We start from the raw sequence: 57,671 nt of genomic DNA, 5'->3' as shown, positions 1-57,671 counted from the left end.
CTCGTCGACCTCGTAGTTCCGTGCGTCGAGGCGGGTCCCGCACCAGGGGCAGGCGTGCAGTTGAACGGGATTCTCCGTGGCGAGGCGCTTGTCGAGGTCCCTCCGCAGCTCATCGAGCTTCATGCCTGCCACGGCCAGCATGTTGGGGGTGGCCGAACGCCCCACCCACATACCGACGGAGAACTCCTCACGGCCCAACTCGGGTGTTCTGCGCCGCATGTGCTCCATGGCACAGAGCAGGATCGCCGCGCGCTCGAACTGCTGGAGGGTGAGCAGCCGCAGCGTGTACCGCATGAGGACGGTGACCCCGCCGCCGTGTGCGCCCTTGCGGATGCGGCGCAGGAACGATGTGAGGGCGATCAGCCCGAGGTAGGCCTCCGTCTTGCCACCACCGGTCGGGAACCACAGAAGGTCGGAGACTTCCCGGTCGCGATGTGTGCGGTCGTCGATGCCCGCCAGGCACAGGAGTACGAACGCGATCTGGAACGGGCGCCAGCGACCAGCGGCCGGGTCGGGGGCGCCGACGCGTCCGCCCTTCACCCAGGCGCTGCGGGCGCGTTGGTCGGCCATGGCCCGATTGGCGAGTCGGAAGGCCCTCATCAGATCTGGCTTGGTCCGCAGCAGTTCGATGCCCTCACGGATGCGGCCGAGCGCCTCGCCGCAAGCCCTCACCTGCTCCCGCGCGGGCTTCCCATGAGGGCTGTCCGCCAGAGCTTCTGCCTCGGCAGACCTACTGTCGATCCAGTGCTCGTAACCCGAGGCGAGTCCTTCCAGAGCGGCCAGGACCTCGGCACCTGACCGCTCGGCCAGCCCGAGCATGGACAGCGCCGAGCCGTCGATCTCGGGGTTGGAGTCGGTGAGCAGCACCTCCACGGAGGGCACGAACTGGGTCCGCACCTCGGGGACGGCGGGCACTTCGGATTCCTTCACGCCGATCGGCGACGGAGTCCAGTCCCACTCGGCAGCGCAGCCGTGGCCGACCGCGAAGGTCGGGGCGTGGCGGTGCAGCAATCGACTCGTGGCGATCTCCGGGTCGTGGTCGGCGGCCGGGGCGGGACGCTGGACGAACGCCGTGGAGCCATTGGCAGCCCGGACCGTCAGACCACATTGGAACAGGGAGAAGGCATCCTGGAGATCCCACTCCCCGACGTTCTGCGTGTTGATCAACGTGACCGTGATCGTGACCGTGCGGTTGACCCGGTCAAGACGCCGGACGTTGACATGCAACGCGGCTTCCGGGCCCAGCTCGATCCTCATCCGAGCATCCGGCCGGGTCACGTCGATGGTCTGGTCAGGGAGGGCGAGTTCCTTGCGCCTCCACCGCTCCCGCTGGTCGGCAGTGGTACGGGCCTCGGCACGGCGGGCCGGGACGCGCTTGCCCTCGGCGTCAGTGGGCTCGTAGACGGCCGCACGTGCCGAGACCACGATCGAACCGCTTATGGCTGGGTGGACCGCGAAGGTGAGACCCATCGAAGAGGGACGCCTGTCTCCCGAGGCGCCGACCTCCTGCGCGGTGCCGGACTCCTCGACGTCCTCGCGGGCGATCACAGGGGTGGCATCCAGGGCTTGCTGTTCGTCGGCCTCGTCGTTCTGCTTCTCCTTCGCGACCCTGTCCGCGGCACGCGGATACAGCACGCCGGTCAGGTACCGGTCGATCGGGGCGTCCTGGGTGAGCACCTCGCCCCGATCGTCCGGCACGGCGTCCTCGGCGGGGCCGAGGAGCTCACGGCGGAGTCCTACGAGGAGTTCCTCGTCCCGGACCCGGTAGTGCTCGGAGTGTCGGCCTGCCACCTGCGTCATGCGTGCTGCTCCTCGTGGTCGTCGGCTCTCCGGTACCTGCCGATGCCGGTGATTCGAGGGACGATCCATACGCCCCGCTCCCCGAGACCGGCGTTGGCGCCGGCGGCGGTGCTCCCCGTCACGGTCTCCAGGGTGTCGATCCGCAAGCCGTGGATCTCGTCGGGCCACCAAGGGTCCCAGGTGCGATTCACCTTCTGCACCCGGAACAACTCCTCGCGAAAGCTCCGCGACGCCTCGCCGATCTCCCGACCGGCGTGCACCAGGGCGTACGGCGGGCTCTCCGCCTCGCCCATCGGCAGGTCGTGGCGCCGGCGCAGCAATACCTCCTGGCCGGCACGGACCTGCTCCAGGAGATACGCCTGCGTGGCGATGGCGTCCGACTCCCGGCCGGGCGGGTCGTCCCGGCTCACGTCGCCCGGCTCGGTAACGATCCCGTACCTGTCGTACGACCGGCGCCATGATCCGAGGTAGCGCCGGCCGTTGCGTCGACTCCCCGCCCTTCTGAAGAGCGGCAGTTCGGGAGGGTTCACGTGGTACAGGTCCTGGCGGGCACGAGTCATCGCCACGTAGAGCGCGCGGGCCTCGGAGGGCAGGTCCAGCTCGTCCCGGTGCCGCTTCTGGAGTTCGGCGAGGGTCGGGGGAGCCAGGACGATCACCCGGTCGAACTCCAGGCCTTTGGCCCGGTGCACCGTCGAGACGACTATGCGGGCCGTCTCCGGGTCGGCCGCCTCGTCGGGGAACCTGCCGTCAGCGACTGCGCGGCGCAACCGGTCCAGATCGAGCGCCCCGCGCCCCGCTCCGCGCGCCACCCGACGCAACACCGGCCAAAGGGCGTCGGCGTCGGGTTCGTACGGGAGAGGGATCTCCGCGAGGAGAGTACGGAACCGGTCCTCGGTGAGGGCGTTGGCCTCTGTCCGGCGCAGCAACTCCGCCACCCAGTACGGCACGGGGCGCTCCTCCAACGGGCGACGCAGTCGGTGGTCGATGCCGTGCGCGTGCAGCAGTTCGGAGACCACAAGGGCCTGCTGGTTGTCACGGGTGAGGACGGCGCATGTGTCGGAGAGGTCCCGTACGCCGTCCAAGGCGAACTCGTCGTCCAGTCCGCCCATGTCGTTCACCGGATCCAGGAGGAGATCGCGCAGTTCGTCGTAGAGCGTTCCTGCCTCGTCCGCATCGTCGAGCCGCTGGAGCCGGGGGCCGAGCGGCAGTGCGACTCCGGCTTCGGCGGTGGTGGCCCGGAAGTTCCGAGTGAGGTGCAGTTCCACCAGGTCGTCGGGGTAGGAGCAACGCAGCCAGTCGAAGAACCGCCCGGTCTCGTCGGCGCGTTCGACCAGACTCTCGATCTGGAAGCCGTACACGGACTGGGCCGCGTCGCCGACGACAGTGAAGCCGCAGCTGTCCTGGTACCGGTCGAGAAGCGCCTCCACCAGTCCGCGGCGCCCACCCAGCAGATCCTGCACCTCGTCGATCACGACATGGGCCGGCGGGACCGCATCGCCGACCTCCAGCGCGCCCTTCTCGATCGCGCGCGTCGCGGCGGCGATCCGCTCGTCGAAGCCGACCGCTCCCCACTCGCCGTCCGGGTGTGCCTGGAGGAGTACCTCGTAGGCCCACGCGTCGAAGGTACGGGCGCGAACCCGGTGGGCTCGTTCGCCGTGCCGGGAGATCCGCTCGCGCAGCTCCCGGGCGGCGGCCCGGGAGAAGGTGAGCACCAGGATCTCGGCGGCCTCCAGCGCCTGTTCGGGATCCTTGTGGCCGCACAGGGCGTCGAGTCGGCGCACCAAGGTGTGAGTCTTTCCGGCGCCGGCACCCGCCGTGACCAGGACACGAGCGTCCCAGGGCTGCTCGACCACGGCTAGTTGCTCTTCGGTGAGCGAGGGACTGTCCTGGTAGACGTCGGTCACTTCCGGCTCCAGAGGTGCTCGAACTGAGTGAAGGCGAGGTGCGTGTCGAAGTTGGCGATGTTGTCGCTGACGTTGAGGATCAGGCAGCTGTCCTTGCCACCGTTCCGTCGTCCGCGTAGTCCGCGACCGATCATCTGCTGGTACACGTTGGTGCTGTAGACCGGCCGAGCCACGACCACGACACGAGTGGCTGGAGCGTCGAATCCCTGGGTGAGCACACCGTAGTTGGTGAGGACTCGGATTTGTCCGCTTCGGAACTTCTCGATGCGACTGCGACGGTCCTGCGCGCTGGTCGTCGAGTCCACGGCGGCGGACAGGACACCCTCGTCGTTGAGCATGGCGGCCAGGTATTTGGCGTGGTCGACGGAGGTGGCAAAGAGCAACGTCGGCCAGTGGCCCGGCAGTTCCGCCACCGAGTCGACAATGCGTCGACTGCGCGCGTGGTCGTCGGCAAGTCGCTGCTCGGCGGAGCGGGAGAGCACGGCCATGCGATCGGCGTGTGTCTTCTCGTCCCGCGTGAGTTCGATATGACCGCCTTCGAGGGTGCGGTGCTCGACTTGAGCGAGCATCCCCCAGTCCTGGAGGTCGCGATACGGGTCGCCCGACGGGAAGACTCCTTCGTCAAGCCGCCGATTTCCGAAGCGGCTGACCAGGCGGCGGGTCTCCTCTTCGTTGGTGTTCCTGAACGGAGTGGCGGTCAGGCCGAGCAGATGCCGGCCGGTCTCGTACTGGGTGAGTCCCAACCGGCCGAGGATTTCGGTGTAGCGCTTGGAGATGGCCGTGTGCGCCTCGTCCACGATCACCAGTGCTGCCTGGCGCAGCCAGGCGTACTGGTCCGTGCCCAGGCACCGTTCCAACTTCGCGTCGGTGGCGACCACCAGGTGAGGGTGGTCGACGACGTTCCCGACTTCGTTGGTGCTCCATAGCCGACTGATCGTCAATGGCCGTTCGGCGCCGACCTTGCTCCAGACGAATTTCCAGCTCTCGACGGCCTGTTCGCACAACTCCTCGGTCTGGGCGATCCACAGGAGTGGACCCTTGAGGTCACCGACGCGTTTCACCCAGCGGATCACGGCCTCGGCGGTGACCCGGGTCTTGCCGGCTCCGGTCGGCAGCGAGAGCATGCCGCGCTGGGGCGCCAGTCGGTCGAGCATGGTGGAGATGTTCCGTACCAGGTCCTCCTGGTAATCGTGGAGGCTCGGGAAGTCTCGAGGGCCCTCGACGGTCTCGAACGGAGGCGGAGACGGGGTCCTCGAACCGGCGAAGGCGACAGGCAGCTTCATTTCCGAGACGAACGCGATGGCCGCCGACGAACCTCCGTACCCCACCGGGGCGTTTGGGAAGCGTGCCTGGATGTCCCTGGCATGCTGTTGGAGCACTCCGTCGCCGTGCGCGTTGAACGCCATCTGCGCGATCCGGCGCCCGGACGGCTCCACCCCGTCGGTCGCTTGCAGTTCGGCCTCCATCAGTCCCTCGGGGAGGCCGATCCGGAGCATGTCGGCACCGATCAGCAGCTCGATCTTGGCCACCACGTCCGCGGCTTCGCGCACCGCCTTCTGTGCCGCCTTCATTTCGCTGTCCCGAGCCATACGGTCCTGGTGCTCCAGCACCGCACGGCAACCGGCTGCGCCGAGGCCCAGGGCCAGTTCGCGGTCGATCAGTCGCAGCATCGCCTCAGGTTCCAGAGGGACTCGGACCTTGACGATGCTGTCTTGGCGCACGGCGTCCAGGGGGGAGGCGTGCGTGCCGTTAGGCGTGCGGGTGACCTCTTCCAGTTCGCTGCACAGTTGCACCGCGCTGTTCCGGTTCCCGCTGTTCAGGCGTTGCCGCAGGGCAGGGAACAGCTCGACCAGTGGCACGGGGTCGCCCTGCGGTACTTCCCGGGTCTCCAGGCTGATCACGTCGGCGTAGCGGAGCATGCCCCACTTCTCGATCATCAGCTCAGCGTCGGCGGCGGTCGGTACCAGCAGCGTCGGGAGCTGTTCGGCGCGCAGTGCGTGGTACTGAGTGGCTCCGACAGCGACGGTGATCTCACCGTCGGGCCGAGTTCCCCAGGCGTCGCCGATCCTGCAACGGGTCAGGGAGTCCTCGGGGAAGTCCGCGCCGAATCGGGTCAGCATCACGTAAGTGGTGCCCACGAAGATGTCGTCCTCGCTACGCGTCACCTCGTCGAGGAGCGCGTCCCAACGATCAGAGGGGACCTCGTCGACGGTGGTCGGGAGGCGCAGTCTGCGAGCCTTCTCGGGGGAGATGTCGGCGACCGGCAGCACGTCTCGGTAGCCGGCGAGCTGGGGGCCGACAGCTTCCCTCAGCGGCTTGATCCCTTGGGAGGTGGCGATCGTGCCGAAATTCTTCAGCATCCACCGGATCGGCGAGAGCACAGCCTGTCGGGTGTTGGTCTGCGCACCGATCTGGCGTGTCCAGTTGTCCACCACGGCGTCGTCGGGCAGCACCTTCAAGAAGGCTGCGCGGGATTCCTCGGAGAGCGCACGGAAGAGGTGGAGCGGACCGCCGATCGGGGCACCCTCGACCTTCATCCGGTTCAGCGCGGGTCGGGGGGCGCTACTGTCCAGGCGGCGCAGGTAGGCGGTGTGGAGGGCTTCGCGATACTCCTCGAACCACGCCTCGCCCTCTTGGGGCCGGACCCCACTGGACGGTCGTTCCCGCAGGCCGACCTGGGAGAAGAAGGGGGTGTCATCGGAGTGGAACGCCATGTCGACGGCGATGCTCGGGTCCCGCTGCGCGTCGACCACGACACCCGGCAGCATGCAGTCCTCGACCGGCCGGAATCGACCGTCGGCGGTCCGTACACGAAGCGTTGAGCGCGGGGTAGGCACCCGCTCCAAGACCTTGTGGGTCAGGCGACGGACCCCGGACTGGCGGAACAGCTCCCAGAATCGCTCCCAGTCCGATTCGCTGTAATGATCGAAGCCCTGATCGAGAACGCTGTCGAACCGGCCCTCGACATCGGCCTCCCGAATACCCAGGACGTCGAGCGCGTGCGCCAGCGAAGGATCCTGGGCGAGCTCGTCCACCACGTACACCAGTGACTCGCGCAGTCCGCCCTGTTCGGCGCGGCGGTACACCTTGCCCTGCACAGGGGGGACGAGTCCATGCTCCTCGGTGAGGACGATGTGGGCTTTGCGGGCCTCCTCGACGAGCGGGGAACCGACCTCAATCATGTCGGCGAGGATGCGGACTGCCGTCGCGGACGCCTCGGCACTGCCGCTCTCGACGAGGGCCTCCAGCCAGTCGCGCACATCGGCTCGTTCGTGCTTGGCCGCACCAAGAATGTGTTCGACCTTGCCGGAGCGCAGAGAATCCACTTCGACGCTCGGATGCAGCCAGTTCGACGGACGGTCCGAGCATTCGTGCCACCACCGCAGCCAGCGGAGGAGGGGCTTCGATTCCTTCTTCGGGTCCTTGGGGCGAGGGTGCACCCGCAGTTCGGACGGTACGCGCAGCACACCGTTCTGGTCAGGAAGCGATGCATTCACCGCGGTACGCGTCCAGATCTCTTCGGTCAGGAATTCGTCCGCCCAACTGATCGCCTCCTTCACACGGCCGGGCAGCAGCGGGAGGTAGGCGGCCGGGTCCTCCACGGGCGCCAGGGCCGGGAGCGAGTCGACGACCAGTTGTGCCGCCGCTCGGATCATCTCCTGGTTGAAGGGGGAGGAGTCGAGGAGATTCTGCCGGTCCTCGTTCGTCTTCCAGGCGCCGTTGAGGATGCCGCTCAGCGACATCTCGTACTTGGTCGGGAAGAAGGACCAGAACTTGCCGCGTCCGCGCGATCGCGGGCTGACATACAGACCGCTCTCCTGATCCTTCTCCAGGGTCGGGACGCCCCAGGCAAGGTCGAGCGAGAGCCGATCGTGCAGCTCTCCGGCGTCGTTACGGGCCGCCGGACCGGGTTCGTGGGTGGTGGTGAAGACGCGCCACCTTTCGGTAGCGACGGCTTTCCCGGTCCGCTCCTCGACCACGGTGTGCAGGTCGCCGGCCTGCTGGGCGGTCAGCGTCCTACGGGCCATGGGCCGTGGCCGGCGGTCCTCCAGCACGACCTTCGCGACGTGCGGCGAGAAGAGTTGGAAGCCGACCGGGAACTCTTCGCGGGGCTCGCCGTGGTCCTTGGCACGTCCGCCGTGCATGTCCCGACCCAGCCGGTCATCCGCCTTCCGGAGCAGGGGCAGACGAACGACGGTGGTGGCCCAGTTCAACAGCTCGTTCAGGACGTGATCGGAAGCGCGCTCGGCCTTCACGTCCAGAGGCCGAGCCATCCTCAGCACGGGGGCGTCGAACTCGGGGCCGTAGCGCGATGTCACGCCGGGCACGGCCCTGATCTGCTCGTACGACCAGGCGCGGTCGAACCCGAAGCTTCCGGTGCTGCTGAAGAATTCCGGTGCGTCGGTCACCACGAGAACCGATTTGACGCCCACCCCGAAACGCCCGATCTGGCCGCCACGCTTCTTCGACATGCTCATCCGGAGAATTGTCTCCGCGCCTTCCGGAGTCATCGGATTGCCCTCGTTCGCGCAGTACAAGTAAACGTCCGTGAGGACGACCTGAATTCGTCCGCCCGATTCACCCGTTATTTCATCCGCTGCGTTCTGGACAAGTTCGAAGAGCTGGCGGTCGCCGTATCCGCCCTGGGTGATGCGGCGCTCGCCGTTGGCGTGCTCTGCTACGAGACCGGCGTCCACCGTGTAAGTCTGCAGGACGCGAGAGGATTGTTCGAGAACGGTTTCAATCACCGAAGAGGACGAAGACGACACTGCTCTGCACTCCTGGTTTGTGAAAGTTCGAGCGAAAAGTGCGAGAAGGAGGCGGCCGCGCCGGCTACGAGTGAGCCGGCGCGTGCCTGCGTGGTACTCCTGGCTTTCTATCGGCGGCGCAGTTGCCTTCCGAGCGCGCGGGAAGGCGTCGGGTCGGTAGGGGGTGAGTCGGTGTCGAGAGGGGAGGTGCAAAGGTCCTGACCTGGCTTTTTGCTCTCCTTCAGCTGGTAGGAGGCTCATCCGACGGCAGGCCGGGAACCCTGCCGTCGGGAAAATCCTTCTCGTCGAGGCCGTAATACTCAAGGACCTTCGTTACTTCGGCCTCGGTCTTTGCCGCTAGGATGTCCAGTTCGAATGCGCTCATCTCCCGAGACGACATCAAGTATTCGTTGTAACCCTGTTCGATCATTATTCGTGCACCCCTATTCAGGCGGCACAGGGGTAAAATGGGCACACATCCCCCCGCGAAAGTAGATGAAATCGGTAGCGGATCCCCCACCGGGACTCTTTTCGACTGAACACGCTAGCGGGCTCTGATCCCGTGTCGCCAGTCCTTTCATCGAAATAGTTCCCTGGCGGTGGAGGCGACTTGGTGTGTGCCTCGTTTCCTGTTGCGCGGGTCTGAATTTGGGTACAACTCTCCCCCGGCCGCCCAGCCCTCCCAATTTCGGGTTTCGAGGCGAGATGGGATCCCCATCGTCAATAACGGTACCGGTGGTCACTGGGAACGCGCAAGGCCAACTCCCGTCTGCTCAGGGGGAGTTGTTCGCTCCACTCGTGGAAGTCGGCTATACCGGACGATAGTTGGACATCAAGTGTAAGTTGGACAAGAGATTGAAGAGGTCCGCATCTTCGGGATCGATCAACTGTTGGTTGACGCGTTCTGTTGTGTCAAATTAGCCTCGTGGCGGCAGACGAGCTGTATGGACTCCTAGGAAGAGCAGGCAACGCGTGGAGACAGGTGAGGAGTTCGGGCCCTGGTTGGCCCGACAGCTCAAGCTCGCGGGGAAGACGCAGGCCGAACTGGCCGACGAGCTGAAGCTGACCCGGGCGGCCGTGTCGGCGTGGATCACCGGCAGGTCGACTCCTCGTCCGACCGTCATGGGGGACATCGCCAAAGCGCTCGGCACGGATGTGGGTACGGTCCACACCCGTACCACCGACACCCAGGCCGGCCTCCCGGTCACCTGGTACCACCGCCCCGGCTACCCTGACGGAGGCCGCGATCTGGGCAATGCCGCAGCCTTCGCCTTCGACGCCGACGTGCAGGTCCTCGCGCGAGAGACCTGTCAGAACAGCCTCGACGAGCGCTTGACGGAGAACGGCCGCCCGGTCCGGGTCCGTTACACCCTCCACGAGCTCACCGGCGAGGCTCTGGACGCCTTTCGCGAGGCGATCCTCTGGAACGATCTCTTCCCGCACTACTCCGCTGTCTCGGAGATCGCCGGTAACCAGAAAGTCGGACGGGTCGTGGACGCCGGGGTACGCGACATGTACGAGAAGGGTCGGTTGGTCCTGCTGCGTGTGGACGACTACAACGCTTCCGGGCTGATCGGCGACGACTACGCGGACGGCAAGTTCGCGGCCGTGGTCAGGCGTCAACTGGAAAGCCTCAAGTCCGGTCCCGGCGCGGGTGGTTCGTACGGCCTGGGCAAGGCGACGCTGTGGGCCACCAGCGCGCTCGGGCTGGTGCTCATCAACTCCACTCTGTCCGTGCCCCACGAGGGGCGTACCGAGCGGCGGGTCATCGGTCGGTTGGAACTGCCTTGGCGCGAGGTGGACGGTGAGTCGTACGCGGGCCCCTCGTGGCTCGGGCGCCCCGATCCCGATTCGCCCGGTGCCATGGTCGCCCGTTCCTGGTGGGCGGACGAGGAGACCGTAGCCCGCCTGCAACTGAGCAGGGAGAGCGAGGAGCCCGGTACGTCCTTCCTCATCGTCGGTGCGCACGACGTGGCCAGCCTTGAGGGGAAGTCCGACGTCGAGGACGAGTTCGTCGGTAACGAGGAGGGCGACGACGAGGACACACGTGACATCCGCAAGATGCACGGCCGTCTGGTCGAGGCGCTGGGACGTGACTTCTGGGCCGCGATGACCGGCGGAGGCAGCAGGCTCCCGCTCCTGGAGGTCTCTGTCCGTGCCTTGCAGAACGGCAAGGAGGTAGTGCCGGAGAAGCAGGTGGACCCGTCTGTCGAGCAGCCCGCCCGGAATCGTGCCCTGAGGGCGCACTACGAGGGAACCACAGTCGATCGCGTCACCGAGGCCGGGCAGGTGGCGGCGCGGAGCGTTCCGCTGAAGCTGCCGCTGTCCGGCGGCGCTCGTGGGACGTTCGGTACGCACCAGGCGGTCCTGCTGGTCACAGAGGCCGAGGGAGACAGGGACGGGGACGGTGGGAAGAACCAAGTGCATTCGTTGCGCGGCAACCGCATGACCGTCAAGAGGGCCGGGGTTCAGAGGCTGCCGATCGGAACCAATTCCTTCCAGGCCGTTCTGTTGGTGGGCGAGGCAGCCGGGGAGGCAGCCCCCTTTGCGAAAGAGGCCGAGGACTTCCTGCGTGCGGCGGAACCGCCGGAGCATGACCGTTGGGGACAGACCGAGGAGCTGACCCTACGCTGGTCGCCGTCCGCGTACCGGCGGATCAACGAACTGACCGCCGAGGTCAACAGCGCGGTCAGAGAACTTGTCGCTCGGCCGAAGCGCACCAGCCGCGAAGGCGGTGAGGCCGTACGCAAGGCGTTGACCGTGAAGACCAAGCCCAAGGCCAAGGCGCCCGCCGGTCCGGTGGTTCCGGTGCTGGACACTCTCGAAGCGACGGTGGGCGAGGACGGGGAGTGGCGGATCACCGCCGAAGTGAGCATTCCGCGTGGCGACGAGATCGTCCCGATGGTGCCGGTCGCGCAACTGGACGTGCGTTCCGGAGGCCGTCCGAAACTGGACTGGGCGGAGCTCGTGGCGGTCGAGGGCTGCGAGGTGGAGGACGGGAGCCTGCGCTTCCCGCCGGGCACGCGTCGGGCGAAGTTCCGAGGCTCCACCGACGTCACCAGCCACCCGGTGTTGACGATGTTCACCCGCCTCGTCGTCGAACTCCGTGCCGGCAAGGGGGAGTGACGCGTGAAGATCTACCCCTACAAGCGGCTCAACCGGCCGGTCTCCCTCAGGGTGACCTCGGTCTCCCTCAAGCTCTCCGACGGCACCCGCGACCAGCTGGAGACCACCGCGTACTCGACCCAACAGCAGACCGTCGCCCTAGGCATCGCGGGCCACATCGACTGGGTCAGCGCCACGATCGGCGTCTCTGCGACGTTGCCACCCGGCGCGAACGCGCCGGACGCGGCCTGGTCCGATCTGCGCGTCCTCGCCGTGCTGACGGACGGCGAGACCAATGTCCACACCTCCGCCGAGCTCACACGTGACGCGGCGGACGGCAGGGACTGGTCGGGCTCCGTGGAAGTGCTTCGCGATGACCACCTGGGGCGAGCCTCCCTCGCCGTGTACGCGGTCGGGACCGTGGACGGAGTGCACGGACGGTCGATCGCCGAGACCGACCGGAGCTGGATCATCGATACGGTGTCCGACGAGCCGGTCCGTGGACTCCAACTGGACGTCCAGACAGCATCGTTCAAGAGAAGCTCCCGTGAATGGCTCCAGGTCTACGCCGACGCGCCCTGGATCGTGGACACCTCGGCCAGAGTTCCCACCGTGTTCGTGAATACCGATGTCGAGGGTGTCATCGGTCTGTTGGACAGCAACGGTTCGGGTGTGGAGAGCAAGGTGCGGGACCTCCTGGTCGCGCAGATGGCCACCGATGTCTGGACCGCGGTGTTCCACGGTGCCATCGGTGATCTCGAGGTGGAACCCGGCGGCGGCCCGGTCTTCCCGACCGACTGGCAGGGCGAAGTTCTCCGGGAGATGCTCCCGGACGTCGTTCCCGGCGTCCATGTCGAGGAGGCCCTCCGACAGGTCCATCGCCGACGTACCGGCGACTCGGGCTGGGTGGAGCTCCAGACGCATATCCACTACGCGGCGGTCCGCCGCGCCGACGCCACGAAGGCGCTCGCCTATGCCATCCGCAGTCTGGAACAGATGAATCGCGAGAGTGACACGTGATCACCCAACCGAACCACGTACCGGAACGACTGGGGCTGCTCGCCACTTCGGCCGTCGATCCGTTCCTCACTGATGAACTGCTCAGAAGCGAGCAGGTTCATGGCGGCATCGATCTCGCCAAGGTTGTCGAGCCGCTCCCCGAGGACGACGCCAGGTGGTGGGTCGAGCCGATCCGGAGCCTGGTCGAGGACGCCGTGTTCGAGTTCCGGGAGGACCGCACTCGAGCCGACGCGTGGCTCGCGCCACGGCTCCATGCCACGCTGCGCCTGACGCGGCGCGAAGCGGCGGACAAGCGCCTGTGGAACCACCTGGCCTTGGCGGTGGCCCCCGACTACGTCGCCTGGCGGCACTTGTCGGAGCCGACGGCGAACAGGCCGGAAAGGCGCATCGCTGCCGAGCGGTTCCGTGGCCCGGCGGACCGTCAGTGTTTCTCCCGCCTGTGGTGGGCGGCCGAACTCTTCAGGAACGGGTCGGACTACGAGCCCGTCGAGACCGCATGCGGAAATCAGGACCTCATCCACACCGTTCTACGGAGCGAGTTGATCGATCACCGTCCCACCGCTCAGGCATTGGTCCGTCTTCTGAAGAGCGGCCAGATCTCCGGCGGGCGAGAGATCAACGGACTCAGCGTCGCGATCAATGCGGCGGGAGCGACCTTGATCTACGACATCCTCGCGCCGGACCAGCCCCGCGACCCCGCTCCACTGCGGAAGTGGATCGCGGAAGCTGAATCGGCGCCACCGGTGGAGCGGTACGAACTCCCGAACGGGCCCGACGAGGACCCTGTCCCGGAGGAATCCGTGGCTGCGCTCGCCAGCTACTTCGCGGAGCTGTTCGAGACCGCGCCGGTCAGGGGCAGGAAGAGCGCGGATTGACCTGGGCCGTGCTCGGGCTACTTCGCCGATGCCTTCCTGTCCTTGCTCTTGCGAGGGCGCACGGAGGAAGGGGGCGGCACCTGGTCCTTAGGGTGCGGGCACCTGTCGGTGCAGGCGTCAGCTGCCCCGCAGCCGTTGCTGCGCAGCTTTGCCCGCTGTTCCTTCGTGGCTGGCTGCCACGGCTTCTTCAACTCCTCCGGGTCCGGCTTGGGGAGCCCCAGAGCGGCGCTCAGCAGGTATGCGCCGAACAGGGGCGGTACGGCGTTGCCCACCTGCTGGGCCTGCGCCGTACCGGACCATGGATAGTCCGGTGGGAAGCTCTGCAGCATTCCCGCCTCGTTCATGCTGAACCGTTGGCCCTCGTAGACGATTTTCTCGTCGAGGTGCTCGAAGACCACGAAGCGGGAGATGCGGCCGGTGACGGTGGTGGCGGGCTGCTGGTCGGACCGCACTCCACGCCTCCCCGGGTTCCCAGAACTCCCGTAGTTCGAGCGGACCAGGAAGGGAATACGACGCCCGGGATGCGACCCCACCGGTTTCGCGATGGCATCCTGCATCGATCTCCAGGGCAGCAGGTCCGCGTCGCTCTTCGACACGGTGGTGTCCTCGTCGAGAGTCGGCTGATGGACCTGGTCCGCAGCCTGATCGGGTTCGCTCGTGCCGTTCTTCCGATTCCATTCCTTCGCTTCATACGCACGGTGGGTCGGGGCGGGGACGGAGGGCTCGCCAAGTCCTTCACGTCGAGCGATCAGCACCGCGCGGGATCGCGTCTGCGGAACCCCGTAGGTCTCGGTGTCGAGGACATCGACGACGACCTTGTACTTGGTCCCGTCGGGTAGCCCTGTCTCCTCCAGCACCTTGGCGTAGTGCTCCCAGAGCGGGGCCACTGCGGGAACCTGTTCCAGGACGATGACGTCGTACGGGCGGTGCTCTCGACGCGGGCTCCGCGTCGCTTGGATCGCGTAACGGAGAGGTTCGAGGACCATCGCGGTGCGCGGATCGGGGAGAGTCGTCAGCTTCTCGTCGATCGCCTGGTCGGACTCACCCGCCATCAGTCGCTCGATGTACTTCTTGACGTTTTCCAGGGCCTGGCGCCCGGCGCCGTGCCCTGCCACCGAGTACGTCTGGCACGGAGGACCGCCGGCGAGCACGTTGATCTCCGGCGGCAGAGTCTCGAAGGCGTCCCTGCGTACCGCGCTCACGTCGGCGTGGAGGGTGTCCAACCCGGCGGCGTATCGGGTCAGGCACGCGCTTCTGTCCCACTCGATACCGAGACTCGGGATCTCGAGTGCGTGCCCGGCGACATCCAGCCCTCCGGGACCTGCGAAGAGATCCAGGACAAAGGGCTTGTCGAGGATGGGCTGGTGGTGCGCCGAGCTGGTCATGTGGCCGAAGTCTAGCCGGCCGTGGGGGTTCCCGGATCCGCGTTCAATGCTTCGGCGACGGCTCGTCCCAGCGCCTCTCCGACCGGCGGCGGGGTCGCGTGCCCGATCTGGCGGTACCGGGCGGTCTTGCCTCCAGAGATCTCCCATACTGCGGGGAAGCCTTGGAGGAGAGCGGTCTGGTCCACCGTGATCCTTACCAGTCCGTCGTCCCCGAGGGACGGATCCCATGTGAAGCCGGGGCCGGGAGGCTCGTTTCCGAATGACTTCGTGTAGACCCCCATCCGTCCCCACTTGGCCTTTGTGCCGCTCGGTCCGAAGTCGGGGCCTCCGTGCGTCTTGGATCCGCCCACCAAGGTAGGTGCCACACTTGTCGCTTGGGCCGCCCACCGGTCGGCATCCGGCCAGCCGTAGGAACGCATCGACGGTGCCAGCGCCTCTCCGACCGATGTGTGCTCATAGACGCTGGGTCGGGGCGGCCGGAAGGCACTCGCCCACTGCTGCTTGACGGCCACGAGGATCCCTTGCCTGCGGTCCTGGGGCACTCCGAAGTCGGCAGCGTTCAGGATGAACCAGGTCAGTGCATAGCCGAGGTGCGCCAGCTCCTCGCGGAGGAAGTCCCGTATCGGCGCCAGGGAGTCCTCGTCGACCAGAGTGGGCACGTTCTCGATGATCAGCGCACGCGGCTGGACGGCGTGGACCAGATAGGCGGTCGCCTCGATGAGGCGTAACTCGGTGTCCGACGACTGGCGCGTCACCGTCGCGCTCGACTTCACCCTCGGCAGACCAGCGGCCAGCAGATCGACGTCGTACACCTCGGGGTGATCCACGGGGTCGAAGTCGAGGAGGTCTGCCTCCACCACGTTCCAATGGGGCCGGTTGGCTCGGAGCGTGTCGCAGGCGGACGACTCGTTGTCCAGGAGGAGCCGCGGCGTGAAGCCCGCTCGTTCCAGTCCCAGGGCGAGCCCGCCCGCCCCCGCGCACACGTCGACAAAGCTCAGTCCGCTCAACGATTCCTCCCGCGTTCCCGCTGGAACTTCTGCCGCTCCACCGTTGCCGCGATACGGAGAGCCACGTCACCCGGTGGTTCATGCTCCCAGAAGCGCAGTACCTCCCAGCCGGCCGCTGCGAGGTGCTCCGTGGTCTCCGTATCACGTGCCATGTTGCGGTCCAATTTCTGCCGCCACCACTCTGCGTTCGACTTGGGCTGCGTCGCGTGTTCAGGGCAGCCGTGCCAGAAGCATCCGTCGATCAGGACAGCCACTTTGACGGCGGTGAACGCCACGTCGATCCGGCGCCGCGCCATGCCTGGCACCGGATACTCCACGCGGTAGCGCAGGCCGGCCGCGTGCAGGCGGCGTCGGACCAGCAATTCGCATGCCGTGTCCTTGCTCGCCTGACGGCTCATGCGTGCGGAGACGGAAGGCGAGGAAGGCTTCATAGTGCTCAAGGCGGCTGTGCCTCACGATCGTGGCTCGGTCCCGACGGCGGTCGAGTCCGTACGGTCGAGCTGCCGGACCACGGCTGTCGTGTCCATCCCATCACGGGGCCGAGCGCTGCCGCACCGGATTCCGCCTGCCGGGCGGTACCGCCGATGCAGACAGCCTCGGACATCGCTTTATCAGCCTATCGCCCGCTTTCCAGCGCGGGTGGCGCCGTGGCGCTACGGGCGCCAGTCGGCTTCCAGGTCGTGGGAGGCGGTCGTGGTGAGGGGGGTGAGGGCGGTGCCGTCGGGGTGGATGAGGAAGAGGTGTTCGGGGTCGGCGTCGTCGGTGCCGCCTCGGGTGAAGACGAGGCGGGTGCCGTCGGGGGACCAGGAGGGGTACTTGTCGTTGAGGCGGGCCGTGGTGATGCGGTGGAGGGCGGTGCCGTCGGGGTGGATGAGGTAGAGGTGGGAGAAGCCGGTGGAGTCCAGGCGGCTGAAGGCGATGAGGTTGTTGTGTGACCAGTCGGGCGTCCAGTCGTGGGAGCTGGGCCCGGTGACCGCCGTCACGGTCAGGGTGGACAGCCGGATCCGCATCACCCTGCTGTGTCCGGTGGCGTCCGCGCGGTTGAACGCCAGGTAGGTGCCGCCCGGGGACCACGTCGGGTGGACGTCGTCCGCCGCGTTGTGGGTGAGCCGGGTGGCGTGGGTACCGTCGACGTCGGACACATAGAGCTCGCGCTGGGTGCCGACCGGCTTGGCGTAGGCGAGCTTCTTGCCGTCCGGGGACCATGCCGGCTCGGAGGCGCCCTTGGTGCCCGGGACGGCCTTCAGGCCGCCGCCCGCGGTCAGCATCGTCCAGATGCCGTCGATGGCGCCGCCGGATCCGTAGCGGACGAAGGCCACCCGGGTGCCGTCCGGGGACCAGGTCGGCATCACGTCGCTGACGGTGGAGGTGTGGGTGAGTTTGGTGGTCGCGCCGCCGCTGGGCGAGATCGTGTAGAGGTCTTCCACGGGTGCCGCCGCGGTGTAGCGGGCGAAGACGATCGCGTGGTCCCCCGCCGCCCCCGCCTGTCCCGCGGTGCCGAGCGTCAGTGGTGCGGCCATGGCGAGCGCCGTGGCGGTCACCACTGCCCAGCGGCGTCGTGTGCTCCCCTTCGCGCGCGTTCTGCCGTTGCCGGTGCGGTGCTGATGGCGTGTCAAGGCGTCCCCCTGTCCCCCGGCGGCCCGCCGCGGGCCGCTCCGGCCCGTAACATCGCATCGATGGGGCCCCGGTGGAAGCCACGGCGCCCCGCTATACGAGCCCTGTGACATGTTCCGTACGCCGCTGTCACATGCGAGGACAGTCAGGCGGCCGCCAGTCAGGCGGCCGCCGCGGTGCGCCGCGCCCTCCGCGCCATCAGCTTGGCCAGTTCCCAGGCCGCCAGCAGGGCCACCGCCGACAGCAGCGCCCAGCCGAACTGGCGGGCGGTCAGTTGGGTGGTGCCGAGGAGGCGGCGGAAGCCGTCGAGCTGGGTGGTGAGGACGGAGAGGGCGAGTTGGGCGAGGGCCACCCAGTTCATCTGCTTGCTGTCGAAGGTGCTGGGGGTCAGCACGGTGTCGGTCTGGCCGCGGCATTCGAAGGCGGCCACGATCAGGCAGAGGGCGAAGGCGGTGAAGGCCATGGAGCTGCCGATGGCGAGGCTGTGGAAGTGGGACTCGCCCAGCTTGATCAGGCCGAGCAGGATGAGCGTGATCGCCAGGCCGGCGAGGCCGACGGTGACGAGGACCGGGCGGGTGAGGACGGACTCGCCGCGGGGGCGCGGGCGGCGGTCCATGAGACCCGGGCTCTCCTGGTCGAAGCCGAGGGCGAAGCCGAAGGACGCGTTGACCACGAAGTGGATCCACAGCACCTGCGGCGGGGTGAAGGGCTCGCCCGCGGCGATGTTGAGGAGGGTGGCGCCGAGGAAGGTCAGGACGAAGGTGACCAGGAGCAGCAGGACGAAGCGGATGTACTTGGTCAGGTTGTCGTAGAGCTTCCGGCCCTGCTCGACGGCGTAGACGATGGTGGCGAAGTTGTCGTCGGACAGGATCATCCGGCCCGCGTTCTTCGCCACGTCGGTGCCGCTGCCCATGGCGATGCCGATGTCGGCGGACTTGATGGCGGGGGCGTCGTTGACGCCGTCGCCAGTCATCGCCACGACGTCGCCCTTCTTCTTGAGCGTGGCGGCGAGCAGCACCTTGTGCTCCGGCGCGACCCGCCCCACCACGCCGATGTCGTCGATACGGGACAGCTGCTCGTGCTCCGGGAGGGCGGCGAAGTCGGCGCCGAGTACGGCCTCGCCGGGGATGCCGAGCTGCCGGGCGATGGCGGCGCCGGTGGTGACGTCGTCGCCGGTCACCATGCGGACCCGGATGTGGGCGGCCTGGGCGCTGGCCACGGCGGCCCGGGACTCGGCGCGCGGGGGGTCGACCATGCCGACCAGGCTGGTCAGCCGCAGGTCGGTGACGTAGGCGAGCAGGTCGGCGGCGGGGTCGAAGTCGGCCGGATCCAGATCGCGGGTGGCCGCCGCCATCACCCGGCGGCCCTCCCCGCCCATGCGCTCGGCGTGCTCCTGGGCGCGGCGGCTCTGCTCGGCGTCCCAGGGGACGGTCGCGCCGGCCGCGAGCGCGGAGGCCGTACGGGCCGTCACCGCCGGGGCCGCGCCCTTGACGAAGCAGCGCACGACCGGCCGTCCCGAGGCGTCGACGGCGGAGTTGAAGGTGGCCATCAGTTTGTAGCTCGGGTCGAACGGCAGCGTGGCGATACGGGACAGCCGCTCGTGTGTGCCCTCGATGTCGAGGCCGGCCTTGTGGGCCAGCACCAGGAACGCGCCCTCGGTCGGGTCGCCGACGACCTCGCCCTCCACCAGCCGGGCGTCGTTCGCGACGAGGTAGGGGAGGATCGCGTCCTCGATGCCCGTGGCGGAGCCCGCGGCGTGGTGGACCTTGCCGTCGAGGCCGTAGCCGGTGCCGGAGACGGTGTAGCGGTCGGTGGGGGTCACCACCTCGGCCGCCGTCATCTGGTTCATGGTGAGGGTGCCGGTCTTGTCGGAGTTGATCGCCGACGTGAAGGCCAGGGTCTCGACCGACGGCAGCTCCTTCACGATCGCGTTGCGCTCGGCCAGCTTGAGGCTGCCGACGGAGAGGATCGCCTGGGTGACGGTCGGCAGGGCCTCGGGGATGGCGGCGATGGCCAGGGAGACCGCGCTGACGAACAGCGCGTCCCATGCCTGGCCGCGGCCGCGGCCGAGCGCGAACATCACGATCATGGTCAGGCCCGCGGCGGCGGTGATCCACAGGGTCAGCCTGTCCAGCTCCCGGGTGAGCGGCGGCTCCTCCTTCTCGGTCGCCGACAGCATCTCCGAGATCTTGCCCAGTTCCGTGTCCTTGCCGGTGCCGGTGATGATCACGACGCCGCTGCCGTGGGTGACCGGGGTGTGCATGAACGCCGTGTTCGACCGGTCCCCCGGGCCCAGTGGGGCGTCCGGCAGCGTATCGGCGCCCTTCGCGGCCGGTACGCTCTCGCCGGTCAGCGCGGACTCGTCGATCTGCAGCGCGTGCGCCTCGATGATCCGCCCGTCCGCCGGGACCTGGTCACCGGCGGAGATGAGCACGACATCGCCCACGACCAGTTCCTCCGCCGGGACCTCCGACTCGGCGCCGTCGCGCCGTACCCGGGCCGTCGCCGTCAGCAGGGACTTCAGCGCGTTCATCGCGCTCTCGGCCTTGCCCTCCTGGCGCAGGCCCACGACGGCGTTCAGCAGGGTCAGCGCGAGGAGCAGGATCGCCGTGGTCCACTGCGCGATCGCCAGCGAGACCACGGCGGCCACCACCAGGACGATCTGCATGTAGCTGCGGTACTGCTCGGCGAACCGCCGCCAGGCCGGGGGCGGCTTCTCCTCCGGCAGCGCGTTCGGTCCGTGCGCGGCCCGCAGCTCGGCGACCCGGGCGGCGGAGAGCCCGGCCGCCGGAGCGACGCCGAACGCCGACGCGACATCCTCCGGCGACCGGGCGTACCAGCGCCGATCCGCCCCGGACTCCTCGGCCGTCCCCATGTCAGCCCTCGCCGTCGGACGGGGAAGGCACCGGATGCCTGGCGGCGTACGGGTCGGGCGCCGCGCCCTTGGGGGCCTCGGCCTCCAGCTCCTCCCGCACGGCCCGGAGGTTGGCGCGGGTCTCCTTGCCGACCACGGGGTAGTGGGGGTCGATGTCGATGAGGGTGTGGGCCAGCACCGCGGCCGTGCAGATGCGCGCGAACCACTTGCGGTCCGCCGGTACGACGTACCAGGGCGCCCACGCGGTGCTGGTCGCGGAGAGCATCTCGGAGAACGCGTGCTGGTAGTCGTCCCACAGCCGGCGCTCGCGGACGTCGGAGGCGGAGAACTTCCAGTTCTTCTCCGGCAGGTCGAGGCGCTTCATGAAGCGGACGCGCTGCTCCTCCTTGGAGAGGTTCAGGAAGATCTTCACCACCTTGAACCCGTTGTCGGTCAGGTGGCGCTCCCAGTTGTTGATCTCCCGGTAGCGGCGGTCCCAGATCTTCGCACTCCGCGCTTCCTCGGGCAGCCGCTGGCGGTCGAGGATCTCCGGGTGCACGCGGACGACGAGCACCTCCTCGTAGTGCGAACGGTTGAAGATCGCGATGTCGCCGCGTGACGGCAGCCGGGCGGCGTACCGCCACAGGTAGTCGTGGCCCAGCTCCTCGGCGGAGGGCTGCTTGAAGCTGCTCACCTTCACGCCCTGCGGGTTCACCCCGCTCATGACGTGCCGGATCGTGCCGTCCTTGCCCCCGGCGTCGAGCGCCTGCAGGCAGAGCAGCACGCCGTAGGTGTCCTGGGCGGCCAGCCGCTCCTGGTACTCGGCGAGCAGGGACACGCCCGCCCGCAGCAGCTCCGCGCCGTGCTTCTTCTTCAGGCCCGCCTTGTAGCGGGGATCGAAGTCCCTGCCCAGGCGCACCCGCGAGCCCGGCTCCACCCGCAGCGGCTCGATGAGCTTCGCGATGCGGGCGGCCCGGGGGTCCCTGGTGTGCGTCACGACGACCCGCCGACGCGGTCCAGGCCGGACAGGGCCGAGGGAGTGTCGGGGGCGAGGTTCGTGTCGAGGAGGTGGCGGGCGCGGCGTTCCACCAGGACGGGGATGTACGTGCGGATCTTGGCGTCGCGGAAGGTGCCGTGGGCCGAGGCGACCGCCGCGTCCACGAGGACCTCGTCGACGGCGGGGTAGGCGCGCTTCAGGGCGGCGGCGAGCTGGAGGAGGGCGGCTGCCTCGTCCGCTCGGGTGGAGGGGGAGGGGGTGGCTGGGGGTGCCGACTCGTCCGTACTCATCACCTGACCGCCCCGCGCGCTCGGAGGACCTGGGCGGCCCGGCCGGCCGCCTCCTCCTATTGTCCGGCGGCCCCGGGAAATCCGCCCAGCGGGCAGGTCGGGGTGCGGTGCAGGAAGGCGGGGCGGAGGTCGGGGTCCGGGGGGTCGTAGTAGCGGTGGAAGACGGCGGTCGCCGAGCCCGACAGGGGCGGCACGATCCAGCTCCAGTCGGTCGGGACGGGGCGGCCGTGGCGGCTCTCGCGCTCCACGTGGGAGAGGAAGCGGGTGGATTCCGTGTGGTGGTCGGCGATGGTCACCCCGGCCTGCTCGTAGGAGTGGAGCACGGCCAGGTTGAGCTCGACGAGGGCGCGGTCACGCCACAGGGTGCGGTCGTTGGCGGTGTCGAGGCCGAAGAGGGCGGCGACGGTGGGCAGCAGGTCGTAGCGGTCGGTGTCGGCGAGGTTGCGGGAGCCGATCTCGGTGCCCATGTACCAGCCGTTGAAGGGCGCCGCCGGGTAGAGGACCCCGCCGATCTCCAGCGGCATGTCGCAGACGGCCGGCACCGCGTACCAGCGCAGGCCCAGGGCGGCGAAGCCCGGGTGCCGCGGGTGGCTCAACGGCACCTCCAGCACGGCGTCTTCGGGTATCTCGTAGAACTCGGGGCGACCGGAGCCGGGCTGCACCAGCAACGGCAGCACCTCGAAGGGGGTTTCGCCGCCCTTCCAGCCCAACTCCCTGGCCAGCGCCACCCGATGGGCGGTACGGGGATCGTCCGCGTAACGCACCAGCTGCTCGCCGAGGAGCGTGGGGCCCGGACGGCCGGGGCGGTCCGGGGCGAAGACGGTGATGACGGGGCGGATCCGGCCGCCGTTGGTGGCGAGGCGCAGATGCTCGAAGCACTGCGCGGCGATGGTGTCCGGGTCCTCCACGTGCCGCATGTCGCGCACGGTCAGGTTGTTCCAGTAGAGGCGGCCGATGCAGCGTGCCGAGTTGCGCCAGGCGACCCGGGCGCCGAAGGCCAGCTCCTCCGGTGTGTGGGTGTACGTGCCGTGCCGCCCGATCTCCGCGGCCACCTCGGCGATCCTGCGCCGCGGGTCGCCGGAGCCCGGGTGCTCCGCGGCGAACTGCTGGAGGAAGGTCACCGCGGCGTCCAGGACGTCGCCGCCTCCCGGCGCGCGGTGTCTGGCGACGGTGGGCGGGCGTCCGGCGACGATGGGTGGATCAGAGATACGCACAGGTGGTTCGCTCCTGCTCGGGGGAGGTCGAGGTCACCGCGCCGTACGGCACGACGGGCGCGCTCATTGCCCGGCCTCGTCCCTCGTCCGCCGGGGCATCAAGTCGGCCTCCAGCGCGGGGACATCGAAGGGGTCGAAGTGGATACGGTCCGGGGGGATGCCCTGCCGGGTCAGGGTCGTCGTGGCCTGGGTGACCATGTCGACCGGGCCCGACAGGAAGGCCTCGTGCTGGTAGAACGGCCCGAACTCGCTCAGGACCTGCGGCAGTGTGCCCTCCAGACCGGCGATGCGCTCGTGCGAGACCGCGGCCCGTACCGAGAGCCAGTGGTGGCGCTGGGACATCCGCAGCATGTCGTCGAGGCCGTACAACTCCTCGGCGGTGCGCGCCCCGACGAAGACGTCGACGTAGCGCTGGATGCCGTTGCGGGCGGCCTGTTCGACCAGGGCGCGGATCGGGGCCATGCCGGTGCCCCCGGCGACGCACACCAGATCGCGGTCGCTCTCGGGGTCCAGGGTCATGTCGCCCTGCGTGGGCCCGAGCCGGACCACGTCGCCGGGCAGCGCGCTGTACACCAGCGCCTGGCTGACCTGGCCCTGGCTGACCGCGCGTACGTGGAAGGTGAGGGTGTTGTCGGACCGCGGGGCGTGCGCGGGCGAGTAGTAGCGCCATGCCTTCGGCTGCCAGGGCGTCTCCACGCTCGCGTACTGGCCCGCCGCGTACGGGTACGGGGCGTCGGGCCGTACGGTGATCTCCGCGATGCCGTGGCCGCGGTGCACATGGTGGACGACTTCCGCCTCCCAGACCGCGGGCCTGCTGTGGGCGTCCTGCTCGGCGGCGTGCATCATCACCCGGGCGACGACGTCGTAGCCGTGCGCCCAGGCGGCGGACAGCTCGGGGGTCCAGGCGTCGCCCGCGTAGCGGGCCAGGGCGGCGAGCAGGCACTCGCCCACCGCGGGGTAATGGCCGTTCAGCGCACCGAACTTGCGGTGGTCCCGGCCGAGGCGGCCGCAGAAGTGCACCAGGCTCTCGGGGTCGTCGACCAGGTCGACGATCCGCAGCAGGCCGCGCAGCAGGCGGTCGCGCTGTACGTCGAGGTTGTCGGGGAAGAGCGTGCGCACCTGCGGGTACCGGGTGAACAGGATGGCGTAGAAGTACACCGTCATGTCCCCGGCGAACGGTCCCACCACGGCCACGCTGGCGCGCATCAGGGCGATCTCGTCGTCCGTCAGGGGCACGAGCCGCGGCAGGGGGCTCGGCGCGGGGGGTGGCGCCGGAGGAGGGGGACGGCGGGTCGCGGCGGTGTTTTCCGGCTCCGGAGCCGACGGGAATGGGTGGGCGCCCGCCTCGCCCCGGCGTTTGTTTCCGAGGTTTCCGACCAGCGGAGAGCGCGGTGAGAATTTCACTGAGCGCCGCCCAGATCACATGGAATCGTCATCAGCATACAAGTGAGCCATTGTCCGAGACGTTGGGTCAGGTAATTGCCGTGAGCGCTGCCAGAAGGGATAGCGGCAACCGGAATCAGGTAATTGACGACATGATCTCCGCACGTTGCGTGTGATGTCCGGGCAAGTCGGGCACCTCCCTGCAGTGCCAGGTGGGCCGGGCGGGGAGCCCGGCAGGAACCCGATCACCCTAATACAGAACCTTCACGCGTCAACCGCTGGATTCATGCACGGTGTTCGGTCGCCGCGAGGTGTGCCCTGAATCGACCGAAAAACGCCGTGCCGCCATGGTTCGGTAGCCGATTTGATTTCCCCGGCGGAGTGTGCTGCCCTGGACGGCTATCGGAAGGGGAATGATCCGGCGGAATTTGGGAATGCGTCCTGAATCGTTGAAATGTTGCACCGCGGCGCCAATATTGCAGGGCTGGAGATCGGCTTCTCAGCGGGAGCGCAGGACCCGGAAGCGCTCAGGCGCCGCGGGGTCGCGGTCGACGACCTGGACCGGCGGCCAGGCCCACTGCCAGACGCTGATGCCGGGCACACGGGAGAACCGGATCGGTCCGCGGGTGCCGTCGACGGAGATCCGCGGCCAGGACGCGGCGACGGCCGCACGGTCGGTGCCGTGCGTACGCAGCGCCTCGGCGAGCACGGCGATCGTGTCGTAGCCCTCGAAGGCGACGAAGGAGGGCGGCGTGCCCAACTGGTCGCGCAGGGCGGTCCCGACGCGGGCGCCGAGGGGCGTGAGGTGTTCCGGGAGGTAGCGCAGGAACGGGATCGCGGCGCCGTCGTCGCCCAGCAGGGCTGCCCAGGACGGGAGTTCGGGCTGTCCGGCCGGGGCGCCGATCAGCAGGCCGGCGAGACGCGGGTCGCGGCGGACGGCGGTGACGACCGGCACCGCGGGGTCCGGGTGGCCGACCAGGAGGAGCAGCGCTGTCGCGCGGGCGTCCACGAGGGCGTCGCAGAGTGCCGCCGGGGTGAGCGCGCCCATGTCGAGTGCGGTGACGGTGCCGCCGCGGGGAGCGAGATGGTCGCGCAGGATGCCCGTACCCGTGGCCCAGTAGACGCTGGGCTGGGTCGCTACGGTGATCCGCGTGTGGCCCTCGCCGAGGAGGTGGTCGGCGTAGGTCCGCCAGCCGCGGGACTGCGGCGGGGCGAGGCGCGCGACCAGGTCCGTCGGCTCGTCGGTGAGCGCGTCGAGCACCGCCGACGAGCACAGGAACGGCAGGCCGAGGGCGTCGGCCCTGGCCGCGGCGGCGCGGGCGACGACGCTGTGGTACTCCCCCGCCAGGGCGGCGACCCCCAGGCCCGCCAGCTCGTCCACGGCCGCGGCGGCCCGCTCCGGGTCGGCCGCGGTGTCCCGTACCACCAGTTCCAGCGGGCTTCCGGCGATGCCACCCGCGGCGTTGACGTCCCGTACGGCCGACTCCATCCCCGCGAGCAGGTGGTGGCCCGCCTCGGCCCAGCCGGGCCGGGTGAGGGGGGCGAGGGCGCCGATGGTGTGCACGGAGGTGGCCATGCCCACATTGCATCCGCCGTTTCCACCGCTCGGCAAGCGGTTATGTGAGCGTTGCGTGGCGGTCCCGCGCTGCCGCCGAGACGCCGTTGACGTGGTGAGTCGGGCAGATCTAGGGTCCGGGCACGCGGTGCGCCGATCACCGCCGCCATCGTCGTCGCCGTCGTCTTCAACGGCCGTCATCATCTCCATCGTCACCACCTGTTGGGAGCGCCGCAGTGGACAGTGCGGGCCGCCCTCACGAAGAACCCGACCCCCTCGACCCGGAGTCCGAGCACGGCCGGGTCTACCGCGCGCTGATCCGCGCCCGGCAGGGCGGCGCCGCGGCGGTGGCCGCCGAGGCCGGGGTGGCGCCCGCGCGGGCGGCTCAGGTGCTGGCGGAGCTGGGCGAGGCGGGCGCCGCGGTACGGCTGCCCGGCGGGGACGGCGACCACTGGGAGGCCCGGCCGCCGGACGCGCTGCTGGAGGCCCGGGTACGCGCCGAGGAGCACCGGCTCGCGGAACTGCGCACCACGGGCGGGGAGTTGGCCCGCCTGTTCCGGCTGGCCCGGCAGGAGGGCTCCGGGTACCAGGGCCTGGAGGTCGTGGACGACCGGGCGTTGATCCTGGCGTACTTCGAACGGCTGCAGCGGGACGCCCGGTACCAGGTGCGGGCCATCAACCGCCCGCCGTACGTGGGTGGGGACGCCACCGAGCAGGCGCAGTCCGATCTCCAGGCGTCCCGCATGGCGGCGGGCATCCGCTACCAGGCGATCTACCACGACTCGGTCTACGCGGACCCGCTGCGCTGCGCCGGGGCGATGGCCGCGATCGGGGCGGGGGAGCAGGCCCGGGTGCTGGTCGATCCGCCGGTGAAGATGCTGATCAGCGATGACGACCGGGCGCTGGTGGCCCTCGATCCGGCCGGTGCGACGGGGCCGGTCTCGCTGATCGTGCACCCGTCCGCGCTGCTCAACGCGCTGGTGGGGATCTTCGGTTCGCTGTGGCAGCTCGCCGTGCCGCTGTCGCTGGAGCGCCCGGCGGAGGATCTCGACGCCTCGGACCGGGCGATCGTGACGCTGATGGCCGCGGGCGCGACCGACGAGGTCATCGCACGGCGGCTGAACATCTCGCGCCGCTCGGTGGTGCGGCGCACCGGGGCGCTGCTGGAGCGGCTGGGGGCGACGACCCGGTTCCAGGCCGGTGTCCAGGCGGCCCGCCGCGGCTGGTTGTGAGCACGCGCCGCGTACGGGACCGCCCGGACACCGGGCCCCTGTGGGGGGTCCTGGGGGCCCGGGCGGGGGAGCGCCCGGGCTCGCGAAGGTGATGCGGCCGGGACGACGCCCGGAGTGAGAGCGGCTAGAAGGCGCCGAGGCCGTTCGGGGTGCCGATGCCCGTGACGCCGTCCCAGCCGGGCACTCCGGTGCAGAGCGCGGGGCCGTACGTCGCGCAGTCGGCCGCGCCGTGCTGGGCGTTGGAGCCGCCGGTGACGTCGGTAAGGGTGCCGGACGGGGCGGCGTAGAGCGTGTTGGGGCCGTCGACCGAGGCCAGGTTGCCGGCGCGGGCGTAGAGCCCGGCCAGGTAGGGGGAGGCGGCGCTGGTGCCGCCGACGACCGTCCAGCCGCCGCCGGTTCCGCTGTCGGGTGTGTACGTGTCGTAGACGGCGACGCCGGTGAGCGGGTCGGCGTCGGCGGAGACGTCGGCGACGGCGCGGTGGCCGCCGCAGAGGGCGGCGACGGCGGTGGGCTGGCCCTGGGCGCCGGGAAGGTCGGTGGCGCAGCCGCTGCCCGCGCCGACCCACTTGGCCGTGGTCTGGCCCCTGGGCGTGAAGAGGCTGCCCCAGGCGGAGTTGGTGTACGTCGCTCCGCCGTCGGTGGTCTTCAGGGTGGTGCCGCCGGCGGCGGTGACCCAGGGCAGCCGGGCGGGCCAGAGCTGGGCGGTGCCGGTGTAACCGCTGTCCCCGGAGGAGGCGACCACGGCCATGCCCGGGTGGTGCAGGGCCTTGGCGGTGGCGCCGGTCTCGATGGCGGCGTGACCGGACGCGCCGGGCAGGCCGTAACTCATGCTGACCGCGCTCGCGCCCAGCGCCGCCGCCTCGTTGACCGCGGTGCCGAAGTCGGCGGCCAGCGCGTCCGGGAGGCCGTAGCCCGCCAGCAGCAGCTTGGTGAAGTCCATCGGTATCTGCACCATGTCGATCTTGCAGGACGGGCAGGCGGCGGAGGCCATGTCCACGTCGAGCGCGGTCTCCTCGGCGTACGACTCCTCGACCGACGCCATGGACGGGTTCGCGGCCAGTGCCGGGCCGCCCTTGTAGTCGGTGATCCTCAGGCAGCCGTTGGCCGTGGTGCAGGCGGGAAGGCCGTACTGGCCGCGGTAGTTGGCGAGGTCCGCGGCGAGTGAGGGGTACGCGCCCACGCCGACGATCGCGATCGTCCGGGTGCTGCTGGAGGCCGCGGGCAGGTGGTACGCGGTGGCCAGCTCGGCGGGCGAGTACCCGGCCGGGGTGGTCGTGGTCATCGGGGAGGCGGCGTCGCTGCCGGTGGCGCTCCGGGCGACCACGAGGGACTGGCAGCCGAGGCTGAGCCGGATGCCGTGCGCGCTGGCCCGGCAGGCGTCGTAGTACGCGTGGGTGCGGCCGAGCGTGCCGATCCGCAGCTCGTGCCGGATCGTGAGGGTGTCAGGGCCGGTGGAGCCGCGGGCGGTGTCGGCGGCCGCGCTCTGACCGGTCAGCGCGGTACCCATCACCGCGGCGCCGAGCAGTGCGGCACTCCATCGTGCTCTGTTCATACGGTTCTCCCGGAGGCATGACGGGTGAGGGTGCCCCGGGGTGGGCACCCGCGTCCCGTGCGGTGGTGCACCTGAGATCATCGGGACAGGGGAGACGGCGGAACAGGCTCGGGACACGGCGCAATTGGGCATCGGCGCAGATGCGCCATCCGGGCGTCGGACCTGACGGCGTGCGGTGCGTGTGGTGCTTGCGGCGCCGAATTGCGTCGCGGGCGCGGGGGTCCGGCGGCTACCCTCCCGCGCATGACGCCCCCTGACGTACCGGACGGCCCCCGAATCGCCTCCGGCGACGGCGAGTTGGCCCTCCGCGAGGAGACGGCCGCCGACCACGCGGCGGTACGCGCACTCCACGCCCGCGCCTTCGGCGACCCGGACCGGGTCCCCGCGCTCGTGGACGCGCTGCGGCAGGCGAAGGCCGCCCTGGCACCGCTGTCGTACGTCGCCGCTGTCGACGACCGGATCGTCGGCCACGTCATGCTGAGCGCCTGCCGCCTGGACGCCCCGCCCCGGCTGGTCGACGTCCTGTCCCTCTCACCGCTGGGTGTGCTCCCCGAGTTCCAGCGGCGGGGCATCGGCACCCGCCTCGTCCGGCACGCCCTCGCCGCCGCCGACGACCACGGGGTGCCACTGGTCTTCCTGGAGGGCTCGCCGTCGTTCTACGGCAAGCGCGGCTTCGCGTCGGCGGAAGCCGCCGGCTTCCGGGCCCCGACGCTGCGCTACCCCGACGGCGCCTTCCAGGTCGCCCGCCTGTCCGCCCACGAGCCGTGGATGACGGGCACCTTCGTCTACTCCGAGACCTTCTGGGCCCTGGACTGCGTGGGCCTGCGCGGCGACCGGCTGCGCGCGGCCCGCGGCGAGATCTGACGCTTCACGTCCGTGGCCGCCGGGGCCGGACGCGCGCAGGGGACCACGCCGGTGTGGGCGTGGTCCCCTGGTGGACGGGTGCGGGTGGGTCAGCCCGGGATGATGCTGAACGAGCCGCCGTTGAGGGCGGTTTCGGTGTACGGGCCGCTGTCGATGGCCTGGGGGCCGTAGGTGGCGAAGGAGCGGCCGTTGACGGTGATGCCGCTGAAGTCCTGCCGGGAGAAGGACGGGTAGCTGCCGGTGGGGGACTCGATCACCGCTTCGGCGCTCGCGTCGCGGGCCGACAGCCGGGAGGTCGCGGTCTTGGTCCAGCCCTTGGTGGTGTCGGTGAGCTTGAGGGTGTACGAGCCGCCGCCGGTGTCGGTCACGCTCGCGGTGAAGGCGTCGCCCGCGGAGACGGGGTTGCTGAAGTAGCGCGGCGCGGCCGGGTACATCTCGTACCAACCGGAGTACTGCGGGCTGCCGCTGGAGCAGTCCACCTGGACGCCGGTCTGCTCGACGGTCTGCGAACCGTAGCCGTCGATGCCTATCCAGGGCGCGTACAGGTCGTTGGACGAGTTGCACGTCACGTGGGGCATCGTCCAGGAGCCGGTGACGCTGGTGAAGCGCGAGCCGGTGGCGATGTAGCCGCCCCAGTTGCTGTCGCCGGAGAAGCCGTGCAGCGGGTGGGCGTAGTGGGCGCTGCCGAAGGTGACCGCGGGGGCGGCGGCCGCGGTCGCGGGGACGGTGAGCCCCGCGCAGGAGAGTGCCAGCAGTGCGGCAGCGGCCGCCCTCGTCGGGACGGCGGTGCGGAACTTGTGCATCCGGTGAACTCCAATGGTGGGGGAGTTGCGCGAAAGATGGGGGGAGACGGCCCGCGGTCTACTGGCCCGCTGTGTGGGCGCGGGAAGCTGGTCGTCCCTTTCCGGTGCAGCGATGCTGCCCTTGGTACGGGTGGGGCGGAAGGCAACGGGAGTTACCGGTGCGCGCAATGGCGCGAACATGACAATGCGACCTGGTGATGAACCGTGCCCCGGGGCGGGGCCGCCTACTTCCGGTGGAACGTGGCGCGGTAGTCCCGCGGTCGTCGGCCGGTGTGCCGGGCGAAGATGGCGCTGAACGCGCCGGGGTCCGCGTAACCCATTTCCGCGGCGATGTGCGCGACGGTCCTGTCGGTGGTCTCCAGCAGCAGCCGGGCGCGGCGGACCCGGGTGGACTGCAGGTATTCCAGCGGGGTCTGGCCCGACTCGTCGCCGAAGCGCCGCAGCATGGTGCGGGTGCTGACGTGGAACTCCTTGGCCAGACGCGGCAGGTCGTACGGGGTCGCCAGGTTCCGGTCGAGCCAGCGCTTCACGCCCAGCGAGAACTCACGTCCCGCGGGGGGCAGCAGGGCCGGGTCGACGTAGGGGGCCTGTGACGAGCGCGCGTCGTCGACCAGGGCGACGCGCGCGGTGCCGCGGGCGACGTGAGGGCCGTCGTGGTCGCGGATGAGCTGGAGAGCGAAGTCGAACATGGCGCTGAACGCCGCGGTCGTGGTCACCGCGCGATCGGTGACGACCAGGCGTTCGGGGCGCACGGTCACGTCGGGGTAGCGCCGCGCGAGCTGGTCCGCGAACAGCCAGGAGGTGGTCGCCTCGTGTCCGTCGAGGAGGCCGGCTTCGGCGGCGAGGAAGGCGCCCACGCAGATCGACACCACCGCCGTACCCGACGCGGCCTGTGCGCGGATGGCCGCCACCTCGGTCCGCAGGCCCGCCAGGACCCCGGCGAGATCGTGCGCCGGGGACAGCTCGAAGCCCGGCACGATCAGCACGTCCACCGGGCACATCGCCGACACGTCGAGGGCCGAGCCGCCGGACGCCAGCACCCGCCGCCGGGGCGAGAGGACCGACACCTCGTACGACGGTTCCACCGCCCCGCGTGCCGCCGCGATGTGACGGGCCATCACCAACAGGTCGGGGATGCCGAACACCTCCGACGCGAAGCAGCCCGGATAGGCCAGGACGCCTACGCGCAGCGCTTTCACGACCGCCCTCCCCGCTCGCCACGGGTGGCGAGATCACCCTGTCATATGGCGATACCGCCACTTCCGGTGTCCGTCACTCTCCCGTGAGGATCACGGTCATGGCAACCACGCGAACGCGGCGGGACGACCCCCTGGACGACTTCGTCAGGACAACCGTGAGCATCGGGGGTGAAAGCAGGACGGTGTACGTCACGGGGTCGGGACCGGCCGTCGTCCTGATGCCCGAGATGCCCGGGATCAGCCCCGATGTCGCCCGCCTGGGACGGTGGCTGCGCGAGGCCGGGTTCTCCGTGTACCTGCCCTCCCTCTTCGGCCACGACGGCGCGTACCCGACCGCCGAGGCGGGTGAGGCCGTCGTCCGGCGCGCGTGTGTCAGCGCCGAGTTCCGGGCGTTCGCGGGAGGCGGCACGAGCCCGGTGGTCAGCTGGCTGCGGGGTCTCGCGCGGACCGCGCACGCTCAGTGCGGTGGACCCGGTGTCGGGGTGATCGGGCTCTGCTTCACCGGCAACTTCGCCTTGACGATGGCCCTCGAACCGACTGTTATCGCACCGGTCGTCAACCACCCCTCACTCCCGCTGGACGATCCCGGCGGCCTGGAGATCGGCGAGGAGGACGCGGCACGGGTGGCCGAACGGATAAAGCGCGACCGGGTGAAGGTCCTCGCCTACCGCTTCGACGGCGACAAGTGGTGCACCGGGCAGCGTTTCGCGGCCTACCGGGCGTTGCTCGGTGAGTGGTTCGACGGCCGGGTGCTGCCCGCGGACGCGGCGAACCCGGACCCGTCCCCGTTCTTCCGCGATGTCGTCGGGTGCGCCCACAGCGTGGTCACCGCGCACCTCGTCGACGAGCAGGGCCACCCGACGGTACGCGCCCGGGACGAGATCATCGCCTTCCTCGCCGAGCGCCTGAGCCGGGGAACCCCCGGGTAGCGGGCCTCCGGCCTCACAGCGCCCGGCTGCGCAGCCGGGTGACCGGGGTCGTGGTGGCCAGCGCCGCGCGATGGCCGTCGGGCGCGGGCAGCGGGGTCACGTGCACGGGCGCCGCAGGCCAGTTGGGGACGCTCGGGGCCTGGACCACCGGGCCGCTGGTGTCGATCGCCGCCGGGGGCGCCGCCAGGCCGTGGCCGGTCAGCTTGATCGCCGCCTCCTTGCGGACCCAGGAGTCCAGGAAGGCCACGGGGCGCTCGGCCGACGGGAGTTGGTCGTACGCGCGGCGCTCGGTGGGGGTCAGGGTGAGAGCCGCCAGGCCGTCCGTGTCGCGGTCGGGGTCGAGGTGGTCGAGGTCGGCGCCGACCAGGCCGGTGCCGACGACGGCCAGCAGCAGCCAGTCGCGGGTGTGGGAGACGGAGAAGTCGAAGGCGGCGCCCGGCAGGCGGGGGCGGCCGTGCCGGGGCGCGCCGCACAGCCCGCAACTGCGCTCGATGGAGAGTGAGTTGGGCGGCAGCCCGCAGTAGCGGGAGACGATCAGGCGCTGGGCCGCGCGCGAGGTGAGCAGGGTGTCGGCGGCCGGGCCCTCGCCCAGCGCCTCCCACCGCTCCCGCTCGTCGGCGTCGAGCAGCGCGGCCCACGCCGCCCGCCGCCGTACCGGCACCAGCCACACCTCGCACGTCCCCGCCGCGGGGACGGGGACCGGCGGCGTCCCCACCGCCCCCGCCGTCCCCACCGCCGTGACGCTCATACGCCGCCCCAGCCCGCCGCCACCGCACCCGCGTCCACACCGCCGGTGTCCGGCGCGGCGGACCCCGGCGCCGCGGGCACCCGCACCACCCGCAGCAGATGGTTCACCGCCGTCGCCAACTGCACGTCCAGGCCGGGGCGCGGGCCCGCCGGAGGCACGGCGACCGTGATGTCCGGCTCGACGCCGCGGTTCTCCAGGCCCGCGCCGACGCCGCGGAAGTAGTAGCAGAACTCCGGCTGGGTGGTGACGGTGCCGTCGACCAGGGCGTGCCGCGGCCAGGTGGCGATGGTGCCGCCCCAGGTGCGGGTGCCGACGAGGGTGCCCAGGCCGCGCTCGCGGAACATGTGGCCGAAGATCTCCCCGTCGGAACCGGTCTGTTCGTTGATCAGCGCCGCCATCGGGCCGCGCGGCGACTCCAGCGGATACGGCACCACACCGCTCCACCGCCCGTGCTCCGCGCCCGAACGGCTGCGGGCGAGGCGGTCGAGCAGCAGCGGTGACACATGGCCGCCGCCGTTGAAGCGGACGTCGACGACCAGGCCCTCGCGGTCGAGGCCGCCGAGGAACTGCCGTACGAAGTCGGCGTATCCGGTACGGAACATGTCCGGCACGTGCAGATACGCGAGCCGGCCGTCGGAGACGGTGTCCACGTAGGCGCTGTTGCGGGCGACCCAGTCCAGGTAGCGGGCGCGGGCCTCGCTGCGGGCGGCGCGCACCACGACCCGGCGCGGCACGGCGCCCTCGCGCAGCACGGTCAGTTCGACCTCGCGGCCCGCGAGACCGGTGAGCAACTCCGCGGGCCCGTGCGGCCCCACGGGGTGGCCGTCGACGGCGGCGATCGCGTCACCGGCCCTGATGTCGACGCCCGGCTGGTCGCAGGGCGAGGTGGCGTCGGGGTTCCACGGGTCGCCGCGCAGCACGTGCGCGATCCGCCAGCGGCCGCCCGCCTCGGGGGCGGGCTCCCAGTCGACGCCGAGGAAGCCCTGCGCCATGCTGGGCGGCGCCCCGTAGTCACCGCCGCGCTCGTACGCGTGCGAGGTGGCCAGCTCGCCGTGCAACTCCCAGACCAGGTCGGAGAGTTCGGCGCGGGTGGCGACCCGGTCGAGCAGCGGCAGATAGCGGCGGTGCACCGCGTCCCAGTCGATGCCGGACATGGCCGCGTTCCAGAAGCTCTCGCGCTGCAGCCGCCACGCCTCGCGGAACATCTGCCGCCACTCGGCGGCGGGCACGAAGGGGATCCTGACCCGGTCCAGGTCGACCCAGCCGGTGGGACGGCCGGGCGGTGCCATGGGCGAGTCGAAGTCCTCGACGCTCTCCTTGGGGGCGCCCGCCGGTACGACGCGCAGCCGGTGGTTGTGCCGGTACAGCAGCGCCGTGCCCGCCGGGTCGGTGCTGATCTCGTCGACCGGGCCGAGGTACTCCTCGATGACGTCACCGGTCGCCAGATCCACCAGGGTGACGCCGCCCTCCTGCACCTGCTGCGGGTCGTCCGGCTCCGGTGCGCTCAGCGGCACCGACAGCAGCAGCACCGCGTCGCGCAGCCCGAGCACCGCCGCGTACCGGCCCTCGGGGACCGGCAGCGGCACCAGGCGCCGCTCGATGCCGGTGAAGTCGATGGCGACCGGGCCGTCCTGCTCGTCGTCGTACGGGTCCTCGCCCGCCGGGGCCGGGCCGAAGGGCGGCTGCCGGTCGGCGGTCAGCGGCACCGCGTACGGCCGGGCGCCGAAGGGGAAGCCGATCTCGAACTGGACCTGGTCGTGCTCGGGGGTCAGGTCGCGCTGCCCGACGAAGTACAGATAGCGGCCCAGCGGGTCGAAGGACGGCAGCGCGTCGCGCAGCACCGGGCGGGTGATCCGGGAGGTGCGGCCGGTGTCGACCTCGGCGACCTTGATCGCCGTACTCCTGGGGGTGTCGGGGAAGGTGTACGCCAACCAGCGGCCGTCGGGGGACCAGGCCAGGTCCTCGATCCGTTCGTGCGCGCTGGTGTCGAGCAGCCGCGGCTCCAGACGCGGCCGGTCGGTGTCGACGGTCCACAGCTCCTGGCGGTTGGTGGCGAAGGCGACCTGGCCGGTGGCGGGCGAGGCGGCCAGCGCGGTGACGTAGCCCAGGTCGGCCAGCGGGGTGCCGAGCAGTTCCGAGCCGCCCTCCGCGGGCAGCAGCACCAGCCGCTCGCCGGGGCCCGCGTCACCGGCCACCGCGACCAGCCGCTCGCCGTCGGCGAGCCAGTTCAGCAGCCGGTAGCGGACCCCGTCGGGGGCGCCGTGCCGCAGCGCGGGGCCCGACCAGGGCGCGAGGGTGAACGCCTTGCCGCGAGCGGTGACGGCCAGCCGGCCGTCGGGGCCCAGCCGGGCGCCGTCGAGGAACCGGGTGGCGGACACGATCCGGCGCTGGTGCTGGATGCCCGAGGGCGCCAGGTCGACCCGCAGCCCGCGGGCGCCGCCACTGACCGCCGGGTCCAGCACGTGCAGGGTCGCACCGCAGTGGTAGACCAGCCGGCGGCCGTCGCCCGACAGACCGCGGGCGTAGTAGTCGTCGTGGTCGGTGTGCCGGGTCAGTCCCGTACCGTCGGGCAGGCAGGAGTAGACGTTGCCGGTGCCCTCGTGGTCGCTGATGAAGTAGATCCGGCCGCCGACCCAGCACGGGTCCGCGGGGTTGCCCGCGGGCAGGTCGAGCCGCCGGTACGCGCCCGATCCGTCCCTGTCGACCCAGAGTTCACCGGCCGCGCCGCCGCGGTAGCGCTTGCGGCGGGCCGGGTCGGCGATGCTGCGGCCGATCACGGAACCGCCGCCGGGCCCGTACGACACGGACGCGGCGGGACCGGCCTCGACCAGCCGCGGCGGGCCGCCGTCGGGGTGCACGGCGAAGAGCCGGAAGCCGAAGCCCTCGGGCTGGCCCGCGGTGCTCGCGTAGAGGATCTCGCCGGTCAGCGGGTGCCAGCCGGTCACGTTGCACCGCCCGGCCTGATGGGTCAGCCGGCGCACCGGCCCGCCGGACACCGACGTCAGGCACACCTCGGTGAGGCCGTCGGGGGTGCCGGTGAAGGCGACCTGGCGGCCGTCGGGGGACAGCCGCGGCCCGGCGCACGCCATGCTGCCGCTGCTGAGCCGGTGCGCGGTGCCGCCCTCGGCGGACACCGTCCACAGCTCGTCCTCGCACACGAACACCACGGTGTCGCCCGCCAGGGTCGCGTGGTGCAGATAACCGCCTGCCGCGGCACGGGCGTTCATGACGGAAGAGGTGACGTGGTGCGGATACGGGCGGCGATCGCGCGGCGCCGCTCGGCGGCCTCGTCGCGCTGGCGGCGTACGTCCTCCTCGCTCTCGGTCCAGTAGCACGCGGTACGCCACTGGCCGACGGTGTACGAGTCGTACGCGCATCTGACCCGCCGCTGCTCGGTGAGTTCACCGGACGAGACGAGCATCGTGTTGTGCTCCAGCACCTGGTTGACCACCACCCGCATGTTCAACTCCGCGCGGATGTAGGTGTGCGCGGCGGCGACGGCGGCGGCGCCGTACCGGCCGCGGTACTCCGGCAGCACCCCGAAGGACAGCTCGCAGGTCTGGCCCGGCCAGTCGATCGAGGTGATCCACGCGAAGCCGACGGTGCCGCCGCCGGGGCCGCACAGGGTGAACATCCGCTTGACGCGGTGCTCCTGGGTGACGGTACGGCGCTGGTTGGCGGTGAGGGCGTCGTCGGCGCTGACCACCGCGAAGTCGGTCAGATTCGCCTGGAAACGCGACTCGCGCAGCAGGGCGGTACGGGTCGGGATGTCGTCCTCGGTGAAGTGCCGGACGGTCACGAACGGCATGGGTCAGCCCTCCTCGGTGGCGCAGTAGACCAGCACGTCGTGGTAGCCGCCGGAGTGGAAGACATGGCCCGGCAGCCTGCCGGTGTCGGTGAAGCCGCACGCCTCCAGTGCGGGGACGGCCGCCGAGCCGTCCGGGACCTCCGCGACGAACGAGGTGCAGCGGCGGTAGGTGCGCAGGAAGCCGAGGAGCGCGGCGAGCGGTTCCGGGTCCGCGGACGTGGTGGCGACCCGGCCCTGGCGGGGCTGGTCGGGGTTGGGCGCGTAGCCGAGCAGCACGTCGCCGCTGCGCAGCACCTGCGCGCCGCTACGGGCCAACTCGGCGGCGAGCAAAGGTGCGTTCTGCGTCACCGGGTCCAGGCCGAGGAAACCGCGGGCGGCCTCGGGCGCGGCGCTCAGCAGCGCGGCGGCTTCGGCCGTGCCGAGCAGGGTCAGGTCAGCCATGGCGGGTCGCTCCCCAGATCTGTCGGGCCACCGGGCGGCCGTCGCACCACAGCGCCTGCGGGACCTCGGCCTCGGGGCGCAGGCCCGCGGCGCGCAGCAACTCCTCGCGCGGCAGCCCGTCGGGCAGCGGTGCGCCGGGGGTGACCCAGCCGTGGACGCGGCGCAGGTTCAGCACCCGGAAGGCGTGGTCGAGCGCCGCCTTCAGCAGCGGCTCGGCGGCGTCGGCCGCGCCCGCCTGGAGGCCGATCTCCAGCCGGGCCCTGCGGTGCACCCAGTCGAGTCCGGCGTAGCGGGCGAAGCCGGCGCCGGGGGCGACGCACAGCTCGTCGTCCGGGCCGCCGGGCCCGTCCGGTCCCTCGGGGGCCGGTACGGAGGCGGGTTCGGCCAGTGCGGGCCGGCCGGGCACGGGCAGGCCGAGCAGCTCGCCCGGCAGCCAGTGGCCGGTGAGCAGGGGCAGGTCGGTGCCCCGGTATCCACGCAGCATCATGAGGTGGGCTCCCAGATCCGGGAGAGGAAGACGGAACCGCGGCGGTGCCCGTCGTGGACGACGTGTCCGGTCAGGACACCTTCCTCGGTGAAACCGGCCAGCCGGGCGGCCGCCAGCCCGCGGTCGTCGAACTCGCCGGTGAGCACGGCCAGTCGGACCACCTCGCGCTGCCAGCGCAGCCCCCGGACGATCTCGTCGTACACCGACACCCAGGCGTCCGCGCGCAAGGCGGCGGACAGCCGCAGGTGCAGCACGTAGTGGCAGGCGTGGTCGCCGCCCATCGCCTCCAGGGCGTACAGCCCGACCGGTGTGCCGTCGGCGCACAGCAGCCGGGTGTCCTCGTCGAGCAGCGCGAGGACCTCCCACTCCGGGCGGGTGTCGGGGCGGGTCGTGCGGAAGTAGAAGTCGGGCTCGGTGAAGAGCGCCAGGACGGCGTCGTGGTCGGCTTCGGTGACCGGGCGGGCCGACCACCGAAGGGCGGCCGGGACGGGGCCGGCGGGGCGCGCGGTGGTCCGGGCGGCGGCCGGGGCGGTGAGGTCCGTGGTCGTCATGTCCGGGCCTTCCGCGCGCTGAGGTCGTGGGTGATGTGCAGGCGCTGGATGTTGCTGGTGCCGTCCATGAACTCGAAGGCGTGCACGTCGCGGCTCCACTTCTCCAGCAGCGGGTGCTCCAGCAGCGCGCCGGGGCCCAGCGCCCTGGCCGCCCAGTGCGTGGTGCGCACCGCCAGATCGGTGGCGTGCAGCTTCGCGGTGGAGGGCGGCCGTACCGCGTCGGGCTGGAGGTCCACGGCGGCGGCGGACTCGTAGAGCAGCGCGGTCGCCGCGTCGAGCCGGGCGGAGACCACCTCGTGCCCTGACCAGCCGGGGCGCTGCTCGGTCACGTAGTCGCGGGTGCCGAGGGCGGTGCCCAGCGCCAGCGCGGCGATCTGCAGCCGCATCGCGTTGAAGGTGCGGCTGATCCCCCACAGGCCGCGCCGGGAGGCGGGCAGATGGGCGCCGAGCAGCATCTCCCGGGGCACGGGCACCCCGTCCATCTCCAGCCGGCAGATCCGTGCGCCGCGCAGCCCCATCATGTCCAGCGGGGTGCCGTCGAAGCCGGGCGCGGGGCGGCGGATCAGGGCGCCGCGGATGGACAGCGCGGTGCGCCCGGTGCGGGCGAACACCACACCGATCGCACCCCGCGAGGCGTTGCCGACATAGCGCTTGGTGCCGGAGAGCAGATAGCCGTCGGCGGGGTCGCCCGCCGGGTCGAGCCTGCTCTCCATCGCGGTGGCGTCACTGCCGTGGTCCGGCTCGGTCATGCCGAAGAAGGTCCAGGCGCGGCCGTCGGCGATGGTGTCGTAGAAGAGTTCGCGCTGCGCCTCGCTGCCCAGGGTGTCCACGGCGACGCCGGCCAGCGAGGGACCGGTGTTGGCGCAGAGCACCCCGGCGTCGCCGCGGGCGAGTTCGATGCCCGCGACCACCCGGGACAGGCAGCTGTCGGAGTAACCGCCGTCGTCGACGGCGGAGTCGGTGCGGTAGTCCTTGGGGGTGGAGGCGGATCTGACGAGGGTGAGGATCGGCAGGTCCAGGTGGGCCGTACCGCCCGGGTCGGCGTCGACGGCCAGCGCGTGGGCGCACAGTTCCCGGCCCGCCTCGCGGCACTGCTCGCGCAGCTCCCGCAGCGGGGTGTCGAGGGGGATCATGGCTGTACGTCCTCCCGGTCGGTCCAGCAGTCCGCCGCGAGCCGGCCGACGTATGCGGCGCGCACCGGCCCGTCGGCCAGGAAGCCGGAGGCCCCGAAGAGCTTGGCGGTGTCCCAGTCGAGCGCGGTGATCCGGTCGTGCGCGTCGGCCACGGCCGCGGGGACGTGGTGGGCGACGAGCAGGAGTTGGCGTACGGCGTCGAGTGCGGTGATGACGTCGGCGACGGTGCCGAGCACGAGTTGCTTGCGGATCAGGGGCTCGCCGCCGCCGGTCCGCCCCGAAAGGTGGGCGACGGCGTCGTCGAGCAGCCTGCGGGACACGCCCACCCGTACCGCGCCGAGCAGCGCGGCGAACACGGTGGTGCGGTCGGGCTGTTGGCGCGGTTGGCGCGGTTGGCGCTGTTCCGGGGCGGGGTGTTCGGCGGGTGCGGGGTGTTCCGGCCAGGTCACGAAGGTGATGCCCTCCGCCTGCGCGAGACGGTGCGGTACGACCGCGGCGCCCGCGGGCAGCCGCCCCGAGGGGAGTGCGGCGACGCGTCCCGGTGGAGCGTCGATGTCCACCGCGCGCAGCGCCAGCTCCAGGCCGGACGTGAGCCCGCCGTCATGAGCCGCCGCCTCGCACGCCACGATCGTGTCCCTCATCGAATCCTCCGTTGGGCCGGGCCGGTATACGGCTATCCAGCGACCCGGGAGAGGTCCAGCCGGATTTTGATGTAGTCGGCAAAGGAGCCTGCGGACGTGAACACCTCGGGTTCGAGGGATTCGGGGTCGACTTCGAGGCCGATGGTGTCCTCCAGGCTCATGAGGAGTTCGACAAAACGCATGGAGTCGATCTCCAGGTCTTCGAGAATCCTGGTTTCCGCGCTGAATTCGGGAAGCGGGCGGTCCAGGATCACGGAGAGGGAGTGGCGCAGGTGATCAATGATCTCGGCGTGTTCCACCGGACTTCCCTTTCCCTGGGCGGGACTTGGCGCCGGCAGAGCGCCGGCCGCCACTAGGGCGGACGCGACGCCATGCCGGCGACGGATCAGACGACCGTGCGCTCGGACATGGTGCGAAGCCCGAGGTCAGGCAATCAGGCCTCCTTGACGGCGGCCTTCACCGCAGCCTTGACGGCCGCCTTCGACGCCGCCTTGGAGGCAGCCTTGGAGGCCGACTTCGAAGCCGCCTTGGAGGCAGCCTTGGACGCGGCCTTGGACGCCGACTTCGAGGCGGCCTTGGACGCGGCCTTGACGGCGGCCTTCACAGCGCTCTTGGACAAAGGAACCACACCTTCCGTTGAAAGAAATTCGGGACCCGAGTAGGCCCCGGATGCCGGATCTGCTTTCCCCGACATCACCGAGATTCAGGGATCGGGAGGCGTACCGTCAACCCTTGCCGGAGGGTGCGGAGTTGATTCGCGATGGCAGCTTTTTGCCATCAACAACCGGCCACCGCGAAACGCTGCCGCTTTTCCCGGGAACGCCGGATGCTGGGAGTCGGCCCATGGCATGTGGAAGGAGAGACGGGATGCCCGAGGTGAGAAGCGCGGACCTCTGCTGGGGGCAGCGGTACCACTGGCTGCGGTACCACCAGGTGCCCGCGGGCGCCCGGCACGACGCGCACATCGTCGCCAACTGCCCGCTGCCGGAGGGGCTTTCGCTGGCCGGGCTGCGCACCGCGCTCGGCTATCTCGTGCGCAGGCACGAAGGGCTGCGCACGGTCTTCGACGCCCGGGCCGTGCCGGGTCCGCGGCAGCGGGTCGAGCCGCCGGGGCCGCTGCCGCTGCGGGTGGCGACCACCGAGCAGGACGGTACGCCGGGGCCCGCCGCGGTCATCGCCGAGATGTCCACGGCCGAGTTCGACCTGGAACGGGAGTGGCCGATCCGGGTGTGCGCGGTGACGACCGGCGGGGCGCCGCGCACGCTGGCGCTGGTCCTCAACCACCTGGCCTTCGACGACTGGAGCATCTCGCTGTTCCAGCGGGACTTCGAGGCGCTGCTGGGCGCGCTCACCACCCGCCGCCGGGTGGAGCTGCCGCCGGTCGCGTACCAGCCCGCCGATCTCGCGGCCACCGAGGCGCTGCCGGGCGCGGACCGCGAGGCGGTGCTGCGGTACTGGCGCGAGGTGGTGCCGGCGCTGCCCGCCGACATGTTCGCGCGGCGCCGTACGGTGGGGGCGCCCGGTGGGCCCGCGGCGTTCGGGGCGACGCTCACCTCGCCGACGCTGCTCACCGCCGTCCGGGAGATCGCCGCGCGGCTGCGGGTGTGGCCGTCGGCGGTGCACCTCGCCGCGTACGCGGTGGGCATGGCGGCGTACACCGGCGAGCCGGTGGTGACCCATCGCTGGCTCACCAGCCATCGCCAGGACGGGCCCCGGATGTCGGTGATGACGTGCATGTTCTCGCCGGTGCTGGTCTCCGTGGACCTCGGCGGCGACCCGGGCTTCGCCGAGGTGACCGCGCGGGTGGCGGCGGCGCTCGACGCGGCGCAGGCGCATGCGTACGCGCCCTACGACGAGATCGTCGAGCTGCTCGCGCGGGACGGGTTCCGGCGCGGCACGCCGGTCAGGGCGTCCTCCGAGGTCAACTTCCTCAGCCACGCCACCAAGAGCTGCGGGACCCGCAAGGAGCGGTTCCTGCGGATCGCCGAACCCGCCGCCTGGGCGCTGTCCGCCACCGACACCTACCTGCGGGTCGGCGAGTGGGACGACGGCGTCACCGTCGGCTTCAACGCCCTGGCCACCGTGATGGACGCCGACGGCGTCGAGCGCTTCCTCCGCGGCTACGCGCGGCTCCTGGAGACCCACCGCGACGGCACCGCCGCCGACCTGCGGCTCAGCGAGACCGCCGCCCTCTTCGGCTTCCCGCCGCCGACGCCCCGCGTGCGCGGGGCGGAGAAGGCGGAGACGGCGGCCGGGGCGAAGCCCGGTGCCCGGACGGCGACAGCCGCCGAGGCGGACGCGCCGACGTCCAGCGCGGCAGAGGCCCTTGCGGCGCTCGCCGCCGTCGTCGGCGAGGTCAACGCGCTGGGCGAGGTGGACGTCGAGGTCCCGTACGTCGTGGCCGGCGGCCGGGTGCTACGCATCCCGCGCGTGCTGGCGGAGCTGCGCGACCGCGGCTGGGAGGGCGTCGACATGACCCAACTCACCGGCATCCGCCCGCTGTCGGCGCTGGCGCGCGACCTGCTCCCGGCCGCACCGGCCGCAATGGCCGCTCCGACCGGCGGCGGCTCGGCGCCGAGCGGCGCTCTGGCTGGGGCTCCGGGCCCGACTCGGGGTGCGGTGCCGACTGGCGTGCAGACCGGCACGTCCGTGCCGACAGGCGTGCAGACTGGCACCTCCGTGCCGAGCGGCGCCCGGGCGGGCGCCTCGGCCCGTACCGGCGGCGCGGCCGATTCCGCGACCCCCGCCCCCATCCCGGCTTAACCACCCCCACAGCGCGGCGGCCCCCCTCACACGAGGGGGGCCGCCGCGCTGTGCCGGGGGATTTGCCGAGCGGCGAGCGTTAGGCGGCGCCCTCCATGGAGAGGCGGGCGGCTATCTGGACGCCGGCTTGGAAGCGGCTGACGGAGCCGAGGCTGCGGAGGAGGGCGGCGATGTGGCGGCGGCAGGTGCGGACGGACATGTCCAGGCGGCGGGCGACGACCTCGTCGGTGAGGCCCTGGGCCATGAGGCGGGCGATGGAGCGCTGGAGGTCGTCGTTGATGTCCTCGGCGTAGCCGGTCTCCTCCAGGGCGAAGGGCGCCGCGCCGTCCCACAGCAGGTCGAACATGTCGACGGTGCACCGGATCATCGTCTCGTCGCGGACCTGCCGCGCGGTCGGCAGCCCCTGGTCGCCGCCCGCGGTGACCACGACGGCCAGCGCGCGGTCGAAGACCACCGCGGTCTGCGGCACCGAGCGGATCGTACGGATCGCCGCCCCGCGCTCGGCCAGCTTCTTGGCGCGGGCCCGTGACGCGAAGTCGGCGCGGTCGCGGTGCGGCGACAGCACGCGGACGTCGATCTCCCGCCCCAACGCGTCGTAGCAGGCGTCGAAGAGGTCGTCCGGCGCGATCCGCGCGTCGTGCCCGGGGCGCAGCACGATCGCCTCGGTGCGGCAGTCGCACGCCGCGAGCCGCAGCAGCCCGCGGATCTCCGCCTCGCCCTCGACGGTGTCGATGACGCCGAGTGGCCCCTCCGCCCCGGCGGGACCGCCCGCGATGGAGTCGATACGGGCCCGCAACCGGTCGGCCAGCTCCCGCTGCTGGAGGATGGCGCGCTCGATGGGCGAGGTGAGCAGCGTCGCCGCCGCGTGCGGGTCGAGCGGCACCAGCGCGCTGCCGGCGTCCTCGTCGGTACGCAGCAGCCGCAGCTCCACCAGCCGGGTGGCGGCCGCGAAGACCTCCCCCGGGGACAGGCCGAGTTCGAGGGCGACCAGATCGATGGAGCCGGGGGTGATGGCGCCGCGCCGGGTGGCGTACTGGTACACCGCGACGAGGTCGCCGCTGTCGTGGCCACCTGCCGTCGTGTCCCGGTCGAGGCCCGTCGCACGGGGGTGCTCGGGCGGGCGGTCCGGTGTCGGCATGAGGTCCGATATCCCCGTGAGCATGGAGGTGCCTCCCCTTCGGTGGATCCAGGCGGTGCTGCCGCGGGTGAAAGGTCCTGGGGGCGTGTCCCTACGGTCTCGTCTGGCTGGAGGCCACGCCCCACCGTGCTGCGCCCATCCTGCGTCGGCCCGTTATCACTCCGCCCTCGCCACCGGCCCGCCCGCTGTCGGCGCGCTCCTGTCCGCCTCCCGCCGCGCTATCGAACGGCTATCGGGGCCGTCGGCACCGTCCGACCGACGCGATCGCGCCATCGTCCGCCGGGCCGCCCGGCCATAGCGCCGTGATGGCGGTTCGAGAGCGACCGACGGTCAAGTGGTCGTTGTGCGCGGGGGGTCCCGCGCCCCGGACAGAGACGAACCGGACGACGACAAGGGGACCGATCGCCATGGCCGACATGACGCGGGAGACCACGACACCGGAGATACCGCGCGCCTTTCAGGACGTACTGCTGCCCCGCCTGCCGTACGCGGAGGGCGACGAGCTGGCGGCGGACGCGGACCTGGCCGCGCTGGGCTTGGACTCGATGGGAGTGGTGCAGCTCCTCGCCGACCTGGAGGACCACTTCGGGGTGGAACTCGACGACGAGCTGCTGACCGAGGAGACGTTCGCGACCGTCGGCTCGCTGTGGGCCACGGTCGCCGACTTCGTCACCCCGCGGGCGGCGGAGGTCGCCGGCCATGAGTGAGCCGACCATGGCGTCCCGGCAGGCCGCCGCGCCGCTGACCCGGCTGGACCGGCTGACCGCCCGCGGCGCGGCCCGGCGCCCCGCGCTGACCTTCAAGGACCGCACCGTCAGCTACGGCGAACTCGCCGAGCTGGTCGCCGAGGTGGCCTACGGCCTCTACCGCACCGGCGTGCGGCGCGGTGACCGCGTCGCGGTGTACGCGGAGAAGCGCATCGAGACCGTGGTGTCGATGCTCGCGGTCTCCGCGGCCGGCGCGGTCTTCGTCCCCGTCAACCCGCTGTTCAAGGGCCGCCACCTGGCCGGGATCACCACCGACTGCGGGGCGACCGCGCTGATCACCACCGCCGAGCGGCTGGAGACGGTACGCGCGGCGCTGCCGCCGGACACCACCGTCCGCCATCTGATCCTGATCGGCGACACCGGCACCGTACTTCCCGCCGACGACCGCTGGCAGGCGGTGCCCTGGGACCGGCTGCGGGACGGCGGGGCGGTGCCGGTGCCCGGCGCGTCCGCCGTCGTCGACGCCGACGTGGCGGCCGTCTTCTACACCTCGGGCAGCACCGGCGGCCCCAAGGGCGTGGTGCTCTCGCACCGCAACCTGCTGGCAGGCGCGGAGAGCGTCGCCTCCTACCTCGGGCACACCGAGGACGACGTGCTGCTCGCGGCGCTGCCGTTCAGCTTCGACGCCGGGTTCAGCCAGCTCACCACCGCGCTGATCGCCGGCGCGCACCTGGTGCTGACCAACTACCTGCTGCCGCGCGAAGTGGTACGGCTCTGCGCCCGGCACGGCGTGACCGCGCTGACCTGCGTACCGCCGCTGTGGCTGCAACTGGCCGCCCAGCAGTGGCCGCAGGAGGCGACCGGGCGGCTGCGGTACTTCGCCAACACCGGCGGGCGGATGCCCCGGGCCACCCTGGGCACGCTGCGCGAGATCTTCCCGCAGGCCAGGCCGTATCTGATGTACGGGCTGACCGAGGCGTTCCGCTCCACCTACCTCGACCCGGACGAGGCCGACCGCCGCCCCGACTCGATCGGCAAGGCGATCCCCAACGCCGAGATCCTGGTGCTCCGCCCCGACGGCACCCCGTGCGCGCCCGGCGAGCACGGTGAACTCGTGCACCGCGGCGCCCTGGTGGCCCTCGGCTACTGGAACGACCCCGAGCGCACCGCCGAGCGCTTCCGCCCGGTCCCCGGCACCGTCCCGTACGGCGGCACCGAACTCGCCGTCTGGTCGGGCGACACCGTCTACCACGACGAGGCGGGCTTCCTGTACTTCGTCGGCCGCACCGACGACATGATCAAGTCCTCCGGCTACCGGATCAGCCCCACCGAGATCGAGGAGGCCGCGTACGCCAGCGGCCTGGTCACCGAGGCCGTCGCGCTGGGCGTCGGCGACGAACGCCTGGGCCAGCACGTCGTGCTGGTGGTGGCGGGCGCCGACACCGACACCGCCCGGCTGCACCAGGCGCTGTCCCGCGAGCTGCCGCCGTACATGCTGCCGCGCCGCACCGTCGTCATGGACGGCCTGCCGCGGTCGGTCAACGGCAAGTTCGACCGGGTCGAGCTGCGCAGGACCGTGGAGGGCGGCCGATGAGCGGCGCGGCGCCCGGCGCGGACGGGCTGGTGGACAAGGAGGCGTTCGGCGGCTTCGGCAGCCACGGCGGCTTCACGGTGGTGGACGGCGAACTCGCGGTCGGCGGGGTGCCCGCGGGGCGGCTGGCCGAACGCGTCGGCTCCACACCCTTCTTCGCCTACGACCGCTCGCTGCTGGCCCGGCGGGTCGCGGAGCTGCGCGCGGCGCTGCCCGAGGGCGTGGAGCTCAACTACGCCGTCAAGGCCAATCCGATGCCCGCGCTGCTGCACCACATGAGCGCCCTGGTCGACGGCCTCGACGTGGCGTCGGCCGGGGAGATGCGCACCGCGCTGGACACCACCGTGCCCGCGGAGCGGATCGGCTTCGCGGGACCGGGCAAGACCGCCGCCGAACTGCGGCAGGCGGTCGCCGCCGGAGTCATCGTCGAGCTGGAGTCGGTCACCGAACTGGCCAGGGTCCGGCTGGCGAGCGAGGTGCTCGGCGTCACCGCCCGGGTCGCCGTACGCGTCAACCCGCCCTTCGCCGTACGGGGTTCGGGTATGAAGCTGGGCGGCGGACCGCAGCAGTTCGGGGTGGACGCGGAGCAGGCACCGGACCTGCTGGCCAGGATCGCCGCGGCCGGACTCGACTTCCAGGGCTTCCATGTCTTCGCCGGATCGCAGAACCTCGACGCGGAGAGCATCTGCGCTGCCCAGCGCGGCACCGTCGAGCTGGTGACCGCACTGGCCGACCACGCGCCGGGCCCGGTGCGCTATCTCAACCTCGGCGGCGGCTTCGGCATCCCGTACGCCGCCAGGGACCGCGCCCTGGACCTCGCCCCCATCGGCGAGAACCTCGCCAAACTCCTCGACACCGCCATCCGCCCGGCGCTCCCGGAGGCCAGGACGGTCATCGAACTCGGCCGCTACCTGGTCGGGGAGGCCGGTGTCTATCTGACCCGGGTGGTGGACCGCAAGCAGTCCCGCGGCACCACCTTCCTCGTCGTCGACGGCGGCCTGCACCACCAGCTCGCCGCCACCGGCAACCTCGGCCGCGCCATTCGCCGCAACTACCCGGTGGCGGTGGCCGGTTCCATCACCGCCCCGGCCGACGAGCAGGTGGACGTGGTCGGTTGCCTGTGCACCCCGCTCGACCTGCTCGCCAAGGACGTCACCCTGCCCCATGCGGAGATCGGCGACCTCGTCGCGGTGTTCCAGGCGGGCGCCTACGGCCTGACGGCCAGTCCGGTGGGCTTCCTCGGACACCCGGCACCGCACGAAGTCCTCATCTGAAACGAATCCGCCGCGGTGGCACCGGCCCCGCGCGCCCCACACTGCAAGGAAGGCTGACGGACATGGCGATTGCATCACCGCTCCCTGCCGGAACGGCGGCGGAGCCCGCGGCGGACTCCGCCGGGGACCACCCGGAACGCGCCGGCGGCGCGTCCGGTGCCGCCCTGCGGTTCCGCGTGCTCGGCTCGCTGGAGGTGCGCGGATCGCAGCCGGTGGCGATCACCGCGCGGCGGCAGCAGATCGTACTGGCCCTGCTGCTGCTGGAAGCCGGCCGGGGTGTCGGCCTGGAGACCATGGTGAACGCGGTGTGGGGCGGGCAGCCGCCGCACACCGCGCGGTCCCAGGTGCAGACGGCGGTGTCGGGGCTGCGCCGGGCCATGGAACGCGCCGGGCTCGGCAAGCGCATCCGGATGAACGGCCTCGGGTACACCCTGGACCTCGCGCCCGGCGAGCTGGACCTGCACCTCTTCGACGAACTCGCGGCGCGCGGCCGGGCGGCCGCCGCCGACGGGCGGCCCGCCGCGGCCAGGGCCGCCTTCCGCGAGGCCCTGGACCTGTGGAACGGCGACCCGCTGCCCGAGATCGACAGCCCGGTGGTGCAGACGAAGCTGGTACGGGTCGCCGAGCGCCGCTTCGAGGCGCTGGAGGAGTGCCTGGACGCCGAACTGCGGCTCGGCCTGCACCACGAGGTGCTGGGCGAGATCAGCGCGCTGGCCACCGAGTTCCCGCTGCGGGAGCGGCCGGCCGTGCAACTGATGACGGCGCTGTACCGGTGCGGGCGGCAGGCCGAGGCGCTCGCCGCCTACCACCGGGTGCGGCGTACGTTCATCGAGGAACTCGGCCTGGAGCCCGGCCCGGTGCTGCTGCGGCTGGAGTGGGCGATCCTCAACGGCTCCGGCGACCTGGACCTGCCGGAGCCGATGGCGCCCGCCGCCACCGACGCGGCGGCGCCGCTGCCGCTGCCGCGGATGCTCCCGGCGCGGATCACCGACTTCACCGGCCACACCGACGTGCTGGGCGCGCTGTGCGAGCGGCTGTCCGCCGCGGCGGCGCCGATGGCGCTGATCACCGGCTGCGCGGGCGTCGGCAAGTCCGCGCTGGCGGTGGAGGCCGCGCACGAGCTGGCGCCGGCCTTCACCGACGGCCAGCTCTACGCCAGGCTGCCGCTGGGCGCCGGCTCGCAGGAGGTCTCCGACGTCCTGGAACGCTTCCTGCGCGCGCTCGGCTTCACCGGCACCGCCGTGCCGGAGAGCCTGGAGGGCCGGGCGGCGCTGTACCGCAGCGCGCTCGCCGAGCGGCGGATGCTGGTGGTGGTCGAGGACGTCGCCGACACCATGCTGCTGCGGCCGCTGGTGCCGGGCACGCCCACCTGCGGGCTGATCGTCACCAGCCGGGCCCGGCTGTCGGTGTCCGCCGACGCGTACACCGTGGAGCTCCAGGTGCCGGGCATCCCCGACGCGGTGGAGCTGCTGGCGGCGATGACCGGGCGCACCCGGGTGGCGGCCGAGCCCAGCGAGGCCATCGAACTGGCCGAGATGTGCGACGGGTTGCCGCTGGCGCTGCGGGCCGCGGCCGCGCGGCTGTCGGCGCGCCCGCACTGGAGTCTGGCGCAGCTCTCCGCGCGGCTGCGCGACGAGCGCAAGCGGCTCGACGAACTGTCCCACCAGGGCCTGGACGTACGGGCTTCGCTGCATGGCGCGTACGAGCAACTGCCCGTGCCCGCGCGGCGGTTGTTCGCCCGGCTCGGCGGGCTGCCGACGGCGGAGTTCCCGGCGTGGGTGGCGGCGCCGCTGCTCGACCTGGCGCCCGGCGTGGCGGTGGACGTCCTGGAGACCCTGGTCGACGCCCGGTTGGTGGACCTCGCGGGCGGCACCGGGGTCACCGCGCGCTACCGGTTGCGCGGCCTGGTGCGGTTGCACGCCGCCGAGTGCCTTTCCGCCTTCGCGGAGGAGGACGAGGAGAGCGCCGCGCGGCGCCGCATGCTCGGCGCGTGGCTGACGCTGGCCGACGAGGCGCTGCTGCGGCAGGGCGGCACGCCCGCCGCGGAACTCCACCACCCCACCCGGTGGCCGCTGGAACTGCCCGTGCTGCGGGCCGTGTTGAGCGACCCGGGGGAGTGGTACGGCATCGAGCGCGAGACGCTGCTTGCCGCCGTGCGGCAGGCGGGCGAGGGCGCCGAGACCGAGGCGTGCTGGCACCTGGCCGTCGCCGTCGGTTCGCTGGCCGCCGTCCAGCGGGCGCACGACGACTGGCGGGCCGCGGGCACCGACGCGCTGCGCGCCACCCAGCGGGCCGGTGACTCGCTCGGTGAGGCCGCGATCCTGTACTCGCTCGGCACGCTCGATCTGCGCGAACGGCGCTACGAGCAGGCCACCGCCCGGCTGCGGGGGGCGCTCGGCGCCTTCGAGCGGCTCGGCGCCGACACCTGGCGCGACGCCGCCGAGCAGGCCCTGAAGCGGCTGGCCCGGGACACCGCCCGCGCGACGGACGGCCGCCCCGGCCGCCCCGCCCGCGGTGGCACCCTGCCCGCGACGACCCCGGTCGCCACCGGCCCCTCCTGGTCCGCCCCGGTCACCCAGCGCCGCTTCGGCCTGGCGGCCAGCCGCCCCCAACCCGACCAGCCCACCGCCTCCCGCCCCCCCACCCCCGACCGCACCCCCCGCCACCGCCCCGCCTCCGCCTTCCCCTCCCGCCACCGCACGGAATCGGTGGAAGAGCAGTAGAGCGCGGCCGGGCCGCGCGCCCGGTCCTGGTCCGGCCATCCGTCAACGCCCGCTTCCGATCGGGGCAGTGCACCGACTTTCTGGAGGAGACATGAGTTTGAGGACACCCTCGCCGCCGGTGGGGCTGAAGGAGGAGCGGGTGGTCGTCGGGACGGAAGGGGGGCGTTCCGGCGGGGGCGGGGAGCCCATGTTGGAGGTGAGGGGGCTCAGTAAGCGGTACGGGGAGGTGCGGGCGCTCGACGGGTTCGATCTGAGCGTCCGGCCCGGGGAGATCGTCGGGCTCGTCGGCCACAACGGGGCCGGGAAGTCGACGTTCGTGGAGATCGTGTCGGGGCTGATCCGGGCCGACAGCGGGAGCGCGCTGATCGGCGGGGAGGAGCCCGCGAAGGCACGGCACCGGATCGGGGTGTCGCCGCAGAACATCGCGCTGTACCCGCCGATCACGGTGCGCGAGCACCTGAAGCTCTTCGGCGGCCTGTCCGGACTGCGGCGCCGCGCGCTGACCGCCTCGATCGACGAACTGACGGCCGCACTGCGGCTGACGGAATTCATGGACCGCCCCGCGGGCGTGCTCTCCGGCGGCCAGCAGCGCCGTACCCAGGCGGCGGTGGCCATGATCCACCGCCCCGATCTGCTGCTGCTCGACGAGCCGACCGCCGGCGCCGACCCGGAGACCAGGCAGGCGCTGCTCGACACCGTCAAGCTGCGCGCCGCCGACGGCGCGGCCGTCGTCTACACCACGCACTACCTGGCCGAACTCACCGAACTCGGGGCGACGATCGCGGTCGCCAAGCGCGGCCGGGTGGTCGCCCGCGGCACCAGCGGCGAGCTGCTGGAGGGCCTGTCGGGCGAGGTCCGGCTGGTGCTGGCCGACGGCAAGGAGCTGCACGAGTCGACCACCGACCCGACCGCCGCGCTGGTGCGGCTGCTCCACGAGGCGGGCCAGCCGGTGGCGTCGGTGGACGTCCGCAAGCCCGATCTCGACGACCTCTACCGATCCCTGGCGGTGCTCGATGGCGACTGACGCGCTCTACCGGACCGGCCTGATGGCCAAGCACAACGCCCTGCTGCGGCTGCGCGACCCCGGCCAGCTCATCAGCTACATCGTGATGCCGATGCTGCTGATGCTCGTCTTCAAGCCGCTGTACGTGACCGCCCTCAAGAGCGGCACCCTGCAGGCCGTCACCGGCCCGCTGGTGATGTTCTCGGTCTTCGCGCTGTCCATCGTGGGCAACTCGATCATGGTCGAGCGCGAGTGGCGCACCTGGGACCGGCTGCGGGTCACCCGCGCCTCCCGCGCCGAGCTGCTGCTCGGCAAGACGCTGCCCGCCTTCGTGATCCTGTTGCTCCAGCAGTCCGTACTGCTGGTCTTCGGCTGCCTGGTGATCGGCCTGCCGGTCCCGCCGACCATGGGCTGGATCATGCTGGCCGTCGCGGTGTGGGGCTTCACCCTGCTCGCGCTGGGCTCCGCGCTGGCCACCGTCGTCCGCAGCCGCGGCGACCTCGGCATGGTCTCCGACCTCGGCGCGATGCTGGTCAGCGCGCTCGGCGGCGCCCTGGTGCCGGTCAGCCTGATGCCCTCCTGGGCCCAGCACATCGCACCCGTCTCGCCCGGCTACTGGGCGATGTCCCTGCTGCACGCCGCCATCGACGGCGACGCGTCGCGGATGCTGCGACCCGCCCTGGTCTGCCTGGCGATCGGCCTGGCCTGCGGCGCGTTCGCCACGTACCGACTTTCCCGCGGCTGGGGCCGCAGCCACCTGCTGTGAGGAGACATCATGTCTGACGCACCGGACGACGAGACGAACGACGAGACGTACGACGCCTACGATTCCGCGGTGGCCCTGGTCGGCATGGCGGGCCGGTTTCCCGGCGCCGCCGACGTGGCCGCCCTGTGGCGCAACGCGCTGGCCGGTGTCAGTGGGCTGCGCGAGATCACCGACGAGGAGCTGGCCGCGGCGGGCATACCGGCCGCGACCGCCGCCGACCCGCACTACGTCAGGATCGGCGGGCCGGTCGACGGCATCGCCGACTTCGACGCCGCCGCGTTCGGCTTCTCGCCACGCGAGGCGGAGACGATGGGCCCGCAGCACCGGCTCTTCCTGGAGTGCTCCTGGGAGGCGCTGGAGAACGCCGGATACCCCCCGGTGGGCCCGCCGGGACAGGTGGGCGTCTTCGGCGGTTCCGCCTTCCCCGACTACCTGCTGGACAACGTCTCCCACGTGGTGGACGAGCCCGGCGGCGGCCTGCTGGTCGCGGTCGGCAACGAACGCGACTCGCTGACCAGCCTGGTGGCGTACAAACTGGGGCTGCGCGGGCCGAGCCTGAGCGTGCAGACCTTCTGCTCGACGTCGCTGGTCGCGGTGCACCTGGCCTGCCAGTCGCTGCTCACCTTCGAGAGCGATCTGGCGCTGGCCGGCGGCGCGTTCCTGCCGCTGCCGCACCCGGCCGGGTACCTGTACGAGCCCGGCGGCATCACCTCGCCGCACGGTCGGGTCCGCAGCTTCGACGCGGCGGCCGACGGCACCGTGATGGGCGCGGGCGTCGCGGTCGTCGCGCTGCGCAGGATGACCGACGCGCTCGCCGACGGCGACGTGATCCACGCGGTCATCCTGGGTTCCGCGGTGAACAACGACGGCCGGGCGCGCGTCGGTTACACCGCGCCGGGAGTCGACGGACAGGCCGCGGTGATCCGTACCGCGCTGAACGTCGCCGACGTCAAACCGGAGTCGGTCGGCTATGTGGAGTGCCACGCCACCGGCACCGGTCTCGGTGACGGCATCGAACTGGCCGCCATGGCACGGGTGTTCCAGACCACCCCGCAGACCCCGACCGTGCTGGGCTCGGCCAAGCCGGCCGTCGGCCACCTGGACCGGGCCTCCGGCGTCACCGGGCTGATCCGGGCGGCGCTCGGCGTCCGCGACGGCGTGAAGCTCGCCATCCCCGGCTTCGAGCGGCCCAACCCGGCACTGGCCGCGGCCGGCGACCGCTTCACGGTGCTGCCGGAGAACCAGCCGTGGCCCGCGGGGCCCGAACCGCGCAGGGCCGGGGTCAGCTCCTTCGGCCTGGGCGGCACCAACGCGCACGTCGTCCTCGAACAGGCACCGCGCCGGGCCCGCCGCGAACCGGCGCCCGGCCCGCACCTGCTGGCCTTCTCCGCCGGTGACGCGGTCGCCCTCGACGACGTCACCGAGCGGCTGCGCGCCCATCTGGCCGCCCACCCGGAGCTGGAAGCGGCCGATGTCGCGTACACCCTCCAGGTCTCCCGCGGCCACTTCGCGCTGCGCCGCTTCGTGGTCTGCGACGACCTCCGGGACGCCGTCGAGGCGCTCGCCGACCCGGCCCGCTGGGTGGACGGCGAGACGACCAGGCGCGACCCGGCCGTCGTCCTGGCCGGCGGCCAGGACGTGCCCGACGCGTGGCCTGCCCAACTGGCCTCCGCCGCCGCGTCCTTGCTGCCCGGCGCCGCGGAACGCCCCGACGGCGGCTCGGCGTCGGCAGTCCTGGAGCAGGGCCTGCGGGCGATCGGCGTCCGGGTCAAGGACAGCGGCGGTACCGGACCGTACGAGACCGTCACCGTCGCGCCCGGCCCGCTCCCGTACGCCACCGCCGCGCACTGGCTGACGCACACCGTCGGCCGGCTGTGGCTGGCGGGCGCGGAGATCGACTGGGCCGCGCTGCACGGCGGTTCGGGACGGCGGGTGGAACTGCCGACCTACCCCTTCCGGCGCTCCCGCTACTGGGTGGCGCCGCGCCCGAAGGACCGCGCCGCGCAGCCGCCTGTCGAGCACCGGGTCGACGACCTCGCGCAGTGGACCTACCTGCCCGCGTGGCAGCAGCGCCCGCTGCCCACCGCCGACCTCGACGAACGCCTGCGCGCCGCCGGACCCTGGCTGGTGCTGGCCGCCGAGGAGCGCGCCGAGGCGATGGTACGGCGACTGGCCAGGGCCGGCGCCGAGGTGGTGACGGTCAGGCCCGGCGAGGAGTTCGGCCAGGACGAGACCGGCGACTTCACCGTACGGGTGGACAGCAGGCAGGACCTGGAGGAGGTGCTGGCGCTGCAGTTCGTGGCGCCGCGTACCGTCGTGCACGGCTTCGCGCTGGCCTCGCCCGAGGGCGACGGCACGGCGCACTTCACCGCCGAGCAGGACCGCGGACTGCACTCCGCGCTGGGCCTGGTCGGGGCGCTGGCCGCCGACCCGCAGCCCGCCGACGCCGAGTTGACCCTGCTGACCAGCGGGGCGGCCTCGGTGGCGGGCGCCGACCTGCGCCACCCCGAGCACGCCGCACTCGCGGCGCTCGCTCCGACCCTCGCCCAGGAGAACCCCCAACTGGCCTGCCGCCACCTCGATCTGGACCCGGCGGAAGGCCCGGTCACCGAGCAGGCGACCGACCAGGCGCTGGCCGCGATCACCCACCCGCACCAGGGGCCCGCCGCCGTGCGCGCCGGTGACCTGTGGACGCGGGTCTACCAGCCGCACCCGCTGGAGGAGACCGACCCCGCCCGGCCGGTGTTCCGCGAGGGCGAGACGGTGCTCGTCACCGGCGGTCTCGGCGATGTCGGCCTGGCGCTGGCCCGGCACCTGGCCGAGCGCTACCGCTGCCGTCTGGTGCTGACCTCGCGCAGCGAACTGCCGCCGCGCGAGCGCTGGTCGGAGCTGTCGGCGGGTGACGACCGGGTGGCCCGGCACATCAGGAACGTGCTGGCCCTGGAGGCGAGCGGCGCCGAGGTGATCGCGGCCGGCGCGGACGTCGGCGACGAGGAGCGGATGCGCGAGGTGGTCGCGAGGGCCGACGAGCGCTTCGGCGGGATCGACGTCGTGGTGCACGCGGCCGGTGTGCAGGACCAGAGCTGGTTCAAGCTCGCCCATCTGTCGGACCGGGACACCTGCGCGGCCCATCTGCACGCCAAGGTCGCCGGGTTCCACACCCTGCAGACCGTGCTGGGCGACCGGGCCGCCGACCGCAGGATCACCCTGTCGTCGCTGTCCGCGGTGCTCGGCGGTATCGCCCTCGGCCCTTACTCGGCGGCCAACGCCGCACTGGACGCCTACGCCCGCCGTGCCCGGCTGCGCGGCGAGGGCCGCTGGGTCACCGTCGACTGGGACACCTGGGCGATCGACGCCGAACGCCTGGAGGCGCACCACAACCCGGCGGTCAGGGCGTACGAGATGGCCCCGCACGAGGGCCTGACGATCCTGGAGCGGGCGCTCGCCGGGGCCGACCGGCTGGCCCAGGTGGTGATCTCCAGCGGGCCGCTGGCCCCGCGGATCGCCCAGTGGGTGACCGGCGACGGGACGTCGGCCGCGCAGCGCGCCGCCGACGACGGCGAGCGCCACCCGCGGCCCGAGCTGCTGACGCCGTACGCGGAACCGGCCGAGGGCGCGGAGGCGGCGCTCGCGGACATCTGGGGCGCGGTGCTCGGGGTGGAAGGTGTCGGCGCCAACGACGACTTCTTCGAGCTCGGCGGCCACTCGCTGATCGCCATCCAGCTCTCGGCGCGGATCCGGGCGGTCTTCCCCGGCGATCTCGCCGCGACCGACCTGCTGGAACACCCCACGGTCCGCCGTCTCGCCGCCGTGATCGGGGGCTGACGGCCGCCGGAGCGCACAGGCAGGGACCGCCGAGGGCGGCCGTCGCGGGTCCTCCGCGCCGGCCGCCCTTCGGGTGCGCCTGCCGAACTCGGTTCCGCCACCGGGTGGCGGGGGGCCGTCACCGGGCGGCCGCCGCGGCACGCTCGGTGAGGGCCTTGCGGTCCACCTTGCGGTTGGCGTTCAGCGGGAACTCGGTGACCCGGACGAAGCGGCGCGGGACCAGGGCGCGCGGCAGGAAGGCCGCCAGCTCCTCGGCGACGGCGGCGGGCGGCCGCTCCTCGCCGAGCAGGAACGCGGTCAGCTCGCCGTCGACGGCCACCGCCACCGCCTCCCGGACCCCGTCGACCCGGCGCAACGCCCATTCCACCTCGGTGAGTTCGACCCGTACACCGTGGATCTTCACCTGGTGGTCGCGCCGCCCCAGATAGGCGAGTTCACCGCCGGGCAGCCGCCGTACGAGATCGCCGGTGCGGTACCAGCGCTCGCCGCCGTGGTCGAGGAACCTGCCCTCGTCGTCGGCCGGGTCGAGGTAGCCGGGGAACATCTGGTCGCCGGTGACGCACAGTTCACCGGTGCCGTCCTCCGTGCCGTCGTGCAGCAGGTAGCGCATGCCCGGGTGCAGGGTGCCGATCGACACCACGTCGTTGACGCACAGGTCCGGCGAGGTCGCCGGGTCCCAGCGGTGCACGCTGCACGAGATGGTCAGCTCGGTCGGGCCGTAGAGGTTCTCCACCACCGAACCGGGCGCCGCGGCCGCCCACTCCCGGGCGTCGTGCGCGAGCAGCGGCTCACCGCAGAACAGGCTCCACCGCAGGCTCGGCATGCTGTCCGCGGGAAGGCCCCGCGGGCGGCGCCGCAGCAGCGACACCAGGCTCGGCGCGGAGAACCACACGGTGATGCCCTGCTCCGCGACGAAACGTTCCAGCGAGGCGTACGCCGTCGGCGGCACGCTCACCACGGTGCCGCCGCAGCCCCACCCGGTGAACAGGTCGAACATCGCCAGGTCGAAGGTGAGATCGAAGGTCTGCGAGAAGATGTCACCTTGGTGGAAGCCGTACCGGTCGTGCACGAAGCGCAGATAGGCGTCCACGTTGCGGTGCAGCACCGGCACGCCCTTAGGGGTGCCGGTGGAGCCCGAGGTGAACAGGATGTACGCGATGTCGTCCGGTGCCGCGGGCACTGGCCGCCGCAGCGGCGGCCCGGTCGGCTCGGTGACGACCGGGACGCCGTCGAGCACGCCGCCCAGTTCGGGCAGCACGGCCGCGCCGCGCTCGTCGACGATCAGCGCGTCCAGGTCCGCGGCGGCGATCATGCGGGCCGTACGGTCGGCGGGGAAGCCGGGGTGCAGCGGCACCACGGCCGCGCCCGCGAACTGGGCGGCCAGCAGGCCCGCGTAGGCCTGCTCGGAGCGGGCGGCCAGCAGGCCCACCCGCCGGGGCCGCCCGCCGGGCACCGCCGCCACGGCGGTGCCGGCGAGCGCCAGGGCCCGGTCGTGGAGCCACCGGTAGTCGACGGCGGCGGGGCCGACGCGCAGCGCCTCGCCCCGCGGGTCGAGGGCCATGCCCTGCAGGAACCAGTCGGTGAGGGTCCGGCCCGGCGGGGCCGCGGGAGCCGCGGCCCCGCCGAAGGGCCGGTTCCCCTTCTCCCGCGGCGGGGGGGCCCCCGCGGCCGCGGGCGCGCCCCGGGGCGGGCTCTTTAAATATTATAGCGCCCCCAAAGGGGTGGGCCGCGGGGGGGGCCAC

43 protein-coding genes (1 of these 43 running past the window's edge) are annotated in these 57,671 nt (G+C 71.8%); 14 read left to right on the top strand and 29 right to left on the bottom strand.

Translation table 11 applies throughout. The annotated features are described in order from the left end of the window. The 4 genes from AB0M29_RS20280 to AB0M29_RS20265 form a co-directional block, all read right to left on the bottom strand. Positions 1-1,800, bottom strand: partial view of a helicase-related protein gene (locus tag AB0M29_RS20280; RefSeq protein ID WP_365384357.1) — the 5' portion only. It extends 1,458 nt beyond the left edge of the window; only the first 1,800 of its 3,258 coding nucleotides appear in the window; it begins with the start codon at positions 1,798-1,800; the stop codon falls past the left edge of the window. Further along, positions 1,797-3,704, bottom strand: a complete 1,908-nt coding sequence (locus AB0M29_RS20275; RefSeq protein ID WP_365384356.1) for a UvrD-helicase domain-containing protein — start codon at positions 3,702-3,704, stop codon at positions 1,797-1,799. Before AB0M29_RS20275 ends, AB0M29_RS20280 begins: the two co-directional genes overlap by 4 nt. Then, the gene (locus AB0M29_RS20270; RefSeq protein WP_365384460.1) at positions 3,701-8,176 is read right to left on the bottom strand and encodes a DEAD/DEAH box helicase family protein; all 4,476 of its coding nucleotides are present in this window, start codon (positions 8,174-8,176) and stop codon (positions 3,701-3,703) included. Before AB0M29_RS20270 ends, AB0M29_RS20275 begins: the two co-directional genes overlap by 4 nt. Before the next feature lie 517 nt (positions 8,177-8,693). Continuing rightward, a complete protein-coding gene (locus AB0M29_RS20265; protein WP_365384354.1) occupies positions 8,694-8,882 on the bottom strand; it encodes a hypothetical protein in 189 nt (62 codons plus the stop codon). Between the two features lie 542 nt (positions 8,883-9,424). Between AB0M29_RS20265 and AB0M29_RS20260 the strand changes: the two genes are divergently transcribed. The 3 genes from AB0M29_RS20260 to AB0M29_RS20250 are packed head-to-tail and all read left to right on the top strand — an operon-like array spanning position 9,425 to position 13,452. After that, on the top strand, positions 9,425-11,578 hold the full coding sequence (locus AB0M29_RS20260; RefSeq protein ID WP_365384353.1) for a helix-turn-helix transcriptional regulator: 2,154 nt from the start codon (positions 9,425-9,427) through the stop codon (positions 11,576-11,578). A 3-nt stretch (positions 11,579-11,581) separates the two neighbouring features. Continuing rightward, positions 11,582-12,577, top strand: a complete 996-nt coding sequence (locus AB0M29_RS20255; protein WP_365384351.1) for a hypothetical protein — start codon at positions 11,582-11,584, stop codon at positions 12,575-12,577. Then, positions 12,574-13,452, top strand: coding sequence for a DUF6339 family protein (locus AB0M29_RS20250; RefSeq protein ID WP_365384349.1), 879 nt, complete (start codon positions 12,574-12,576; stop codon positions 13,450-13,452). The genes AB0M29_RS20255 and AB0M29_RS20250 overlap by 4 nt, the downstream gene beginning before the upstream one ends. 17 nt (positions 13,453-13,469) lie before the next feature. Here AB0M29_RS20250 and AB0M29_RS20245 read toward each other — a convergent pair whose 3' ends face one another. From AB0M29_RS20245 to AB0M29_RS20200, 10 genes are all read right to left on the bottom strand, one after another. Further along, a complete protein-coding gene (locus AB0M29_RS20245) occupies positions 13,470-14,837 on the bottom strand; it encodes a DNA cytosine methyltransferase (RefSeq protein ID WP_365384347.1) in 1,368 nt (455 codons plus the stop codon). Between the two features lie 11 nt (positions 14,838-14,848). Next, positions 14,849-15,844 (bottom strand): DNA cytosine methyltransferase, encoded by a 996-nt coding sequence (locus tag AB0M29_RS20240; protein WP_365384345.1) that lies wholly within the window; start codon positions 15,842-15,844, stop codon positions 14,849-14,851. Continuing rightward, positions 15,841-16,242 (bottom strand): very short patch repair endonuclease, encoded by a 402-nt coding sequence (locus tag AB0M29_RS20235; RefSeq protein ID WP_365384344.1) that lies wholly within the window; start codon positions 16,240-16,242, stop codon positions 15,841-15,843. Before AB0M29_RS20235 ends, AB0M29_RS20240 begins: the two co-directional genes overlap by 4 nt. Before the next feature lie 255 nt (positions 16,243-16,497). After that, positions 16,498-17,364, bottom strand: a complete 867-nt coding sequence (locus tag AB0M29_RS20230; RefSeq protein WP_365384342.1) for a hypothetical protein — start codon at positions 17,362-17,364, stop codon at positions 16,498-16,500. Between the two features lie 254 nt (positions 17,365-17,618). Beyond that, positions 17,619-20,333 (bottom strand): HAD-IC family P-type ATPase, encoded by a 2,715-nt coding sequence (locus AB0M29_RS20225; protein ID WP_365384339.1) that lies wholly within the window; start codon positions 20,331-20,333, stop codon positions 17,619-17,621. A 1-nt stretch (position 20,334) separates the two neighbouring features. Then, on the bottom strand, positions 20,335-21,309 hold the full coding sequence (locus AB0M29_RS20220; RefSeq protein WP_365384337.1) for a polyphosphate kinase 2 family protein: 975 nt from the start codon (positions 21,307-21,309) through the stop codon (positions 20,335-20,337). Beyond that, positions 21,306-21,599: a three-helix bundle dimerization domain-containing protein gene (locus AB0M29_RS20215; RefSeq protein WP_365384335.1), complete on the bottom strand. Its 294-nt coding sequence runs from the start codon at positions 21,597-21,599 to the stop codon at positions 21,306-21,308. The genes AB0M29_RS20220 and AB0M29_RS20215 overlap by 4 nt, the downstream gene beginning before the upstream one ends. A 56-nt stretch (positions 21,600-21,655) precedes the next feature. Beyond that, entirely contained in the window at positions 21,656-22,732 is a 1,077-nt protein-coding gene (locus tag AB0M29_RS20210; RefSeq protein ID WP_365384458.1) for a nitric oxide synthase oxygenase, read from the bottom strand. A 144-nt stretch (positions 22,733-22,876) separates the two neighbouring features. After that, positions 22,877-24,049: a globin domain-containing protein gene (locus AB0M29_RS20205; protein ID WP_365384333.1), complete on the bottom strand. Its 1,173-nt coding sequence runs from the start codon at positions 24,047-24,049 to the stop codon at positions 22,877-22,879. 646 nt (positions 24,050-24,695) lie between these two features. Then, entirely contained in the window at positions 24,696-25,772 is a 1,077-nt protein-coding gene (locus tag AB0M29_RS20200; protein ID WP_365384331.1) for an ABC transporter substrate-binding protein, read from the bottom strand. Positions 25,773-25,987: 215 nt separating this feature from the next. Here AB0M29_RS20200 and AB0M29_RS20195 point away from each other — a divergent pair, with 215 nt between their 5' ends. Continuing rightward, complete coding sequence (locus tag AB0M29_RS20195) at positions 25,988-26,983, top strand: LuxR C-terminal-related transcriptional regulator (protein ID WP_365384329.1); 996 nt, start codon at positions 25,988-25,990, stop codon at positions 26,981-26,983. 124 nt (positions 26,984-27,107) lie between these two features. Here AB0M29_RS20195 and AB0M29_RS20190 read toward each other — a convergent pair whose 3' ends face one another. Then, a complete protein-coding gene (locus tag AB0M29_RS20190; protein ID WP_365384327.1) occupies positions 27,108-28,535 on the bottom strand; it encodes a peptidase S8 in 1,428 nt (475 codons plus the stop codon). Between the two features lie 243 nt (positions 28,536-28,778). Between AB0M29_RS20190 and AB0M29_RS20185 the strand changes: the two genes are divergently transcribed. Next, positions 28,779-29,399, top strand: a complete 621-nt coding sequence (locus AB0M29_RS20185; RefSeq protein WP_365384325.1) for an N-acetyltransferase — start codon at positions 28,779-28,781, stop codon at positions 29,397-29,399. An 89-nt stretch (positions 29,400-29,488) separates the two neighbouring features. Here the strand turns inward: AB0M29_RS20185 and AB0M29_RS20180 are convergent, their stop codons facing one another. Continuing rightward, positions 29,489-30,202, bottom strand: a complete 714-nt coding sequence (locus AB0M29_RS20180; protein ID WP_365384324.1) for a G1 family glutamic endopeptidase — start codon at positions 30,200-30,202, stop codon at positions 29,489-29,491. 224 nt (positions 30,203-30,426) lie between these two features. Continuing rightward, entirely contained in the window at positions 30,427-31,401 is a 975-nt protein-coding gene (locus AB0M29_RS20175) for a helix-turn-helix domain-containing protein (protein ID WP_365384322.1), read from the bottom strand. Between the two features lie 98 nt (positions 31,402-31,499). On the opposite strand from AB0M29_RS20175, the gene AB0M29_RS20170 reads away from it, so the two are divergent. Beyond that, a complete protein-coding gene (locus AB0M29_RS20170; RefSeq protein ID WP_365384320.1) occupies positions 31,500-32,330 on the top strand; it encodes a dienelactone hydrolase family protein in 831 nt (276 codons plus the stop codon). Positions 32,331-32,343: 13 nt separating this feature from the next. On the opposite strand, the gene AB0M29_RS20165 is transcribed toward AB0M29_RS20170, so the two are convergent. From AB0M29_RS20165 to AB0M29_RS20120, 10 genes are all read right to left on the bottom strand, one after another. After that, positions 32,344-33,078, bottom strand: coding sequence for a 4'-phosphopantetheinyl transferase superfamily protein (locus AB0M29_RS20165; protein WP_365384318.1), 735 nt, complete (start codon positions 33,076-33,078; stop codon positions 32,344-32,346). Beyond that, positions 33,075-36,305: a PDZ domain-containing protein gene (locus AB0M29_RS20160; RefSeq protein ID WP_365384317.1), complete on the bottom strand. Its 3,231-nt coding sequence runs from the start codon at positions 36,303-36,305 to the stop codon at positions 33,075-33,077. The genes AB0M29_RS20165 and AB0M29_RS20160 overlap by 4 nt, the downstream gene beginning before the upstream one ends. Beyond that, positions 36,302-36,886: a GNAT family N-acetyltransferase gene (locus AB0M29_RS20155; protein ID WP_365384315.1), complete on the bottom strand. Its 585-nt coding sequence runs from the start codon at positions 36,884-36,886 to the stop codon at positions 36,302-36,304. Before AB0M29_RS20155 ends, AB0M29_RS20160 begins: the two co-directional genes overlap by 4 nt. A 3-nt stretch (positions 36,887-36,889) precedes the next feature. After that, the gene (locus tag AB0M29_RS20150) at positions 36,890-37,327 is read right to left on the bottom strand and encodes a GNAT family protein (protein WP_365384314.1); all 438 of its coding nucleotides are present in this window, start codon (positions 37,325-37,327) and stop codon (positions 36,890-36,892) included. Next, complete coding sequence (locus AB0M29_RS20145) at positions 37,320-37,814, bottom strand: hypothetical protein (protein WP_365384312.1); 495 nt, start codon at positions 37,812-37,814, stop codon at positions 37,320-37,322. The genes AB0M29_RS20150 and AB0M29_RS20145 overlap by 8 nt, the downstream gene beginning before the upstream one ends. Continuing rightward, on the bottom strand, positions 37,811-38,365 hold the full coding sequence (locus tag AB0M29_RS20140; RefSeq protein ID WP_365384310.1) for a hypothetical protein: 555 nt from the start codon (positions 38,363-38,365) through the stop codon (positions 37,811-37,813). The genes AB0M29_RS20145 and AB0M29_RS20140 overlap by 4 nt, the downstream gene beginning before the upstream one ends. After that, a complete protein-coding gene (locus tag AB0M29_RS20135) occupies positions 38,362-39,498 on the bottom strand; it encodes an acyl-CoA dehydrogenase family protein (protein WP_365384308.1) in 1,137 nt (378 codons plus the stop codon). The genes AB0M29_RS20140 and AB0M29_RS20135 overlap by 4 nt, the downstream gene beginning before the upstream one ends. Beyond that, positions 39,495-40,139 (bottom strand): acyl-CoA dehydrogenase family protein, encoded by a 645-nt coding sequence (locus tag AB0M29_RS20130; RefSeq protein WP_365384306.1) that lies wholly within the window; start codon positions 40,137-40,139, stop codon positions 39,495-39,497. Before AB0M29_RS20130 ends, AB0M29_RS20135 begins: the two co-directional genes overlap by 4 nt. 32 nt (positions 40,140-40,171) lie before the next feature. Next, a complete protein-coding gene (locus tag AB0M29_RS20125) occupies positions 40,172-40,438 on the bottom strand; it encodes a phosphopantetheine-binding protein (protein ID WP_365384304.1) in 267 nt (88 codons plus the stop codon). Between the two features lie 134 nt (positions 40,439-40,572). Then, positions 40,573-40,758 (bottom strand): hypothetical protein, encoded by a 186-nt coding sequence (locus AB0M29_RS20120; RefSeq protein ID WP_365384302.1) that lies wholly within the window; start codon positions 40,756-40,758, stop codon positions 40,573-40,575. 248 nt (positions 40,759-41,006) lie between these two features. On the opposite strand from AB0M29_RS20120, the gene AB0M29_RS20115 reads away from it, so the two are divergent. Then, positions 41,007-42,902, top strand: coding sequence for a condensation domain-containing protein (locus AB0M29_RS20115; protein WP_365384300.1), 1,896 nt, complete (start codon positions 41,007-41,009; stop codon positions 42,900-42,902). A 79-nt stretch (positions 42,903-42,981) separates the two neighbouring features. Here the strand turns inward: AB0M29_RS20115 and AB0M29_RS20110 are convergent, their stop codons facing one another. Further along, positions 42,982-44,064, bottom strand: coding sequence for a hypothetical protein (locus AB0M29_RS20110; RefSeq protein ID WP_365384299.1), 1,083 nt, complete (start codon positions 44,062-44,064; stop codon positions 42,982-42,984). A gap of 383 nt (positions 44,065-44,447) precedes the next feature. On the opposite strand from AB0M29_RS20110, the gene AB0M29_RS20105 reads away from it, so the two are divergent. From AB0M29_RS20105 to AB0M29_RS20075, 7 genes are all read left to right on the top strand, one after another. Further along, a complete protein-coding gene (locus AB0M29_RS20105) occupies positions 44,448-44,747 on the top strand; it encodes a phosphopantetheine-binding protein (protein ID WP_365384297.1) in 300 nt (99 codons plus the stop codon). After that, a complete protein-coding gene (locus tag AB0M29_RS20100) occupies positions 44,740-46,341 on the top strand; it encodes an acyl-CoA ligase (AMP-forming), exosortase A system-associated (RefSeq protein WP_365384295.1) in 1,602 nt (533 codons plus the stop codon). The genes AB0M29_RS20105 and AB0M29_RS20100 overlap by 8 nt, the downstream gene beginning before the upstream one ends. Beyond that, positions 46,338-47,612 (top strand): pyridoxal-dependent decarboxylase, exosortase A system-associated, encoded by a 1,275-nt coding sequence (locus tag AB0M29_RS20095; protein WP_365384293.1) that lies wholly within the window; start codon positions 46,338-46,340, stop codon positions 47,610-47,612. Before AB0M29_RS20100 ends, AB0M29_RS20095 begins: the two co-directional genes overlap by 4 nt. Before the next feature lie 62 nt (positions 47,613-47,674). After that, positions 47,675-50,335 (top strand): BTAD domain-containing putative transcriptional regulator, encoded by a 2,661-nt coding sequence (locus tag AB0M29_RS20090; protein WP_365384291.1) that lies wholly within the window; start codon positions 47,675-47,677, stop codon positions 50,333-50,335. 187 nt (positions 50,336-50,522) lie between these two features. Next, a complete protein-coding gene (locus tag AB0M29_RS20085) occupies positions 50,523-51,359 on the top strand; it encodes an ABC transporter ATP-binding protein (RefSeq protein ID WP_365384289.1) in 837 nt (278 codons plus the stop codon). Then, positions 51,349-52,104 carry an ABC transporter permease gene (locus AB0M29_RS20080; protein ID WP_365384287.1) on the top strand — a complete coding sequence of 252 codons (756 nt, stop codon included), beginning with the start codon at positions 51,349-51,351 and terminating at the stop codon, positions 52,102-52,104. The genes AB0M29_RS20085 and AB0M29_RS20080 overlap by 11 nt, the downstream gene beginning before the upstream one ends. A gap of 9 nt (positions 52,105-52,113) precedes the next feature. Next, the gene (locus tag AB0M29_RS20075) at positions 52,114-55,929 is read left to right on the top strand and encodes an SDR family NAD(P)-dependent oxidoreductase (RefSeq protein ID WP_365384285.1); all 3,816 of its coding nucleotides are present in this window, start codon (positions 52,114-52,116) and stop codon (positions 55,927-55,929) included. Positions 55,930-56,047: 118 nt separating this feature from the next. On the opposite strand, the gene AB0M29_RS20070 is transcribed toward AB0M29_RS20075, so the two are convergent. Further along, complete coding sequence (locus AB0M29_RS20070) at positions 56,048-57,490, bottom strand: AMP-binding protein (RefSeq protein ID WP_365384283.1); 1,443 nt, start codon at positions 57,488-57,490, stop codon at positions 56,048-56,050. Positions 57,491-57,671: the final 181 nt, after the last annotated feature.

This window comes from Streptomyces sp. NPDC051976 (assembly GCF_040680795.1).
Classification (GTDB): domain Bacteria; phylum Actinomycetota; class Actinomycetes; order Streptomycetales; family Streptomycetaceae; genus Actinacidiphila.
The sequence above is the reverse complement of the archived record's forward strand: the minus strand, read 5'-3'. Positions and strand labels throughout refer to the sequence as shown.

What these genes read in the sequence shown, in the direction of transcription:
- AB0M29_RS20270 (WP_365384460.1), bottom strand. Translation starts at nt 8,176, where the DNA reads ATGTCGAAGAAGCGTGGCGGCCAGATCGGGCGTTTCGGGGTGGGCGTC.
- AB0M29_RS20265 (WP_365384354.1), bottom strand. Translation starts at nt 8,882, where the DNA reads ATGATCGAACAGGGTTACAACGAATACTTGATGTCGTCTCGGGAGATG.
- AB0M29_RS20245 (WP_365384347.1), bottom strand. Translation starts at nt 14,837, where the DNA reads ATGACCAGCTCGGCGCACCACCAGCCCATCCTCGACAAGCCCTTTGTC.
- AB0M29_RS20235 (WP_365384344.1), bottom strand. Translation starts at nt 16,242, where the DNA reads ATGAGCCGTCAGGCGAGCAAGGACACGGCATGCGAATTGCTGGTCCGA.
- AB0M29_RS20230 (WP_365384342.1), bottom strand. Translation starts at nt 17,364, where the DNA reads ATGGCCGCACCACTGACGCTCGGCACCGCGGGACAGGCGGGGGCGGCG.
- AB0M29_RS20225 (WP_365384339.1), bottom strand. Translation starts at nt 20,333, where the DNA reads ATGGGGACGGCCGAGGAGTCCGGGGCGGATCGGCGCTGGTACGCCCGG.
- AB0M29_RS20215 (WP_365384335.1), bottom strand. Translation starts at nt 21,599, where the DNA reads ATGAGTACGGACGAGTCGGCACCCCCAGCCACCCCCTCCCCCTCCACC.
- AB0M29_RS20200 (WP_365384331.1), bottom strand. Translation starts at nt 25,772, where the DNA reads ATGGCCACCTCCGTGCACACCATCGGCGCCCTCGCCCCCCTCACCCGG.
- AB0M29_RS20190 (WP_365384327.1), bottom strand. Translation starts at nt 28,535, where the DNA reads ATGAACAGAGCACGATGGAGTGCCGCACTGCTCGGCGCCGCGGTGATG.
- AB0M29_RS20185 (WP_365384325.1), top strand. Translation starts at nt 28,779, where the DNA reads ATGACGCCCCCTGACGTACCGGACGGCCCCCGAATCGCCTCCGGCGAC.
- AB0M29_RS20180 (WP_365384324.1), bottom strand. Translation starts at nt 30,202, where the DNA reads ATGCACAAGTTCCGCACCGCCGTCCCGACGAGGGCGGCCGCTGCCGCA.
- AB0M29_RS20170 (WP_365384320.1), top strand. Translation starts at nt 31,500, where the DNA reads ATGGCAACCACGCGAACGCGGCGGGACGACCCCCTGGACGACTTCGTC.
- AB0M29_RS20165 (WP_365384318.1), bottom strand. Translation starts at nt 33,078, where the DNA reads ATGAGCGTCACGGCGGTGGGGACGGCGGGGGCGGTGGGGACGCCGCCG.
- AB0M29_RS20160 (WP_365384317.1), bottom strand. Translation starts at nt 36,305, where the DNA reads ATGAACGCCCGTGCCGCGGCAGGCGGTTATCTGCACCACGCGACCCTG.
- AB0M29_RS20155 (WP_365384315.1), bottom strand. Translation starts at nt 36,886, where the DNA reads ATGCCGTTCGTGACCGTCCGGCACTTCACCGAGGACGACATCCCGACC.
- AB0M29_RS20150 (WP_365384314.1), bottom strand. Translation starts at nt 37,327, where the DNA reads ATGGCTGACCTGACCCTGCTCGGCACGGCCGAAGCCGCCGCGCTGCTG.
- AB0M29_RS20145 (WP_365384312.1), bottom strand. Translation starts at nt 37,814, where the DNA reads ATGATGCTGCGTGGATACCGGGGCACCGACCTGCCCCTGCTCACCGGC.
- AB0M29_RS20140 (WP_365384310.1), bottom strand. Translation starts at nt 38,365, where the DNA reads ATGACGACCACGGACCTCACCGCCCCGGCCGCCGCCCGGACCACCGCG.
- AB0M29_RS20135 (WP_365384308.1), bottom strand. Translation starts at nt 39,498, where the DNA reads ATGATCCCCCTCGACACCCCGCTGCGGGAGCTGCGCGAGCAGTGCCGC.
- AB0M29_RS20130 (WP_365384306.1), bottom strand. Translation starts at nt 40,139, where the DNA reads ATGAGGGACACGATCGTGGCGTGCGAGGCGGCGGCTCATGACGGCGGG.
- AB0M29_RS20115 (WP_365384300.1), top strand. Translation starts at nt 41,007, where the DNA reads ATGCCCGAGGTGAGAAGCGCGGACCTCTGCTGGGGGCAGCGGTACCAC.
- AB0M29_RS20110 (WP_365384299.1), bottom strand. Translation starts at nt 44,064, where the DNA reads ATGCTCACGGGGATATCGGACCTCATGCCGACACCGGACCGCCCGCCC.
- AB0M29_RS20105 (WP_365384297.1), top strand. Translation starts at nt 44,448, where the DNA reads ATGGCCGACATGACGCGGGAGACCACGACACCGGAGATACCGCGCGCC.
- AB0M29_RS20100 (WP_365384295.1), top strand. Translation starts at nt 44,740, where the DNA reads ATGAGTGAGCCGACCATGGCGTCCCGGCAGGCCGCCGCGCCGCTGACC.
- AB0M29_RS20095 (WP_365384293.1), top strand. Translation starts at nt 46,338, where the DNA reads ATGAGCGGCGCGGCGCCCGGCGCGGACGGGCTGGTGGACAAGGAGGCG.
- AB0M29_RS20090 (WP_365384291.1), top strand. Translation starts at nt 47,675, where the DNA reads ATGGCGATTGCATCACCGCTCCCTGCCGGAACGGCGGCGGAGCCCGCG.
- AB0M29_RS20085 (WP_365384289.1), top strand. Translation starts at nt 50,523, where the DNA reads ATGTTGGAGGTGAGGGGGCTCAGTAAGCGGTACGGGGAGGTGCGGGCG.
- AB0M29_RS20080 (WP_365384287.1), top strand. Translation starts at nt 51,349, where the DNA reads ATGGCGACTGACGCGCTCTACCGGACCGGCCTGATGGCCAAGCACAAC.
- AB0M29_RS20075 (WP_365384285.1), top strand. Translation starts at nt 52,114, where the DNA reads ATGTCTGACGCACCGGACGACGAGACGAACGACGAGACGTACGACGCC.
- AB0M29_RS20070 (WP_365384283.1), bottom strand. Translation starts at nt 57,490, where the DNA reads ATGGCCCTCGACCCGCGGGGCGAGGCGCTGCGCGTCGGCCCCGCCGCC.